Genomic DNA, 54,813 nt, shown 5'->3' with positions numbered 1-54,813 from the left:
CTACACCAATTGCATAAGCTAATTGCACTTCACATTGCTCAGCTAATCCAGCTGCTACAATATTTTTTCCGGTTTGGTCGAGCTTGCCCTGCACGCCGGAGAACAGGTCGGCTGCTCGACCCTCGAGGAGTTGGTCCTGCGAGCCCCGCTGGCACTGTCGGAGTCGACCGGGGTTGCGGTGCGCGTTGTTGTCGACGCCGAGGACGAGACCGGCCGTCGCGGTGTGCGGATCTTCTCTCGGCCCGATGATGACGTCGATACGGTGTCGGCGTTGTCGTGGACGTTGAACGCCGAAGGCGTGCTCGCGTCCGGATTCGACAGCGCGGCTGTCGATCTGGTGCAGTGGCCGCCCGCCGGTGCGGTCGCCGTGGACATCGATGGTGTTTACGATTCCCTTGATGCGCAGGGCTATCACTATGGTCCGGTGTTCCAGGCGCTGCGGTCGGTCTGGCGGGGATCCGACGGTATCTACGCCGAGGTCGAATTGCCTGAGCAGGCCCGAACCGAGGCGGAGCGGTTCGGAGTGCATCCCGCGTTGCTCGACGCCGCCTTGCACGCCCTGCGTTTTGCCGATGACACCTCGGCGGAGGGAACCGGACTGGCGTTGCCGTTCGAGTGGTCCGGTGTCACCGTGCATGCGGCCGGGGCCGACGCGTTGCGCGTTCGGCTCACCCGTATCGGTGAACATACGGTTGGTTTGGATCTGGCGGACATGACGGGTGCTCCGGTAGCGACTGTGCGGCAGCTGGCTTCCCGGCCGATCGATCCCGCGCAGCTCACCACCGGCACACCCATTGCCCGCACCGCTTTGTTCGACATCGGCTGGACACCGATCTCGGTGTCCGAAGCCGACCTCACCGCCCTGTCGTGGGCGGATCTCGGTGACGAGAGCGAGCAGGTTCCGCAGGTGGTGGTGTTGGATTGCCCGGCGGGTAACGATCCCGCTGCTGTTCACGCTGCGACTCATGATGTGCTGCAGGTGCTTCAGTCCTGGATTGCTGATCAGCGGTTCGGTGAGTCGGTGCTGGTGGTCCGAACCAGTGGTGCGGTTTCGGTTGCCGGGGAAGACATTACGAACTTGGCCGGTGCTGCTGTGGGTGGTCTGGTGCGTTCCGCCCAGGCGGAGAGCCCTGGCCGGATCGTGTTGCTCGACACCGATTCCGAAGATGCCGGTGCCGAACTCGGTGGGCTGCTGGGTGGGATTCTGGCTGCGGAGGAACCGCAGGTGGCCGTGCGTGGTGGACAGGTATACGGAGCGCGGCTCGCCCGGGTCGTCTCCGCTGCCGCGACCGCTCCGACGACCGACGCCTTCGATCCGGATGACACTGTTCTGGTCACCGGTGCCAGCGGCTATCTGGGTGGGTTGTTCGCTCGGCACCTGGTGAACGCACGTGGTGTGCGTCGTCTGTTGTTGTTGAGCCGCCGTGGTGAATCTGCTTCTGGTGCTTTGGAGTTGCGGGCGGAGTTGCAGGGTCTTGGTGTCGAGGTCGGGTTCGTGGCTTGTGATGTTGCCGATCGTGGTGCGCTCGCCGAGGTGTTGGCGGGTGTGCCTGCTGGTCATCCACTCACGGGTGTGTTCCATATGGCTGGTGTGCTCGATGATGGTGCCATCGCTTCGTTGACCGTGGATCGGTTGGATGCGGTGTTGCGGCCGAAGGTCGATGCTGCTCTGCATCTGCATGAATTGACTGCGGATCTGCGGTTGAAGGCGTTTGTGCTGTTCAGTTCGGTGGCTGGTGCGTTCGGCAACCCTGGTCAGGGCAACTATGCCGCGGCTAACGCGTGTTTGGATGCTCTGGCGGCACACCGCAGGGCATCCGGGCTCTGCGGTCAGTCGTACGCCTGGGGTTTGTGGAGCGTGGGCGGGGGTATGGCCGCGGAACTCAGCGACCGGGACCGTCACCGCATGTCTCGTTCGGGCATGCTGCCGCTCTCGGAAGAAGAAGGCCTCGCGCTGTTCGATGCCGCGACCGGGATCGACGCGGCGGCCCCTGTGCTTGCTCGTCTGGACCTGGATGCCATGCGCAGCGCTGGATTCACGGCGCCCGCACTGTTTTCCGCGCTGATCCCGCATCGCCGCAAAGCAGCCTCCGGAGCCGCCACTGCGCTTCGCGCTCGTTTGGCGAACACTCCCGAGGGTGAGCGTTTCGGTGTGCTCGTGGAGATCGTGCGTGGTCAGGTCGCGGCGATTCTGGGTCATCAGGACGTCAACGCAATTGCGGCGGACAAGGCCTTCAACGAGCTGGGCTTCGATTCGATCACCGCTATCGAGTTCCGCAATGCCCTCAAAACCGTGACGGGCCTGCACCTCCCCGCGACCCTGGTGTTCGACTATCCGACACCGCAGGCTTTGGCGAAGTATCTTGCCGATGAGTTCGCGGGCACCAGCCGGGATGTCGTGGTCACTGCCAGCAGAGCTCTTGACGACGACCCGATCGTGGTGGTCGGAATGGCCTGCCGTTATCCCGGCGGGGTCACTTCACCTGAGGAGCTCTGGGAACTGGTCCGTAACGGTGGGGATGCGATATCGATGCTCCCGGTCGACCGTGGCTGGGATATCGAGGGCATCTATGATCCGGAATCTGGTCGGGTGGGCAAGTCCTACACCCGGGAAGGTGGGTTCCTGCATACTGCTGCAGATTTCGATGCGGACTTCTTCGGGATCAGCCCGAACGAGGCCACGGGGATGGATCCGCAACAGCGGCAACTCCTGGAAACGACGTGGGAGGCGTTGGAGCGCGCCGGTGTGGATCCGGCGGTATTGCGTGGCAGTTCGACCGGGGTGTTCACCGGTGTGATGTACCACGACTACGCGCAGGGCGCCGGTGGCAACGCGACCGGCAGTTTGGTGTCGGGTCGAATCGCCTACACCCTGGGGCTGGAAGGCCCAGCCGTCTCAGTGGATACGGCCTGTTCATCATCGCTGGTGGCAATGCATTTGGCCGCGCAGTCGCTGCGGTCGGGTGAGTGTGATCTGGCATTGGCCGGTGGTGTGGCAGTGATGGCGACGCCGGAGACGTTTGTGGAGTTCAGCAGGCAGCGGGGTTTGTCGCCGGATGGTCGGTGTAAGTCCTTCGCCGACACGGCCGATGGTGTCGGCTGGGCCGAAGGTGCCGGTGTGTTGGTGTTGGAGCGTTTGTCCGATGCCCGCCGTAATGGTCATCAGGTTTTGGCGGTGATGGCTGGTTCGGCGGTGAATCAGGATGGTGCGTCGAATGGTTTGACCGCGCCGAATGGTCCGTCGCAGCGGCGGGTGATCCGCCAAGCGTTGGCGAACGCGGGGGTGTCCCCGGTCGAGGTGGATGCGGTCGAGGCCCACGGCACGGGTACCACTTTGGGTGATCCGATCGAGGCGCAGGCGTTGTTGGCGACGTATGGGCAGGATCGTGCGGGGGATCGTCCGTTGTGGTTGGGGTCGTTGAAGTCCAATATCGGTCATTCCCAGGCTGCCGCGGGTGTGGGTGGTGTGATCAAGATGGTGATGGCGATGCAGCACGGTGTGTTGCCGCGAACGCTGCATGTGGATCAGCCCTCGACGAAGGTCGATTGGTCCGAGGGGCATGTGCGGTTGTTGACCGAGGAGGTGTCGTGGCCGGTGGTGGATCGGCCGCGTCGTGTCGGTGTGTCCTCGTTCGGTATCAGCGGCACCAACGCCCACGTCATCCTGGAGCAGCCCGCGGCCGTGGAGGCGGTGCCGGTAGTGAAGACCGACCCGGTGGGTGGGGTGCTGCCGTGGCTGGTTTCGGCACGCAGTGCTGCGGCTCTTGCCGGTCAGGCTGCCCGCCTGGCATCTCATGTGGCCGACCACGACCTGGACCCGATCGATGTCGGTTTCTCGCTGGCCAGCACGCGTGCTGTGTTCAACCATCGCGCTGTTGTCCTGGGCGACGATCGCGACGGTCTCCTCGCGGGAGTGCGGGCGCTGGCCGGGGGCGTGCCGGCTCCCGGTGTGGTGACCGGTCGCGTGGTACCGGGTTCGACGGGTGTGGTGTTTTCCGGTCAGGGTGCGCAGTGGGCGGGCATGGCTACTGAGCTGCGCGGTGCGTATCCGGTGTTTGCCGAGTCTTTCGATGCGATCGTGGCTGAACTGGATCCGCTTCTCGGGCAATCGGTTTCGTTGAATGTGGCGTTGGCGTCCGAGGATCTGGTTGATGCGACGGTGTTCGCGCAGGCGGGTTTGTTCGCGTTCGAGGTGGCGTTGTTCCGGTTGCTCGAATCGCGGGGTGTGCGTGCGGATGTGGTGGCGGGTCATTCGATTGGTGAGGTTGCTGCCGCGCATGTGGCTGGTGTGTTGTCGCTGGTGGATGCGTGTGTGTTGGTGGCGGCGCGTGGCCGGTTGATGCAGGCGCTGTCTTCCGGTGGCGCGATGGTCGCTGTCGGTGCTTCGGAAGCCGATGTGCTGCCATTGCTGGGTGGTGAGGTGTCGATCGCGGCGGTCAACGGTCCGTCGTCGGTGGTGCTCTCCGGTGCCGAAGACGCGGTCCTGGCCATTGTCGAGGCGTGCATCGAGCGTGGGTGGCGGACGCATCGGTTGCGGATCTCGCATGCCTCCCATTCGGCGTTGATGGAGCCGATGCTGGCCGAATTCGCCACGGTGCTACAGGGTTTGGCATTCACCCGCCCGAGCATCGCGTTGGTATCCACGGTGACCGGTGCCCGGATCGAGCACGAGATGATCGACCCGTCATATTGGGTCGGGAATATCCGCAAGACAGTGCGATTCGCCGACGCTGTCGCCACGATGGCGGATATGGGTGTGACCCGGTTCGCCGAGGTCGGCCCCGATGCGGTCCTGACCCCGATGATCGCTCAAACTCTCGACACCGCAACCGCAATCGCTCTGGCCAGACGCAACAACGCCGACCCCACGACTTTGCTGACCGGACTCGCCCGGCTATACGTCGCAGGCACGACAGTGGACTGGACGGCGTACCACGCCGGTAGCGGAGCAGTGAAAATAGATCTACCGACATACAGCTTCCAGCGCCGCCGCTTCTGGGTCGCGGGCCAACTGCACACCGGGGAGGCACACGCACTCGGTCTGCGGTCCACCGAACATCCCATGCTGGGCGCGGTGCTGGCGCAGCCGGAGAGCGGGGGTGTCCGATTCACCGGCCGCCTGTCCACGGCCACCCATCCCTGGCTGGCCGATCATGACGTGCTCGGTACCGTGCTGCTGCCCGGCACCGGATTCGTCGAGCTGGCCATCCACGCCGGAGACCAGGTCGACTGTCCGGAACTGGAGGAACTCACGCTGCTGGCGCCACTCGTGCTCCAGGGGCACGGCGGTGCGCAGATCCAGGTGATCGTCGGTGACGGAGATGAGACCGGTCGCCGACGGCTCGACATCTACTCGCGCAAGGATGATGACGATCCGTCGGTCCCGTGGACGCACCATGCGGAAGGCGCTGTGCGCCCGAGCCGCGAGACCGACGAAGCGGAAAGCTGGGCCGACTTCGCGCAGTGGCCACCGGTCGGCGCCACGCAGGTGCTGCTGGCCGGCGCCTACGACGAACTCGCCGACAACGGGTACAACTACGGGCCTGCCTTCCAAGGTCTGGAAGCCCTCTGGCGCCGCGGCGAGGATCTCTTCGCCGAGGTTTCGCTGCCCGAGCAAACCTCTACCCAGGGCTATGGTGTCCATCCCGCATTGCTCGATGCGGCGATGCATGCACTGGCCTTCAGCCATCCGCAGGGCGTGGACGAGGACGCCGAGCGTCCGATCCTCGTACCATTCACCTGGTCTTCGGTGCGTTTGCACAGCGACGGCGCCCGGCGGGTAAGGGTTCGGTTGACCTCTCCGAAGGCGGGGACAGTCACCCTGACCATGGCCGATTCCGTTGGCGCGCCCATGCTTTCGGTACAGTCCCTCGCATTGCGCCCGTTGCCCCTCGAACTGCTCGCGGCCTCATCCCAGTCCGCACATGATGCGCTGTTCGAAGTCACTTGGCGGCCCGGTCCGGAGCTGCGCTCCGTTGCGGGAGTCTCCTGGGCCGAGTGGGGCTCGGCGGAGACGGCCTCGGTCCTCCTTTTCCGGCCCCCGCTCGACGGCGGTGAAGTGCCGGTCCGGCTGCGCTCAGCTGTGCACCGCACGCTCGGCGTCATTCAGGAGTTCTCGAGCGACGAACGCTACGCCGCAAGCACTCTCGCCGTGATCACCGACAGCACGGCCGACCCGGCCGCGGCTGCGGTGTGGGGTCTGGTGCGCGCGGCGCAGGCGGAGAACTCGGGGCGGATCGTGCTCATCGAGGCTCCCGAAGCGATAACGACGGATCACCTGGTAACAGCGGCGCTGACGGGCGAGCCGGAACTGAACGTCCATGCGGATGGGACACGGGTGCCGCGGCTCATCCGCGCCGCCGCACCAGAATCGGAGCGGCCGACACCCTGGGATCCCGAGCGGACTGTGTTGATCACCGGTGGTACCGGCGGAGTCGGTAGCTACCTCGCCAAGCATCTAGTGAGCGAGCATGGCGTACGACACCTGCTGTTGGTCGGCCGACGTGGACCAGCCGCCGCCGCGGATCTCATCGAGGAACTCAACGCTCTCGGCGCCGAGGTGCGCGTAGCCGCCTGCGATGTCGCAGACCGTGCAGCGCTGCGGGACCTGCTTGCCTCGATACCCGCGGAGCATCCGTTGGGTGGGATCGTCCACGCGGCGGGGGTTACCCACAACGCGCTGGTCGACAACTTGACGCCGGAGCAGATCGACTACTGCCTCGGTGCCAAGGCCGACGCCGCCTGGTACCTGCACGAGCTCACCAGTGACGCCGGGCTGTCCGCCTTCGTGATGATCTCCTCGGTGGCAGGCTTGGTACCGCCCCCGGGTCAGGGCGGCTATGCAGCCGCCAACATGTTCCTCGACGGGCTCGCGACCCACCGTCACGCCGAAGGCATGCCGGCCACCTCGCTCGCCTATGGCCTGTGGGAGTCCGAAACCGGACTGACTCAGCGGCTCAGCCAGGCCGATCGGCAGCGTATGCGCCGCAGCGGTGTGCCGCCACTGGCTGCCGCCAAGGCGCTCGAGCTGTTCGACGCGGCATTGTCCACGGACCGTCCGGTACACGTACCGGTCGAGATCGACCTTGCCGCGTTGCGTGCTCTGGACGCGGTGCCCCCGCTGCTCAGCGACTTGGTCAAGCGGACCGGGCGTCGGCAGAGCACCGGAACACAGGATGTGGGGGCGCTTCGCAGACGACTGGCACAACTGTCCGAGTCCGAACAGGAACAGTGGCTCCGGACGCACGTCCTCGAGAACGTGGCGAGACTGCTGGGACATGAGAGCGCTGAGGCACTCGACCCCGAGCGGGACTTCCTCGAATCGGGGTTCGACTCACTGGCCGCCATGGAGTTGCGCACCGCCCTCAGCGCTTCCACCGGCCTGACGCTGCCGACCGCCGCGATCTTCGATCACAAGACGCCGGCGGCACTGGCCCGATACCTGCAGAAGGAGCTCACCGCAGACTCACGAACCGACCATGAACCCGATGGTTCGGACGACTCGTTGTACGGGATGTTCCGTGGCGCGGTAGCGTCCGGCCAGGCCGGCAAGGGCTTCGCTTTGTTGCGGGCGGCGGCGGAGCTGCGCGAGCAGTTCTCCTCGGCCCACGAACTGGACCGAGTGCCGGTGCCCATTCGGCTCGCCGCGGGCTCCACCTTGCCACGCATCATTTGCCTCGCTCCGCCGCTGGCCACCGGCGGCGCACATCAGTACGCCCGGATCGCATCGCATTTGCGAACTGCCCGTGACGTTTTGGCGCTGCCGCCGATCGGTTGTCGGACGGGGGAGCCACTGCCGACGACGCCGACGGCGGCCGCGGAAGCCGTGACGCGCTCCGTCCTCGAGGCGGCGCAGGGAGATCCGTTCGTTCTGGTCGGATACTCCTCCGGCGGATCGTTGGCCTACCTCGTCACCGAGCACCTGGAAGCCGCTGGTGGCCCAGCACCCGACGGCGTGGTCCTGTTGGACACTTACAACGTGCACTACGACGGCGAATGGCTGCTTCGGGCGATGGCTGAACGCATGGTGTCGGCGGAGGCCACATTCGGTCGCTTCGACCAGGCCCGGCTGACCGGCATGGGCCGGTATGTGCAGTTCCTACAGGAGATGGTGCCCGGCTCCGTCGCCACGCCGACGTTGTTCATCCAGTGCGCCCAGAACTTCCTGGGGAGTTCATCGGATCGGGTGAACTGGCAAGCCGAACCGTGGGATTCGACGCATACCGTTGTTTCGGTACCGGCTGATCACTTCACGATCCTGGAGGACGGTTCAGTGGATGTCGCCGAAGCGATCGAGGGCTGGCTCGAGAGCTAGGAACAATGACCGGGTGGGCGCCATGCTCACCCGGTCATTGTGGCCCTAGCCCGACAGCGCTCGAGCGCAATGATCGCGGATCAACTGTCCGATCGGACGGCAATTCGCATCGATGAAGAAGTGGCCGCCCGGAAAGGATTTCGCGAAGAAGCTTCCAGAGGTGTGCGAGCCCCATACCTCGATTTCCGCGAAACTGGCATCGGGGTCACGATCGCCGACAATTGCGACGATGGGGCTGCTGACCATCGCCTCCGGACTGCACTCGTAGGTCTCGATGGCTCGGTAGTCGTTCCGGACGATCGAGAGGATCAGCTCTCGAAATTCGGGATCCTCGAGCAACGCCGATGGGGTACCGCCGAACCGGACCAGTTGCTCAGCGAGTTCTCGATCGCCCAGCAGGTGCACTCGCAGCTCAGGTGGCGCCGCCGAAGGCGCGCGCCGACCGGAGGCGAACAGGACCTTCGGGCTCGCTCCCACCTCGTGCTCGAGCCGTCGGCATGCCTCGAAAGCCACGACAGATCCCATACTGTGCCCGAACAAGGAGAAATCCTGGGCATCCCCGACTGCTGCTACCAGCTCGGGCAGCAGGCCATCGACGAGGTCCGAAATATTCCCGACGAGCGGTTCCCGTCTTCTATCTTGTCGCCCCGGGTATTGGACAGCGAGAACCTCATACTCTGACCCCACGCCTTCGGCCAATCGTCCGAAAGACATGGCGGATCCGCCGGCGTGCGGAAAGCAGACCAGTTTATGAGATCCGTCCCCCGGCGCAGGGGACAGGCGACGTAGCCAGCTATTACCCATAGGGTGGAGAGCCTTTCGTTTACGCGAGCTAGAGGTTCGATGGTGTGTGCTCGAGCCGCACCACCGCACTCCAAGGCCTCGACGAATTTTCGATCGGCTTGCGGGGATCCGGCTGTGGGAAGAGCATGATCGGCTTCATGAACCAGGGCAGCCGGTTGAACCGGTGTGCCGCCGAGACCAGAGGTTCCACGTCGTCGGCCGTCCAGCCGAGGTCGGCGAAGAAGCCGAGCGGATCGACCGGACCGAACTGCCATGGTGCGTTGGCCAGCAGTTCGGTGGTGGCCTTGCCCATTCGCTTCACAACCGCCTGGTTATTGACATCCAGTGCCCACCAAGCGATTTCAGGACGAGCCAGCGCGGCGGCCAAGCCGACGACATCGTCGTCGCTGAGGTAGTAGACCAGACCCTCGGTGAGCACCAGTGCCCGCTGTGCACCCGCGAGGGCCCCGTCCAGGAACTGCTGCCGCGCCTCGGGATCGGCGAGATCCACCGCCGTGCGGGTGAGTGCGCAGCGCGGCGACTCCCCGGCCAGCAGCTTGTTCTTCTCGGCGACCAATTCGGGGAGATCGGCCTCTATCCAAGGGAATTCGGCGGACAGCTCCAGCCGGTAGGGGCGGGTATCCATACCCGCGGCCATATTGACCACCAGATCGCAGCCCTGCGCGACGGTCTTCAGGATCAGGTCGTCGATGAGCTTGGTCCGGGCGACCAGGCTCCAGCCATTGCGCATCAAGCGCGGCGCGCGGGCGGCTATGGCGTGGCCCCGCTCCCCGGCGACCCGGTCGGCGAGGGGATCGTGGAAGAGGGCATCGGGGCGCGCGGATTCGGCGGCCCGGTAGGCGGCCACCCAGCGGGCGGTGTCGGAAACATTGGTAACTAGTTCAGCGGTCTCGGCCACCAGTGCAGTCTTGCACAGCAAAACGAAAAAGATGATTATGAGCCACGCGTATTTCAGAACTCTCGCAACGCCACGTACTGTGTTGTTTTCGCCATTGCACACAGGGGTTTTGATGAACGCACGGTATGCGATCAGGTGGGCAGCCGAGCACGGGGTGCCGCGGCTGGCATTGCGCGCGCAGCGCCGCTTGGGCGATCCGTTCGCCCGGCTGCTCAGTGGCGCGGAAGGCCGCAGCGATCCGTATTCGCTGATCGATCAGCTGCGTGGGACCGGCAGAGTGCATACCGGCCCGGTTGGCTACGCGACCTTCGATTACCAGCTGTGCCGGGCGATCCTGCGCGACAGAAGATTCGGCGCGCGCACTCCTATCGACCCCGCCGTGCCCGGCCCGCTGCGCCGCAATGCCGAGCGAGTCGTGTTGCCGCCCAACCTGACCGAGGCGCCATCGATGTTGATGCTCGACCCACCGGAGCACAGCCGGATGCGCAAGCCGGTCGCCTCCGCGTTCACCCCGCGCGCCGTCGCCCGGTTGGGCGACCAGGTGCGTGCGGTCACCACCGAACTACTCGACGCCATGTCCGCGCGCGGATCGGCCGACCTGATCGGCGATTTCGCCGCGCAGGTCCCCATTGCCATCATCGCCGAGATGCTCGGTTTCCCCGCCGCCGACCGCGAGCTGTTCCTGCGCTGGGGTGACGTGGTCACTCCGCTGCTGGACGTCGGGATCTCCTGGCGGACGCACCGCCGCGCGATAGACGCGACGGCGGCGATGGAGGGTTATCTCGCCGCCCACATCGAGAAATTGCGCCGCGAACCCCGCGAGAACATCTTCAGCGTCCTGGTGTCCTCGGGCGATCTGAGCACCACCGAGCTGATTGCGAACGCGAACCTGCTGATGGCCGCGGGCTTCGAGACCACGGTGAACGTCATCGGCAACGCGATCCCGCTCTTGTTTTCCCACCCCGACCAGCTCGACCTCTTGCGCGCCGAGCCGCAGCGCTGGCCCGGCGCGATCGAGGAGGTGCTGCGGTTCGACCCGCCGGTGCAGATAGCCGCTCGCCGAGTCCTGGAACCGGTGGATCTCGGTGCGAGCGTTCACCTTCAGCCAGGAAAGTCGATCATCGTGTCCCTGGCAGGCGCCAACCGCGATCCCGCGCACTTCCCCGACCCGCATCGATTCGACATCACCCGTACCAACGCCAAGGAGCACCTCTCGTTCGGCTCCGGCATCCACGCCTGCATCGGTGCGAGCCTGGCCAGGCTGGAAGCGGCCCACGCGCTACCCGCCCTGTTCGAACGCTTCCCCGACCTGCGCCTCGATGGCGAACCCAGCCGCCGCGGCCTGTCCACCCTGCACGGTTACCAGCACATGCCTGCCCGACTGGGTCGACCTGCGGGGGCGCGGGCTGTCCCGTCCATGGCATTCGGCGACCGCGTGCCCCGCAGCTGACAGCTGGGACAGGCGCTCGGCCCTTCCAGCGATACCGGGTCTGGACCCATTGTCGGCGGCCGGTGGACATCCGGTGCCGAACCATCGGAATTTCGATGTCTCGAATAGCCGATTCTATTGGTCAACCTTGATCGGGCGGGTCTACCTTCGACCATGTCGCCGCTGCCGAATCGAGCACAGAATGTCAGCTCATCCACTGCGTGGAGGACTCGAACCAGCGCGACGGCAACTCGGAGAGCGAGCCCGCTACCGGGCTCAGAACGACGGAGACAACCCATGTCGAAGATCCTTTTCGTGATGACCGGCGTCGACTACTGGACGCTGGCCGATGGCACCGAGCACCCGACCGGCTTCTGGGCCGAGGAGTTCGTTGTGCCCTTCCAGGCGCTGAAGGCCGCGGGTCACGAGATCGTGGTGGCCACCCCCGGCGGCGTAGTGCCGACGGTGGACAGGGGCAGCCTCGCGCCCGAGGTCAACGGCGGTCAGGAGATCGCCGACCAGCGGGCGGGCGTGCTCGCCACCAGCACCGAGCTGAACAACCCGATCAAACTGGCGGAGGCCGACCTCGCCGACTACGACGCGGTGTTCTACCCCGGTGGCCACGGCCCGATGGAAGATCTCGCCGTCGATGCCACCTCCGGCGAATTGCTCACCGCCACACTGGATTCCGGTAAGCCGCTGGCCGTGGTGTGCCATGCGCCCGCCGCGCTGCTCGCCGCGACCAAGGCCGACGGCGGCAATACCTTCGCCGGTTACGCCCTGACCGGATTCACCAATGTCGAAGAGACCCAGGCGGGTTTCGCCGATAAGGCCGAATGGCTGCTGCAGGACCGGCTGGTCGAGATCGGCGCCGATTTCCGCGAGGCCGATCCGTGGGCGCCGAATGTGGTGGTCGACCGTAACCTGATCACGGGCCAGAATCCGGCGTCCTCGGCCGGTGTCGCCGAAGAACTGCTGAAGAAGCTGTCCTGATCATGGCCGCTGACCGGCTCGCGGAGGTGCTCGACGCGACCTATGCGTGCCTGACGCGCTACGGCGTACGGCGCACCACGGTCGACGACATCGCCGCCAGCATGGGGGTGTCCCGGTCGGCGGTCTATCAATATGTCCGCAGTAAGGACGATGCCGTCCGGCGGCTCGCCGAACGCCTGCACACTCGGGCGCTCACGCGAGCCGAGACCGCCGCCGCCACGGAAAGCCCTGCGGCCCAACGCATTCGCGGGGTACTGGCGGCCAAACTCGAGCTGGTGCTGCAACTGAAGGGCGATTCTCCGCACGGGACCGAACTGCTCGACCACAAGGCACGCCTGTTCGGCGATATCTGCACCGCATTCACCACCGACCTGCGCGGACTGCTGGTCGGACTGTTCACCACGGCGGGCACCGTCGAGCAGGTGTCGCCCGCGGCGGCCGCCGATATCTGTATCGCCATGGTGATCGGTCTGGAATCCGCGCCCCAGGCCCGGCGGCTGTTCGACCCCGCCGTTACCGCGCTGCTCAGCGGGTTGCTCGCGACACCCGGCGTGGCGGGTCAGATATCTATCTCGACGTCGGTGAGCGGGTAGGCGACGCAGGAATGGGTGTAGCCGAACCGGCTGTCGGACAGGCGCAGTCGCGCTTCCTCGGCATTGTGGATCTCGCCCTTGCAGATCCGCACGCGGCACAGGCTGCACTCGCCGGACCGGCAGGCGGCCTCGGGCCGGATGCCCTGATCTTCCAACGCGTCCAGCAGCGGTCGGTTGCGTGGTGTGCGGAACGAGGTGGCGCCCACAGTGACGGTCACTTCTTCGGTCGCATCGAGTCCGGCGGGCCAGTGCGGTTGTGCGGTGGGGTCGGCGGGCGCGCCATTGGCCTCGAAGCGAATCCGGCGGCGGCGCTGTCCCAGCGACGTGAGTTGTTGCAGCGCATAGGGATACAGCGCCTGCGGACCGCATACGTATACCATCCGATCGCGCAGTTCACCGACCAGCGCGGTGATCGTCTCGGCGGTCAGGAATCCGGTCGGTCCGAGCCAGCCGGGATTCGGTTCGGCGATCACGTAATCGACGCGGATATTCGGATGCGCGGCGGCGATCGCGTCGAGTTCGTCGCGGAAGATGATGTCATCGGCCGACCGTGAGCCGTAGACGAGCTGGAAGCTACGGCCCAGCTCATTGTCGACAATATCGCGAATCATGCTCAGCGCCGGGGCGACTCCCGATCCACCAGCCAGGAACACCACGTCATCGCCGTGGAAGAGCGGATTGTGGTGGAAGGTGCCCAGCGGACCGGTGGTGCTGAGGCGGTGTCCGACGTCGACGGTGTCGATGAGTAGATTGCTGATCCGGCCGCCGGGCATCCGGCGCACGGTCAGGTCGTAGTGGTCGAGTCGGGCTGGGCTGGAGGAAATCGCAAACGGCCTGCTGGTGCCGTCGATGAAGACGTTGACGTACTGTCCGGCCAGGAATGGTGGGAGTGCAACCGAATCGGCCGCCGCGATCCGGAAGGTCTTGCTGGTGGCGGTTTCCTCGATCACGTCGGTGACCACCACCTGCAACCGCTTGGGGTGGTATGCATCGACGGTCCGGTGGGTTTCGCCGTGATAGTCGCGGACGTCCGGTGTGCGTGCAGCGATCTCGGCGAGGATTTCGGCGGTGCCGTCGAAGCGGTCGGCGAATGGGTGTGTCACGAAAGATGCTCCCTTCAGGCGGCTTTGGTGCGAAGCAGGCGGCGGGCGACGCGGGCGCCGGCTTCGAGGGTGGGCTGGAAGCCGCCGATGCCAGCCCAGGATCCGGCCAGATGCAGTCCGGGGACGTGAGTCCGGCGCTCGCTGTTGCGGAACAGCCAGCTCTCGGTGGCGTCCTGGTCATAGCCGTAGATGGCGCCGCCTGGGTGGCCGAGGTAGCGCATCATTGTCAAAGGTGTTGCGACATCGACCTCTTCGATGGCGTCGCGGATGCCAGGTGTGATGTGTTCGACCACATCGAGCAGGGTCTCGGCATAGGCGAATTTGGTACTCGCATAGTCCTGCGGCGCGATGTTGTCCCATGCGTCGGCGTACTGCAGGGTCATCAGGCTGATATGGGTCGCGCCGGATGGGGCGAAGCCGATGGGAGCGACGTCGTAGGAGGAGACGCAGACCCCGCGTGCTGGTTCGAGCGAGTGCCAGGAGGCCTGGGTGCGGTCGTCATCGGCGTCGAGATTGATGAAGCTCGTGCTGGCGGTGAAGCCCAATTCCGCTGGGGTGGCGTCCAATCCCATATGCAGTACGAAGCCGGAGACGCCGATGCGGCGGCTGGCGAGATCATTGCGGACGGCCGCGGGCACGATATCGCCGAGCATCGCATAGGTGACCGGCAGCGAAGCATTCGAGACGATATCGGGCGCGGTGACCTCCTGCCCGTCCTCGAGCCGGACGCCGATGGCCCGGCCCGCCTCGGTGAGGATGGCGTCGACGGCGGTATTGAACCGGACCTCACCGCCCGCGCGCAGGAACGAATCCAGAATGGCGGTCGACATGGCCTGGGATCCGCCGCGCACATGCCACGGCTTGAATTCGAAATAGGCGAACAGCGTCAGCGCCAGATCCTGGAAGGGCAGCTTCGACGGCGGCTGGCCGAGGTAGGTCCAATAGATACCGAGCGCGCACTTGAGCGCTTCGTCTTCGAAGTACTCATCGAGCACCTGCCGAAGGGGTCGCAGCCCGTAGGTGAACAGCGTCGGATCGATCTCCTCGGCGGGCATGCCGCGCTTGGCTGCGATCTGCCAGAATGCGACCGCCTTGACCAGATCGAAGAAGGCACGAGCCCGAGATCCATTGCCGGGGAACGCTTCTTCGATCGTGGTGATGGCGCGCTCCCAGTCCGCGGGCAATGTCAGGTCGAGCTGCCCGGGAATCACCGCCCGGTACAGGTCGTGCTCCTGCACGAATTCCAGCTTGTCGGCGATATCGAGCTGCTGGAACAGGCCCTCGCGCAAGGAGACCGGCTGCCCCTCGACACCCACCCCGGACAGCTGGTGCAGTGCGACCTCGAATTCGAAGCGCCCGCGTCGAAACGAAGTACCGCAGCCGCCCGGGATATTGTGGCGCTCCACCAGCAGCGTGCGCGCGCCCGCCCGCTGCAGCGTGGCGGCCGCGGTCAGACCGGCATTGCCCGCGCCGATCACAATGGCGTCGAAATCGCTCATGCGTCTGCGCCTTTCGGCCGCGTGGCGGCGTAGGCTTCGGTTTGGATCTGCTCGAATTGCGCACCCATCGCCTCGGCCAGTGCAGTCGCCGCCGAGAGCGGGCGCACCATCACCATGAAGTCATCGATCTTGCCGTCGGCGTCGAAGTGCAGGAAGTCGCAGCCGGTGAGCTGCTTGCCATTGACCTTCGCCTCGAAGATGAACGCGTGATCGCGCCCGTTCGGGTCGGCGATCTCGCGCACGTAGTGGAAGTCCTCGAATACTCGCAGGACGCCGCGCAGGATCGCGGCGGTGATCGCCTTACCCGGATAGGGCTTGAACGCGACCGGGCTGGTGAATACGACATTGTCGGCCAGCAGCGCCTCGATGGCGGCCGCGTCGCGGGCCTCGACGGCCGTGCGGAAGGGGTGCATCTCTCACCTTCATACTCAATTTGTTGACTATGTGGTTCAAAGACTAGCGAGGACCAGGCGCGGGTGTCCATAGCTGAGTAGACAATATTTTGAATAATCGCCGAGGTGATAACCTGACCCGATGGCATTACGCAATGCGGTGCTGGCCGCGCTCATCGAAGGCGAGGCCTCCGGCTACGACCTGGCCAAGGGCTTCGACGCGTCGGTGGCCAACTTCTGGATGGCCACTCCGCAGCAGCTGTATCGCGAACTCGACCGGATGGCCGAGGAGGGGCTGATCCGAACGCGGGTCGTGCAGCAGGAGCGCAGGCCGAACAAACGATTGCACTCGCTCACCGAGGCGGGGTGGGAAGCCTTGCGTGCTTTCACCGCCGAGCAGCCGAAACCCACGGCGATCCGGGACGAACTGCTGGTCAAGGTGCAGGCGGTGGATGTCGGCGACGCGGCGGCCGTGCGCGCCGCTGTCGCCGAGCGCAAACAGTGGGCCGAGGCGAAATTGGCCCGCTACGAACGACTTCGGACGCGGCTGCTCGACGGCCGCAGCGAACAGGCGTATCTGCTGGAGGCCGAGCACGTCGGCCCGTATCTCACGCTGATGCGCGGTGTGTCCTTCGAACAGGAGAACATCCGCTGGGCGGAACTGGCGCTCGCCGTCATCGACCGCCGCCTGAGCGCGGCGAAGTCCTAGTCCGGCGGACTCGAATCTCGTTGGCGTGCCTGGTGCTCGTGTGCCATCCGGCGCAACATCGTGCTACGAACGCCGTGGTCTGCAGCGCCGGGCGGCTGCGCCGGAGCTGGTGCAGCCCGCCTGAGGCGGGGTGGTCGGTGCTCGAGACGCGATTTTGCCGCCGAACCGGCCGCACTCAGTCGAGGGTGTGTCGGTAATGGTCGCGCCGGGCCTGTTTCGCGGCTCGGCGATCGCATCGCCCTCGCGTGGGTTCGGGTCAGTTGCTGGGACGGGTCGGCAGGCCGTCCATGGGCCGGCCCATACCGGATCCGTTCAGGCCGTTGGTGCTGCCGCCGGGTTCGCCGCCCTGTGGGCCGGGGCCACCGTTCATGCCGTTCGGTGCGCCGGTGGTCGTGCCGACGGCGGTCGCAGTATTGGTGTCGTCGGTCTGGGTGCCCCGAATGGTCACGGTGTCACCGACTTTCACGCTGGTCGCGCCGGTGGTGGTTGCGGTGATGGTGTAGGTCTGGGTGTAGTCGTCGGCGCTCTTGGCGGTGACGGATGTGCTGGAAAGCGCGGTGATGGTGCCGGTTTGGGTCAGTTCGGTGCGATAGCCGCCATTGCCGTCGGAGACGACGACCTGGCCGTGCAGCGGCGGGCCGGTCATGGCACCGCCGGGACCGGCGCCGATCTGGCCGGGCTGGCCGTTCATACTCATCCCCGGTCCGCCGGGGCCGTGGTTGCCGCCGTTGTCACTGGACGACGCCGCATAGATGATGCCGCCGCCCGCCGCGGCGATCACACCGGCGATACCCACGGCGGCCAGGGTCTTTCGGGTCGACCAGCCGGTCGAGGACGGGGGAGTCGGCGCCCCCCGGGTCGGGTCCTGGTCGGGCGGGGGCTGGTGGATGAGGGTGGTCATGCTGGGGTGCTCCTCTGCGGTGACGACCGGTGCGCGCGCCGGTCCGGGTAGTCCTGTTCGGGTCAACCGTCGTCGGCGAAATTAGGTGCGAGCTGTGCGCGAGGTCAGGATCGGCTATGTCCGGTTCGGCGCACAGCAAGTTCACAGCCGGGCCATAGCCGCTGCCGAGCCACCGCCCGGAGTATGAGGCCCATGTCCACGATGACCTCTGGAAACAGCCCGGCCAACCGGACTGCCATGCGGCGCGGCGACGGCACTCCGATCAATGTGCTCGTCGTCGATGACGAACCGGTCCTGGCCGAGATGTTGTCGATGGCGCTGCGGTACGAGGGCTGGGAGGTCGGCACGGCCGGTGATGGGCGCACGGCGGTGACCAGGGCGCGCGAGACCAGGCCGGATGTGGCGGTGCTCGATGTGATGCTGCCCGATATGACCGGACTCGAGGTGCTCGGCAAGCTGCGCGCGCAGGTTCCGCATCTGCCGGTGCTCTTGCTGACCGCGAAGGATTCGGTGGAGGACCGGATCGCGGGGCTCACCGCGGGCGGTGACGATTACGTCACCAAGCCGTTCAGCATCGAAGAGGTGGTGCTGCGGTTGCGGGCGCTGCTGCGCCGCACCGGGGTGGCGAGCGAGGACGGCGGCGCCCAGATCGTGGTCGGTGATCTGGTCCTCGACGAGGACAGCTATGAGGTCACCCGGGCCGGTGCCCCGATTGTGTTGACGGCCACCGAATTCGAACTGCTCCGGTTCTTCATGCGCAACCCGCGGCGGGTGTTGAGCAAGGCGCAGATTCTGGATCGGGTCTGGAGTTACGACTTCGGCGGACGGTCCAATATCGTCGAGCTCTACGTGTCGTACCTGCGCAAGAAGATCGATAGCGGTCGGGCGCCGATGATCCATACCCTGCGCGGAGCCGGATATGTCCTCAAGCCCGCGGGCTGAGGTGCGCCGCCTGCGGTCGCCGCGACGGTGGTCGCTGCGGGCCCGGCTGCTGGTCGGGCAGGCGCTGCTCCTGGTGACCGTGGTGGTCGGCATCGGCGCCGCGACCGAGTTCGCGCTGCAACAGTTCTTGGTGCATCAACTCGATACCCAGCTGATCGATGCGCAGAAGCGCTCACTCGGCGATTCCGGTGGCGGTCCCAGCCTGGGGCCGCCGCCCGGTGAGTCTTCCGGTAACCAGTCCGCACCCCCGCCCCCGCCCCTGCCGCCGCATCCGCAGAGCACCGGACCGGGGCCGGAATTCCTCGACCGGCGCGGCATCCAGCCCGATGCCGTGGGTGCGATCGTCGATCGGGGCACGGTCACCGCCGCGGGCCGGATCGGCAGTGACGGCATACAGGACGCGCTATCGGATGCCGCCCGCCGACAGCTCGCCGCGGTGGCGGCCAACGGCACGGCGACCACCGTCGATATCGACGGTGCGGGCCGCTATCGCGTGATCGCGGACCGGACCTGGCAGGGCACAACGGTGGTCACCGGGCTGCCATTGGCATCCGTGGACGAGACGCTCATACGGGTGTTGTGGGTGCTGGTGATCGTTACCGTGATCGTGCTGGTGTTCGCGGTCACGGTGGGTATCTGGCTGATTCGCCGCGCGCTGGCGCCGCTGGACCGGGTCGCAGCCACCGCCGCGCGCGTGGCCGATCTGCAGTTGGATCGCGGGGAGGTCACCCTGCCGGTTCGGGTGCCACGAGACGATGCCGATCCGCATACCGAGGTGGGGCAGCTCGGCTCGGCTGTCAACCGGATGCTGGATCACATCACCGGCGCGCTCTCGGCCCGACACGCCAGTGAGACCCGGGTCCGGCAATTCCTCGCCGACGCCAGCCATGAACTGCGCACTCCGCTCGCCGCCATTCGCGGCTATGCCGAACTGGCGCAACGCAAACGGGCGGAAGTACCCGGTGAGGTGGCCAATGCAATGGGCCGGGTGGACTCCGCGGCCCGGCGGATGTCGGCGCTGGTCGAGGACATGCTGTTGCTCGCCCGGCTGGATTCCGGCCGCCCGCTCGAACACGAGGCGGTCGATCTGACCCAGCTCACCGTGGACGCGGTGAGCGACGCGCATATCGCCGGACCCGAGCAGCAGTGGGACCTCGACCTGCCCGGCGAACCCGTGGTAATCGTCGGCGACGCCGCCCGATTGCATCAGGTGCTGACCAACCTGCTGGCCAATGCCCGGGTCCATACCGGTCCGGGGACCACGGTCGTCACGGCGCTGGCCTTCGATGGCGACGGCGGTGCGGTGTTGCGGGTCGTCGACGACGGGCCCGGCATTCCAGAAGCGTTGCGGCCGGAGATCTTTCAGCGATTCGCCCGCGGCGATACGTCGCGCTCGCGGCGCGCGGGGAGTTCCGGACTCGGTCTGGCGATCGTGGCCGCGGTGGTGAAGGCACACGGCGGTGCGATCACGGTGGACAGCATGCCGGGCCGCACCGAATTCACCGTGCGGTTGCCGGCGGATCCGGCGGCGATCAGCACCCGACCTCCGATCGATGGGCTCACAGCGAATCCACGGCCGCGGCAGAGCCTGGACCGACATCGCGTCGTCACGCTCGATATGTGACTACGACTTTGCTGGGACCTCCCGATGCCATCGCTGCGGTGCTGCGAAGAATGTCATCCGGCCGCACCCGGCTGTGGCGGCGGCTGTCGCTGTCGATGCTGATCGCGGCATCGCGTGCCGATGCGAGCACCTACACCCGGGTCGCCGCCGCGGTCGGTTCGAATAACGCCGCTGGCGCCGCCGAGATAGCCGCCTGGGTCGAGGCGAATTTCACCGCCCGCCAGATCGACTGCGTCACCGTTTACGACCTGACGGGCAACAGCGCCCAGCCCGCACAGACAGTGCACAGCAATCGCAAAGATCGGACCCACGTCCGCAGATCAGGATCGGAAATATGACTACCGCTACCGAAGCGCCCATATGGCGTGCCGACCGCGCCGAGCCGGATGGCTCGGTACGGCAGCAAACCCGATGGACCCGACTGCTCTTCGGCTCCCGCGACCAGCCCCGCTGGGCCCGTCCCGGCCTGTGGACACTGCTGGCAGTGACCGCCGTCCTCTATCTGTGGGGGCTGAGCCGATCGGGCTGGGCCAATGAGTTCTACGCGGCAGCCGTGCAGGCGGGCACCCAGAACTGGAAGGCGCTGCTCTTCGGTTCGCTCGACGCCGGTAATGCCATCACCGTCGACAAACCGCCGGCCGCGCTGTGGGTCATGGGGTTGTCGGGGCGGTTGCTCGGATTCAGTTCCTTCTCGATGCTGCTGCCGCAGGCGCTGATGGGTGTGGCATCGGTCGGGCTGGTGTACGGTGCGGTCCGGCGCTGGAACGGTCCGGCCGCAGGATTGCTCGCCGGGGCCACACTGGCGCTGACTCCTGTTGCGGCACTGATGTTCCGGTTCAACAATCCGGACGCCTTGCTGGTACTGCTGCTGGTCGCCGCGGCCTATTGCACGGTGCGCGCCACCGAGCGCGGCAGCGGACGATGGCTCGCATTCGCCGGTGTCGCGGTGGGCTTCGGCTTTCTCACCAAAATGATGCAGGCGTTCCTGGTGCTGCCAGCACTCGGCCTGGTGTTCCTCGTCGCCGCGCCGATCACCTGCTGGCGCCGAATCGGCAAGCTGCTCGGCGCTTTCGCGGCCATGGTGATCTCGGGTGGCTGGTTCGTCGCACTGGTCAGCTTGTGGCCGAGTGATTCTCGGCCGTATATCGGTGGATCGACCGACAACAGCCTGCTCGAACTCGCGCTGGGCTACAACGGCCTCGGCCGGGTACTCGGCGGATCCGGCAACGGTGGCGGCCCTGGTGGCGGCCCGGGTGGTGGTGCCAACACCGGTTTCGGTGGCAGCACCGGCATTACGCGGCTGTTCGGGGATTCGATGGGAACCGAGATCTCCTGGCTGCTGCCCGCCGCGCTGATCGGTCTGATCGCGGGCCTGTGGTTCACCCGCCGCACGCCGCGCACCGGGCGAACCCGTGCCGCCCTGCTGCTGTGGGGTGGTTGGCTGCTGGTGACCGGCGTCGTATTCAGCTACATGCAGGGCACGATGCACCCCTACTACACCGTGGCCTTGGCGCCCGCGATCGCCGCACTGGTGGCGGTCTCGGTGACCGAGCTGTGGCGGGGCAGGCGATTCCGGACGGCGCGCATCGCGCTCGGTGTCATACTCGCGACGACCGGCGTCTGGAACTTCATCCTGCTCGACCGCACATCCGACTGGTATCCGGCCTTGCGCTGGATCGTGTTGATCGGATCGATCGTGATCGCCGCGATCGTGATTGTCGGCGCCCACCAACTCGGCAGGTCGACCGCGGTGGTCGCCATTGCCGGTCTGCTGTTCGGACTGGCCGGGACCGCGGCGTACATCATCGACACCGCGGCGACACCGCACAACGGTTCGATCCCGACCTCGGGGCCGAATAGCGGTCGCGGAATGAGTGGCGGACCGGGCGGCCCCATGGGCGGCGGCGATATGGCGCCCGCCGGAGCCGAATCGACCACGGCTGGAACAACTTCCGATGCCGCAACACCAGGACGCAACGATGCCGACGGGTTCCGCCCGGGTGACGGCGGCGGACCTGGCGGCTCGACGGCGAACAACACGGCGCTGCAACAGCTGCTGAAGAACACCGATAATCGTTGGGTCGCGGCAACAGTGGGCGCCCAATCGGCGGGCAGTCTCGAATTGTCCACCGGCACTTCGGTCATGGCCATCGGCGGCTTCACCGGCGGCGACAACTCGCCCACCTTGGCCCAGTTCCAGCAGTACGTCGCCAATGGCGAGATCCACTACTTCATCGCGGGCGGCATGGGCGCTCCGGGCGGCGGCATGGGCCCGGGCGGCGGATCGGGCAGTGCCAGCGAAATCACCGCATGGGTCAAGGCCAACTTCACTGCGATAACCGTCGGCACGACCACGGTCTACGACCTCAGCCTGCCGCTCACGTCCTGAGCATCGGCCGTATTGTACTGCGGCGCAATCGCTTCCGCCGAAATCCTTCTCGGTGATGGGAAATCTTCGGAAGTGGACGTTAGATGAACAATTGGTTTCTCAGAAGTGTTGCCGCGCAACAATAGTTGCGTCATGCTGAGAGCATGGCCACACGGTCGAAGATGCGGCCGAGTCGGCCAAGGTGGGGATCAGAGGATCCATGGGGGTGCTGTCCGCGCCCCGTTCAATTGTTGCGCCGGTTCGGTGCGAGTCCTTGGCGGCGTCGCATCGGGTGGTTTCTGGCAGTCATTTTCGTGCTCTTCGTCTTTCCCGGCGTCGTCGGGGCGGTGGCCAGTGCGCAGTACCAGGCCGCCGCCACCGGCAGCGGTGTTTCCCAAATCGACGGGCTCAGTTGGATGCACATCCGGGACTCGTCCGGGGTGCCGCTGGCCAACTATTCGTTCGCGACCGACCACGGCGGGGTGCTGAACCCAGGCGCGACCATCCTCTGGGCCATCCTCGGCTTCCTATTCATCGGCTACATCGCCATCGTGACGACCGCGATCTGGTTGATCGGGAATGCTTTGAGCTTCCAGTGGCTCAATATGTTCAGCTCGGCGCTGACCGGCGTCGCGGACCGGCTGACCGGTCAGATCGCGACACCCATGATGCTGATCACCGCGGCGACGATCGGTGCGTTCTGCGTCGCCTGGTTCTGGATGCGCGGCTATCACGCCAAGGCGGTGCTGCAGATCGTGACGATGCTCGGGGTGGCGGTCCTGGGCCCGGTGTTCCTGGCCGAACCGCTCGCCGATGTGCTGTCCCCGGACGGATTGCTCACCAAGGGCAGGGATTTGGGCATTTCGGTCGCAGCCGGTTTGAACGGCAATAACAATCCGAATCCGAATCAGCTGGTCACCACCATGCAGCGCGATCTGGCGGACAACTTCGCGCGCCGCCCGGTCCAGGTGTGGAATTTCGGGCACGTGGTCGACGAGCAACCGGCATGCCGCTCGGCGTGGTCCGCGGGGATGGCCGCCGGTGACGACGATCGGGTCCGCAAGGGCATGCAGTCCTGCGGCGACTCCGCCGCCTACGCCAAGGCGCAGAATCCGAGCATGGGTCAGGTCGGCACCGGCCTGATGCTGTTGATCTGCGGTGGCATCCTGCTGGTCTTCGCGGTGGTGCTCGGGATCAGGGTGATCAAGGCCGCCCTGGACACGATCTATCACGGGTTCATGTCGATATTCGGTTTCGCCGCAGGCGGATTCGTATACGGACCGACGCAGACCTTTCTGGTCCGTAATCTCGTCGACAGCATTGTCGGGGCCGCCAAGATGACGGCCTACACCATCTTCCTCGGCGTCTATGTGCTGTTCATGGGCAATCTGTTCGCGCAGGCCAAGGGCGAGACCATGGCGGTGATCGTGATCGCGGGCACCGCGGAATTGGTGGCCGTCTCGCAGCTGAAACGCCTGAGCCGCGGCCTGGATCGGGGCAATGACTGGATCGCCAACCGGTTCGCGCTGGCGATCCAGGGTGGCCGCGCGCCCGGGGGTGGCAGCGGCGGCACGGCTTTGGGGATGGGAACCATGCAGGCCAGGGGCGGTGGGTCAGGGTCAGGACTGATGTCCGGCCTGGCCGCGATCAACACCGCCAACACCTCTCCGGTGGTGGCCTGGTTGGCGATGCGGACGAACCGGCCACTGGATCCCAACGCGCGATTGCGCAAGCAAGCCGAGCTGGTCAATATGCAGATCGCGGCATCGCGTATGACGCTCCACCAGCAGGAGGAACTGCTGGCCGCGCGAAACGTCCTCGACACCAAGGCCGAATCGCGCGCGGCCGATTACGGCGGCATGGGCGACCATGTGGGCCGGGCCCACGCGTGGGATGGTCTCGGCGATATGGATGCAAGTTACCAGGGCAAGATGGGCTCGATGAACCGGCTCGGTGTCGACGCGAGGACGCTCGGCAATATCGCGTCCGTCCACTCGATTCAGAAGGCGACCACGCCGCCGAACCAGTACGAGTACGCGCCGCGGGCGAAGGCGCAAGCCGCCTTGCAGGCGGCGATAAATCGTCCCGGCGCGGCCATCACCCCCGAATTGGCTGGCCACGCGCATGCCGCGACCTACAACTTCCGCAACAACGCCCCAAGGCCCGCGCCGAACGTGCCCGTCGACCCGGTCCTTATCAGGGACGTCAACACGGCCATCGCGCAGGGCCGGTCGCTCGACGAGGCCATCGCTCCGGAGCGTTGGGCAGACGCGGACAAGGCGACGCTGCAACAGATCGGAACGAATCTCGCGACCAACGCCTACGAGGCCGTGAACACATGGGCGTACGACTTGACGGATCAAAATCTCGCCGCCGCCGCGGCCATGTTCGAGCATGCGCACACGTTCGATGGCATCACCGATGGCCTGCTGAATGATCCGTGGGGAGGCCTGCGGATGCGGAACCTGAGCATCCAACCGGATGATCCATTCGCGCAGGCAAGCTGGCGAAGTCTGCAGTAAGCCCGAGGGTTGGAGGCGGTTGATGTGGGGCACTAGAACCTTACGGTCCGTCAGTTATTGTGTGGGCCTATCGTTCGAGTACCCGAATGATCGTGAGGCTCACTGTGCAGGACAGGGCACCTACCACCTTTCAGGAACTACGTGCCCTACTGCAGCAGCGGTTGCCCGAATTAGCCGACGGTCAACAGCGCATAGCCAGGCTGGTTCTGGACGATCCGGAGGGTACCGCCTTCCGGAGTATCGGCCGCAGCGCCGAACTCGCGGGCGTGCATCGCTCCTCGCTGGTGCGGTTCGCGACCATGCTCGGACTACCCGGTTATCCGGCGCTGGTCGAGCTGTGCCGCAGGCAACTGGCCGCGGAGGCGTATCTGGTGCGTAGGCCCGCCGGCGCACCGCCGCCCTCCTCGAACGACGAATTCTTCGATGCGATCACCGAATACGATACGAACAATCTGACCCGCACCTTCGCGCGGATCGATCGCGACGACTGGGACCGGGCGGTCGAAACGCTCGCGACCGCGTCGGCCGTCCACATCATCGGTCTGCGGCGCAGTCTGGCCGTCGCCTATTCGGCCGACCATCTGCTGCGAATGATCCGGCCACGGGTCCGACAGCTGGGGGCCTCGGCTCGCCTGCTGACCGATGAACTGCGCGATATCGAGCCAGGCGATGCGCTCATCGCGGTGTCGATCCGCCGGTACAGCAGCGATACCGTGCGCACGGTCGAGTACGCGCGCCGCCGCGGTGCCACCACGATCGCGCTCACCGACGATCCGTCCTCCCCGCTGGCCCGCATTGCCGATCTGACGTTCTACGTCGAAACCGGCTCGGTCACGGTGCTGCGTTCGCTCACCGCCTTCACCGGACTCGTGCACGCGCTGGTCACCGCCGTCGGGTTGCGCCTGGAATCCGTCGGCGCCGATACCGATATCCTCGACGACCAATTGTTCGAATAGCCTCATGGCCTCGGCGGCGATCGACGATATCGCCGCCGTCACCGTCTCGACCGTCGCCGCAGCTCAGCGCCGAGTTTGCCACTCCGGCTCCCGGGTACCGCTGTGGTATGACGCCCATCCATGACCTCCGGGGGCTGGGTCTACCCGAGTCGATCTCGGTCGCGCTGTTCGATCTCGACGGCGTGCTGACCGACACCGCGGCGGTGCACCGGCGGGCGTGGAAGTTGGTATTCGACGAATTCCTGGCCGGTCGCGGCCATGGCGCGTTTTGGCCGTTCTCCAATGAGGACTATCTGGGCTATGTGGACGGCCGGTCGCGGGCGGACGGTATCCGGGAGTTCCTGAAGTCGCGGGGGATCACCCTGCCCGAAGGCGAGCCCGATGCATTGCCGGGGGAGCCGAGTGTCGCGGGGCTCGGCAATCGAAAGAATCGACTGCTGTTGTCGTTCCTCGAACGTGACGGTGTCCATACCTATCCGGGGTCGGTGAAGTATCTGGCGGCAGTGCGCGCGGCCGGGGTGAAGACGGGTGTGGTGACCGCATCGGCGAATGCCGCCGCGGTGTTGTCGGCCGCGGATCTGGGCCGGTTCATCGATGTCTGTATCGACGGGCTGGAGATCGCGCGCCGCGGATTGCGCGGCACACCCGCGCCGGACGCATTTCTCGCGGCCGCGCAAGCCCTGGACGCGAAGCCGGAACAGGCGGCGGCGTTCGAGGACGGCGTCGCCGGGGTGACGGCTGGTCGAGCCGGTGGTTTCGGATACGTCGTCGGCGTCGATCGAGACCGCGATGCCGCGCATGCCGAGGCATTGCGCCGGTCCGGGGCGGATGTGGTCGTCACCGATCTGGCCGAACTCGGGAAAGTAGCGATGAGTACCGACCGAGCCGAGCCGCAGCTACCCGATGGGCGGGCACCACACCGTAGGTAGCGGTACGAAGGAGCGGGCATGGCGTTCACCGAATCCGAGTACTGGTTGGGCAGACTGGTTTTTCAGCACGGCCTCGCGGTCATCTATCTGATCGCGTTCTCGGCGGCGGCGCGGCAATTTCGAGCGCTCATCGGTGCACGCGGGATGTTGCCGGTGCCGCAGTACCTCCGGCGGGTTTCCTTCCGCCGCGCGCCGAGCATCTTCCAGTTGCACTACTCGGACCGCTACTTCGCCGCCGTCGCCTGGTCCGGCGCGGCGCTGTCCGCCGCGATAGCGGCCGGTGCGCTGCATCTGGTGCCGCTGTGGGGCGCGATGCTGATGTGGGCGATGCTGTGGGTGCTGTATCTATCGATCGTCAATGTCGGACAGGCGTGGTACTCGTTCGGGTGGGAGTCGCTCCTGCTAGAGGCCGGATTCCTGGCTATCTTCCTCGGCAACGATCGGGTGGCGCCGCCGGTGCTGGTGTTGTGGCTGATGCGCTGGCTGCTGTTCCGGGTGGAGTTCGGCGCCGGGTTGATCAAGATGCGCGGGGACTCCTGTTGGCGGGATCTGACCTGCCTGTACTACCACCACGAGACCCAGCCGATGCCCGGTCCGCTGAGCTGGTTCTTCCACCGGCTGCCGAAACCGCTGCATCGGGTGGAGGTGGCGGCCAACCACTTTGCCCAACTGGTCGTGCCGTGGGGGCTCTTCACACCGCAGCCGGTGGCGAGTGTGGCCGCGTCGCTCATTATCGTCACCCAGCTCTGGCTCGTGCTCTCCGGGAACTTCGCCTGGTTGAACTGGGTGACGATCCTATTGGCCACCACCGTGATCGACGGATCCTCGGCCGCCGCGGTATTGCCGGTGCCGGAGCCGCCGTCGTTGGCCGCCGCACCGCCGTGGTTCGCGGGCCTGGTGATCGCGTGCACCGTCGCGGTGGTGATCCTGAGCTACTGGCCGGTGCGCAATCTGATATCCCGGCAGCAGCGAATGAACGCGTCCTTCAACCCATTGCACCTGGTCAATACCTATGGTGCGTTCGGCAGTATCGGCCGGACCCGTGAGGAGGTGGTGTTCGAAGGCACCGATGACGCGGAGATCACCGAGCGAACACACTGGCGGGAGTACGAATTCAAAGGTAAGCCGGGGGATCCGCACCGACTGCCACGGCAATGGGCCCCTTACCATTTGCGGCTGGACTGGTTGATGTGGTTCGCCGCGATCTCCCCGGCCTATGCCCGTGGCTGGCTGCTCGGCTTCGTCGAGCGGCTGCTGCGCAATGATCCGGCGACGCTGCGGCTGCTGCGCCGCTGTCCCTTTCCCGACGCACCACCGACCTATGTGCGGGCGCGAATCTACCTGTACCGCTTCGCGACTCCCGCCGAACTGCGGCACGAGCGAACGTGGTGGCACCGCACGCTGATCGGCGACTACCTGCCCCCGATGACCCTCGCTCAGTAGAAGCTGCGTCCGGCGGGACCGCCGGAAACCGACCAGACCTCGGTGATGACTCCCGCGACGGTGCGCAGAATATCGGTGCCGCTGATGGCAATGGTCGCTCCATCGGGACCGGTCGACTCCGCGCCGTACGGGCGTGCGATGAATCCGGTTCGGGTGTCATCCATTTCGACGACCGGCTCACCCTGGGGTGTGAATCGGATGCCGGGACGCTGCTCGCGAAATTCGGCGACCTGGGTGGCAAGGGCCTGCGGGTCGCGGATGTCGTCGTATGCGCTGCCATTCGGCTGGGCGTAGCGGAGGGTGAATTCGGGGGCCATGATTCGCTGCGCGAGCGTCAGATCGCCGTTCCACATCGCGGTCCACTGGTCGAACAGGGTGATGCCGAAATCGCGCATCGTCACTCCTTAATAGTCTCATTGATACGGTCTCGATGGAACTAACATATAGTCTCAGTGAGACGGTGTCAATGCGATGGAGGAGGCATGCCGGATATCGGGCCGCAGGACCACATCGTGCTGGGGTTGATCGCCAGGCACGGGCCGCTCACGCCATATGAGTTGAAGGCCAGACTCGAAGAGAGCGTCGACTACTTCTGGCCGGTGCCGCATGCACAGCTCTATCGGATTCCGGTGCGTCTGGCCGAGCGCGGTTTGCTCGACGAGGAGGCCGAACAGGGCGGGCGGCGACGCAGACTCTTCCACTTGACCGATAAGGGCCGTGCCGAACTGCGGCGCTGGCTCGCCGACCCGCGGAACCCGCCCGCCGAGACCCGCGATCCGGCACAGCTGAAACTCTTCTTCGCCGATCTCGGCGCACCGGATGATGTGGTCGCATTGGCGAACGGCCAAGCCGCGGAACACCGTCGGCTGCTCGAGCTGTATCGATCACTGCAAGCCGATATCGACCTGGCCGATCAGGTCCGCGCGGTTTCTCGCGCCCGCATCATACGGCTCGGCATCCTGCACGAGCAGGCCTATGTCGAGTTCTGGGAAGACCTCGCCGCCGACCCCGAATACCGGGACCGGCGGCGCGGATAGCACGCTCAGGCGCGGCGGGCGCGCTTGACGAAGTGGACGCTCAGGGCGATCAGCGGGGCGAAGAAGATGATCGACAGGACCGGCGACAGCCAGGCCATGGTGTGGACCGGGAGTTGGTAGGCGAGCAGGATCCGGACGATGGCCTCGGACAGCAGGCCGACGCCCCAGGCCGCGGCCAGGGTGGCGAAGCCGCGGCGCTTGGCCGGATCGGCGCGGTAGGACTCTTCGAATTCGGCGAGCTTGGCCGGTCCAGCGGCCGAGATCGCCTTGCGTGCGGACAGGTAGGTCAGTGGTTTGCCGACCACCGTGCTGATCAGGAAGGCGATGCCGACGATCGCGGTACCCGCGGAATCCTTGACGATCATCATCCGGGGGTCGCCGCTGATCAGCGAGCCCACCAAGCCGAAGACGAAGACGCCGAGCATGATCGCGGCGAAGGGTTCGAGGCGCCGCGACCGGATGGTCTCGATGATCAGGACCGCACCCGAGAACAGGGTTCCGGCGAGCAGTCCGGCGAAGTCGCTGTAACCGAGGCCGGTCAGCAGGAAGTAGGCGCCGATGGGCACCGCGATATCGCGCGCGATCGGGGCGAGTACGCGAATCGGGCTGAAGCGCGTCGCCGGGGTCCGAACCGTATCGGTCGGCTCGGCCGCTGGTGCGGTGGTCGTCATCTCGGGTGCTCCTGGTGAATTCGGCTGTGCACTACGAGAAATAACGCTACGGACCGGCGCGGGGCGGCAGATCTGCCAACCATCACGGGTCGGGCATGACAACTGTCATGCCCCGCGACGACTTCGCCGAGTGCTGTGTGCGACCGGGATTTGGTCTCCCGCACTGACCGCCAGGCGCGCAAACTGACCTTCTGTCCGACAAAGAGTGCCCGGCCGCACCAGTCGGGGCGCGTCCAGTCGTTTCAGGATCCGTCGGTCGGTTCAAAGTGTTCGGTGACAGTGCCGTCCGGGTACTCGGTCACCACACGGCCATCAGGGAAATGTTCGACGACCCGGCCATCGAGGAAGCGAGCGCGATTGCGGACGGCCCGAAAACTCTCGCTATCCATCGTTTCCCTCAGCTTTGCAGTGATCTGGTCGAGATCGATTCCCATGCGTCGCAGCTGTCGTGCGGGCACCGTATCGAGGTCGGCCACGATTGCGAGAAACAAGTGCTCGACGCCCACGTACCCGTCATGCTGCCCAAGGCGTTCGGCGGCCGCGATGATCTGATCGACCTCCGGTGTGCGGGGGATATCGTTCGCCATGAACCCATCTTCCTGCTCAGGAACCCAGCACTTCATACCATTGCCAGTACTCCTGACCCATCTCGGTTATCTGCATGCATTTCCATTTCCGCCAGCCTCGGCCGGTCCAGGTCTTGACGCCAGCTCCCTTGTTGAGCCGGGAACAAGACAGTTTCGGGCTTCCGTCCGGATTCGGCTCTGACTCCGGCCAGTTCGCGGAGTCGCTGCCTTTGCACGCGCTGTTGTCGTTGTCGGGGTCGACGTGCCCGAACAGACACGGCCCGTTGACCGGTGTGGGTGCCGCGTCGGCTGGCGGGGTGATCGCGCTGAACATCGATGCGCTGATCGCGCACGCCGCGAGGGCGGGTCTGATGATCTTCACTAGTTTCTCCATCAGGGATTCCAAGAATCGGCCCGGCCCTCACGCACGACGGTCGGGCTGCTTCTTGCTGTTCAGAGCTGCTACTTGTGACTCGCCGGCAGTTATCGCCCGCACGGCCGAATCACGTCGTCACCTCGGTCTTCGCGCGGGTCCTGATTCCAGTTGTCGTGGTTGTTGCCGTCCGGGCCTGGATCCTCTACTCGTGCCACCATGTTGGGTCACCTCCTTTCCAGCGTCGTTGCTGTGAAGCAGGTCTATGCGCCGTCCACATCGACAAACCGGAACGGGGCGTGCGGCGCGTATGTCGCCTTGGGCGAAATGGTGTTGATCTCGCAGACCCGGACGAGATCAGGCGGCACTGCGCCGCCAAGGTGCTCGAGGTTGGGGGTGATCACCGCGTCGACATCGAGACGCCGGACCACGTTCAGCAACCGACTCAGCGGGTGGTCAGTCTGTGCGCTGAATGCCACGGTCTTGGCGAGGTCGTAGCCGTACCGCTTTGCGAGACTGCGAATCTGGATTTCGTCCCAGGTTTGCGAGATTCCTGATATGTCGGTGCGCAGGTATCCGATCGCGGCTGGCTTCGCCCTCACTGGCTTGCCCCGTTCGTGGTCACGATGGCAGCGCCGTTGCGCGGCAGGAATTCTCGGTATGGCCGTGCGCTGATCAGTGACCGCCCGCGGTCGGTGATCCGCCACCCGATCGGGACTGTGCGGGAGCCATGGGCGAGACCGGAATCGGCGAGCCCTTGCAGCGCTGCACGCGTAGCAGCCTCTGCGTGACCAGCGTGGCAGCACAGTTCGCGCACGGTCAGCGCTTGCGCGGGTTCCAGAATCGCCAGCGCGGCTAACACTCTGGCCTGTGTCTCAGTGAGCGCCATCTCACCCTCCGTCGTCGATGGTGAGGCGGCTCGGGACCAGGAAGACTGGCCTCGAGCGCCCACCTCGGACGTTAGGAGTCTTGGGCGGTCGATTCGTAGCCTGTTGACCGATGTTGGCGAAGTTCGCCCAATGCGCGCTCGATCAGTTGCCGTGCGCGTCTGCCGTAGACGGCCTGGCGGGCATAGTGGTCGAACACCTTCGTGTAAACAGCGACTTCGCTTGGCTGCTCGATGCGGAGGATGGCGGAGTAGGTCTCGATCTCCACCTCGGTGTTATCGGTGATCCAGAACTCGCACACCGGCATGTACTGGCGGACATGAGCGGGCAAGATGCCCAGGCGAACATGTGGGTAGTCCATGATCGTGAGCAGGTGCTGTAGCTGGTTGGCCGCGACCTCGGGTGGGACGACGCCGATCCGAAGGACGTTCTCGCACAGGATCATGTGGAACACCCGAGCCGAACGCAGTAGCGCGCCGCGCTGCATTCGCACTGTGACGGTTTCGGCGACATCGTCGGTGGGATAGCCGGAAACGGCGGCGATGTCGGTCAGGACCGCTGTCGCGTAGTCGGCGGTTTGTGCGGGACCAGGGACGAGAGAGATCGAGAACACGCGATGCCGCTGCGCCTGGCGCTCTTCGTCGAGTACTTGACGCTGATAGCGGGCGGTGCCCGCGCGGTGCAGCCGTCGCAGCTGCACATACATTTTCTCGATTTCGCGCGTGGCGGCGACCAGGTCCGGGAGGAGATCACCGGCGTCGCAGTAGACGCACCACAGTTCGAGATCGCTCACAGTCGGCGTGCGGTGGCCGTTCTCGAACTTCGATATCTTGGTGAAGTGCCACCCGGCGCGAGATGCCAACTCTCGCGCCGAGATTCGCGCATCCAACCTGATCTCCCGAAGCCGGTTGCCGAGGGCTTCGCGCGCCTGCTTGGCACTGCTGCTGGTCACTTCAGGGCGGGACGGTATTCAGTGTGCGGAGTCCCCAACTCCCAGACCGATTCGAATGCTGCGCGGCACCGCGCAACCACGGCCGCATCGTCGGTCTGCTCGTTGCCGAACCATTGGCCGTCACCAGCGAAGTGGTTGAACAGGACCAGACGGTCGTCGAACAGCCAGAAATCGACCGGCGGCAACGACAGGGTGGTGGCGTGGTGGCGGGGGAGCCAACGGACTTGTTCGCCGCCCTCATGGTTTCGGGTGGTGGCCCACTCGTAGTGGATGTAGTCCGACACCGGCTCCGAGACGACCCGTGCGCGGCGCATATCCACACCACGGCAGGTCATTTCGCGGGTCATATCGAGCCATGGGGCCCACCACTCCCGGTCTTGGGCCTCGTTGAGCTGGCCGGACCTCCACGCAGAGATTCGCTCGACTTCATCGGGAACGGCGTACACGTCCCGCAACTCTAGATGCAGCGCGGATGTAGTGCAGGACGCGTACTGCGCCGACCATTGTGCGTCAGTCAGCAACTCCATTCGGCTCCTTCGGCAGAAACGTGACCAGAGACTTCGGAACCCGAACCACAATCTCGCCGTCCGGAACTTCCAACTGTTTCAACAGGTCTGGATCATTGACCGGATAGCCCTGCCAGATGTAGTCGTCATCGAGTTCGTACAACCGCGGTGAACCATTCTTCCCACTGCTACCGCCCAGGAACCGCAACCCCATGTCCCCCAACCCTTCCGATGCTTGTTGTCGAATGTTGACTCGCTGAGTATGCACCGCGACTCCGCTCAATGCTGGGCAATGCGGGATTGTGCTATACCGCCATTGCCGCTCACGGCACCGTCGCGGCGGTCGCGAACATGCGAGAGCCCGATCCGGAAGGGATGGAAAACCGATTCAGCCGGAACCGTCGAGATCCCACACCTGTTGCTCGGTTTCGCGCTCCCAGACACGTTCGTCGGGGCGCCGATGACCGACACCGGCCGCGGCACCTTCACTCTCGAAGGGACGCCGGTCACCGACCGGACATACTCAGGGGACTGGACATCTACGACGACGAAACATGCATCGAGGTTCCGAAGGCAGAAAGGATGTTCTACGGTGCAACTCGTGCAGGATGAGGCGTTCAACCGCCTATTCCACTCCTGCCAGCGGGAGGCGTTTCACCTGGAAGTTCAGGACACCTACGAGACTCCAGAGGAGTTCGAGCCGTTCCGGAAGTTCCTTCAGGACGAACCCGACGACTATGCATGGTTCCGACCGTGGCTCGACCACGTGCGGGACGTGACCAGTCGCGGTGTGGCCGTGAACCGTGCCCGCGTGGTGACCGAACCTCACACCGAGTACACGCGCTTCGCGAAGGCAGTGGCACGGTTCAACGCTGAAGCCGGCGAGGACGTTCGCTACCTGCCGCGGCACTTGATCGACTCGGCCGAGCTGACCGTGGATGACTGGTGGTTGTTCGATGACGCGGTGCTGGCTTACACGCTCTTCGAGCCGTTAGGCCGTTGGGTCGGTGGCGCAGTCACGACCGATCCTCGGCTGGTCGAGTACTGCCGAGCCGTGAAAGAGCGTGTCTGGGCGCTCGCTACCCCTCTCGCGGACTACTCCAACCAGTGAGTGATCCGCTTCACCAACTGCGCGAAGCTCTCGGAGGCCGACTTAGGGAGCTTCGCCTCAACTCGGGGCTCACCGGCACGGAACTCGCCCACCTCGCAGGCTGGCACCAAACCAAGGTGTCAAAGATCGAGTATGGGAAGACCAAACCGACCGATGGCGATATTTCGCACCTGGTGCGCGCCTACAAACTCCGTGCACCAGGTGCGCCCTCGAACGGCGAGCCAAGCCCGGCTGACGCCGACGCTCCTCGGACACTGTGAATGTCAGGGTGACTTCGGTCATCGCACGCGCGAGGCTTGATCATCACCAGAACCGCGACGGCTTCGCTGAGTGTAGTGTGCGACCCGGCTCAGGCGGACCGACGGAACTGCCGGATCGGCCTGCTGGTGAGCATGCGTGCCAGCAATCCGGCGAAACGCAAGTGGCCCAACGCCTCTCGTTTCGTGAATGCGACCGACCACACGGTTTCGGTGCCCGCCGCGGGCAGCGGACGCTGGTCGAATCGATCCGCCAGCCAGTTCATGGTGGCGGGTGCGCCGATGAACAGCAGCGGCATATGCAGGCTCAGGCGGTCGCGCAGGTAGCGCACGTGCGCACCGCGGATCGCATATCGGGCCACGTGCTGGTCTACATCGGCGACGGCGATGAGTTCGTCATTGACACCCTGGATGACGAGCAGCGGCATGGCGGGTGCCTGCACACCGGGCCGGATATCGTCCAGGATCTGCTGCAGGTCGGGTTCGGCGAGTAGTTCGGCGAAGGTGCGGTGGCTGTAGTTGTCGATGTTCTTGCCCATCAACCGGAACAGCAAATGCAGTGTGGTGCGCGATTCGGCATCCGCGAGTATCTCCAGGAATTCGGATTCGAGATGTGTGCGCAGGATGCGATCCAGATCGGTGTAGGCCCGCCGCAGCCCTGCCACGGCCATCGTCGAGAAGGCCGCGAAGAAGGTGCCGTTCAATCGCGCGAAGGCCGAGCCGAGATCGCCGACCGGCGAACCGGCGACCGCACCGACGATATCGAGCTCCGGTGCGTATTCGGCGGCCAACTCCGCGGTCCAGGCGGTGGCGAGTCCGCCGCCCGAATAACCCCACAGCGCAACGGGAGTCGAATCGGTCAAGCCGAGCGGGGCGAAAGTCAGACTCGCCCGGATCGCGTCGAGGGACCGATAGCCGGGTTCGCGCGGCACCCCGAAATGTCCGGCCATCCCGCCGTGGTCCGGAACCGATACCGCCCAGCCCTGAGCCAGTGCGTACGCGATGACCGGCAGTTCGACCTGCGGAATCGAGCCGAGAGCCCGTGCGCCGCGGCGCAGTGCGTAGGAGGGCAGGCACTTGGAACTGACGCCGTCGATGGCGCATTGGAACGAGACCAGCGGCCGCGGCTGATGCGGATCGGCGCCCCACGGCAGCAGGACCGTCGTTGCGGCCGTCTCCGCACCGCCGTGCAGGTTGCTGGTCCGGTAGAGCAGCTGCCAGGCCGAAACCTTTTGTGGCACACGCCCGAACAGTGCCAGTTCGACCCTGCGGGTGCGCAGCACGGTGCCGGGGGCGAAGCGTGCGAATCCGGCGGGCGGGTGATAGAACCGATCCAGCTCCGGCGGCAGTGCCCGCTCCGATGGGAATATTTCGACAAGCGGACGCGCCGGGCCCATCCCGGTGTCGGCAGGCACGGTCATTCCTGTACATCCTTTCGAACGGCACACCGGCACGGTGTTTATTTGAAATGACGCCGGAATCCTGGTTATCAAGGTAGCAACGGCGGTGACGGAAATTAATTGTCCCGAAACACAATTGAGTCGGGTCTTTTTCTCCGGTGGATGGTGTTGACGGTGACCGGCGTCACCAGGTAGCGCGCGGAACGCGCTGGTGAGCACGGTCATTCGAGCCATGTTGTCACTGCACCCGGGAGAGAAGAATCCGCGGAAAGTTTGTGTTCGAAGACAACCGGCCGGTGGTTACGAGATTTATTGGTAAATGGCATTGTTGGGTACCGTGCAAGTCATGCCCGTTGCCCTACCCCCGTTGTCCGGAGACGCACCGATAATCGCCCGACTGGTCCGTCGGTTACCCGAAATCGCCGAACGCATGCTCGCTGCGGGCCTCGGATCGACGCCACCGGCCGCCGATCTGCCGGACGGGCATTTCACCGATGAGGTGCTGCCCGCGATCGCCGGATGCGGCCGCGCCTTCCTGCGCGCGCTGCAGGAGCAACGCACGTTCACCGGGGCCGAGGTGGTCGAGTTCGTCGGCCCGGTGGCCGAGCGGCATGCCGAGGACCGCATCCCGCTCGGACTGCTGATGCATGCGGTGCACGGCTCGGGTCAGGCGATCCTGCAGGAGGCGGCGGCGGTGGCCGCACCCGAGGATATGAACGATCTGATCGCCTTCGGTGGTCGACTGCTCGACCTGCTGCGGGATATCAATGTCGCGGTGGTCGAGGCGTATACCGATGTCGAGCAGTCGATCTATCACGCCGAACGCGAGGCGCGCCGGGCACTGTGTTCGGCCCTGTTGCGCGGCCAGCCCGCCGAGGAACTGGCCGCACGCGCGGATGTCGTTCTCGCGGAACGCTATACGGTGCTCGCCATCCACATCCGCCCGGACGACCATCCGATCGTGGTCGCCGATCTGCTCACCCGCCGCCGCATCCGGGTGCTGCAGCGGGCATTGGACGGGATCGCCGGAACCAAGGCACTGAGCACCTTCGACGGCACGACCGGAATCGCCCTGCTGCCGAGCGGATCCGACTCCGCGGAGTACCAGCGGCTGGCCGCCGACCTCACCGAACAGTTCGGTGTCGATGTGTTCCTCGCCGAACGCCGCGCGGTGGAACGGGATCTGCTTCCGCACGCGGTCCAGGAGGCATCCGATCTGGCCGAACTTGCCCGGCTGCTCAACCGGCCGAGCGGGCTGTACGACCTCGACGATCTGCTGCTCGAGTATCAGCTCACCCGCCCTGGTCCGGCCCGGGATCGCCTGGCCGACCGCATTGCGCCACTGCTATTGCGCCAGCACCTGTTCGAGGCCCTGGATGCGCACCTGCGGCACGGATCCGATCGCAAGGCGGCCGCCGCCGAGGTGCACGTGCACCCCAATACCTTCAGCTACCGGCTCAAGCGCATTGCCGAACTCACCGGCATCGATCCGAGTGAGCCCAATGGCTCCCGGCTGCTCGCCGCGGCGCTCACGGTGCACCGCTTCTATCCGGTGGCCGAGGCGGCGGAGGTCGTCGAGGTGGACTGATTTCACGAATCCTTAATGCGCCCGGTGCGACCGTGGGCGCATGGCGAGCAGTGTCGTGGACGATGAGCGGGCGCTGATCGCGCATGTGCTGCGGCGCACCACCTTCGGGCCGTTTCCCGGACAGACCGAACGGTGGGTCGGCCGAGATATCGGCGCGGTGGTCGAGGCCGTGCTCACCGCACAGCCGATGGCGCCGGGCACGCCGGAGTTGTCCGATGACGACGCGGATGCGGGCAATGGGCCCATCGAGCGCTGGTTGACGGTGCTGGCCGACCCGGCGGCGGGACTGCACGAGAAGCTGGTGTGGTTCTGGCACGGGCATCTGACCACCAGTTACGACAAGGTCGGGCAGTGGCGGTTGCTGTGGCGCCAGCATCTGCTGCTGCGCAGGCATGCCCTCGGCAATTTCCGGACGTTGCTGCACGAGATCACCAGGGATCCGGCCATGCTGGTCTATCTCGACGGCGCTGGCTCGCGCGCGGATGCCCCGAACGAGAACTTCGGGCGCGAGCTGCTGGAGTTGTTCGCGCTGGGGCGCGGCAATTACACCCAGGGCGATGTGCGCGCGGCCGCGATCGCATTGGCGGGCATGGATATCGATGACGACGGGGATGTGGTCATCGATTCCGATGCGGTCAATCATGAGCCGCGAGAGTTGCTCGGCCGGAAGGTATTCGGAGCGCATGATGTGGTCGATGCGGTCTGCGAACAGCCTGCCTGTGCGCCGTTCCTGGTGACCGAGCTGTTCCGGTTCCTGTGCGGCGCGGATCCCGAGCCCGCGACGCTGCATCGACTGGCGGATGTTTTCGTCAACAGCGGCTTGGAGATTCGGCCGCTGGTGACCGAAATCCTCTACAGTTCAGAATTTCTCGACTCGCGCTCGGCTCGACCGCGCTATCCGATCGAATGGGTGACCGCTGCCAGCGCGGTCTTCGGATTCGATGACATCGCCGCGCGCCGGGAGGCGGTCGAGCGGCTCGGCCAGGTGCCGTTCGAACCGCCCAATGTTGCCGGATGGCCCAGCGGTTCGCGATGGTTGTCGCCGAGCCACACCATCGTCCGTGCCGCGCTGGCGATCGAGGCGCCACCGCTGGCGCAGCTGGCCGCTGCCGCCGATCCGGTCACCGCAGCCTTCGAACGCGCGGCCATCTACGACCCGACACCCACCACTCGCGATGCGGTGACGGCCCTGGCCGCCACCCCCGGCCTCGACCCGCGCGCCCGCGCCGCGGCAATTCTGGCCTGCGTCGTCTCGTCACCGGAGTTCACCCTGTCATGATCAGCCTCGACCGCCGCAGGTTTCTGGGTCTCACTGCCGCAGGTACTTTCGCCGCCGTCGGTGGCTACGCGGCATGGCAGCTCGGCACGGAATTCGCACCGGCGCCCACGCCGCTGCGTGCGCCGACGCCGCCGGTGGCCGCCCCACCCGACCAGCGCAGGCTCGTCGTCATCGAAATGGCGGGCGGCAATGACGGGCTGTCGATGGTGGTTCCCTACACCGACGACCGCTACTACGCGCTGCGCCGCAATACCGCCATCGAGGCATCGCGTGTACACCGGATCGACGATCGGCTCGGCCTGCACCCCGAACTCGAACAGGTGGCGCTCGGTGGCGCTGCGGTCCTCGCCGGTGTCGGCACCGCCGCGCCCGATCTCTCGCACTTCGAAATGCTGCAGCGCTGGTGGACCGGGGATCCCGCGGGCACGCTACGGCCGACCACCGGCTTCCTCGGTCGACTCTGCGATGTCGTGGGCGATCCGGCCGCGCCCGCCGTTGGGGTATCGCTCGGCGGCGGGCCCTCGCCCGCGCTGAGCGCCGAACGGTGCACCACGCTGTCGATGGATCCCGATACCGGTGGCGCCTTTCCGATGCCCGACGATCCGGCCCTGGCGGCGGCCTGGCTCGCGGCCCAGCACGCAATGAATCATCCAGATCGGGGTGCTGGCGCATTGCTCTCGACCGCCCGCGACAGCGCGCGCACCGCACTGCGCTTCGGTGATGTCGCGGCCGCACTGCCCGCCGCGGCGGACGGCTACCCGGACAGCCATCTCGGTTGCCAATTGTCCTTGGCGGCAAGAGTTCTCGCCGACGATCAGCACGGCATCCGCATCGTGCACGTACCGATGGCCGACGACTTCGACACCCATACGGACCACCTGACCCGATACGCGAGCATCATGCGGCAATTCGACGCCGCCATCGGCGCCTTCCGCGCCGATTTGGACCGCCGCGGCCTCGCCTCTCGCGTACTCATCGCGACGCTGAGCGAATTCGGCCGTCGCGTTCCCGATAACGACTCCGGCGGCCTCGATCACGGCGCCGCGTCGACCGCACTGCTATTCGGTCCGGTCCGCCCGGGTGGCCATGGCGAGCAGCCGTCACTGCGCACCCTCGATCGTGACGACAACCTGAAGGCCACCGTCGATATGTCCGAGTTCTACGCGACCATTGCCGAGAGCTGGTTCACCGTTCCGGCCGAACTGGTCCTGCCGGGCCGTCCGAAACCCGTCCCCGGCATCATTGTCGACCGGTGATGTGATCGACTGTGTCGGTGCGGTTGCTGGTGGTCGAGGATGACGCGGGGCTGGCCAGGGTGCTGGTGCGTGGCCTGCGCGAGGAGGGCCATGCGGTCGACCACGCCCCGACCCTGGCCGAGGCCGACGATCTGTGCTCCTATAACGACTACGCGCTGGTCGTCCTCGATCTCGGCCTCCCCGACGGTGACGGGCTGAGCCTGTGCCGCCAGCTCAAGGCCGACGGCCGCACCCGGGTACTCGTGCTGACCGCGCGCGGCAGTGCCACCGATCGCGTGACCGGTCTGGATACCGGTGCGGACGACTATGTCACCAAACCCTTCGACTTCGGTGAGCTCGCCGCCCGGGTGCGCGCGGTGCTGCGCAGGCCGGTGACACGGGGCGGTTCGCTACTGCGGGTCGGCGATCTGAAACTGGATATGGCAACCCATCGGGTATGGCGGGCCGAGGTGCTGATTCCATTGACCGCCAAGGAATTCGCGGTAGTGCAGTATCTGATGCAGCAGTCGGGGCAGACGGTCAGCCGTACCGAATTGCTGGAGCAGGTCTGGGATCTGCACTACGAGGGCACCTCGAATGTGGTCGATGTCTACGTCTCGACGCTGCGCCGCAAGCTGGATCTGCCGACCGCGCGGACCCGCCTGGATACCGTGCGCGGTGTCGGCTTCCACCTGTATGCCGAGGAATGACGATGTATCTCAGGCGATTTCGCATCCGGCTCACCCTCGCCACCGCACTATCGGCGCTGTTGCTGGTCGGTGCCGGTGCGGTCTATCTGGCGGCTGTGCTCGCCGACCGCAGCCAGGCCGAGGCGCGGGTGGTCGCCACCGAACAGGTCGCGGATATCGCGGCCCAGCCCGATCCGGCGAAGGCCCCCGACTGGTTGCGCGAGAATGCCTGGGTGGTCGACACGGCAGGTGTGACCGCCCCGCTCGGTGAGGTCTATGTCGGTGCGCCGGTACAGGATCTGGCCGAGCAGGCGCGCGATCCGGACTGGGGCGCCGGTTCGGCATTGCGTGAGGTGTGGAGCGACGATGAGCACTACTTCGCTGCGGCCCGGCTGCGGCCCGACGGCCAAGTGGTGGTGACCGCGACCCCGCTGGACAATACCGACGCCGAAATCGTCAGGCAGCGTTGGTATGTCGCGCTGGTCGCGGTCGGCGTGACCGCCCTGCTGACCGGGCTGACCTGGCTGCTCGCCGGGCGCATGCTGGCACCGGCGGTGCGCGCCCAGCAGTTCCAGCGTGACTTCCTCGCCGATGCCGCCCATGAGCTGCGCACGCCGATCGCGGTCATTCGCGCGACGGCAAGTCAGGCCCTGTCCCGGCCGCGCGAAGCCGAGGAGTACGTGCGCACGCTGACCGAAATCCGCGCGGCCACCGAACGCGCGGGGGAGAGTGTCGTGCAGCTGCTCGACCTCGCCAGACTCGACGCGGGCACGGTCGAACCGGTCCGGATGCCGCTGCGGGTCGACCTGCTCACCGAGGAGATCGTCGCGACTGCCGCGGCCGGCGGTGCCGCGGTCGAGCTGACCAACGCCCGCCCGGCGGTCGTCGACGGCGACGATATTCTGCTGCGCCAGGCCATCGACAATGTCGTGCGCAATGCCATCGCCCGCGCCACCCATGTGCGGGTCGGCGTCGCGACCTATTGCAAGGAGGTCGTGGTGACGGTCACCGATGACGGGCCCGGATTCGATCCCGCCGTATTGCCGCACGTCTTCCGACGCTTCGCGCGTGGCCACGGACAGGGCCACGGACTCGGGCTCGCGCTGGTGCGCTCGATCGTCGCACTGCACGACGGGCGGGCCGAGGCGGTCAACCGGGCCGAGGGCGGCGCGGAGGTCCGGTTGCACCTGCCCCTGAGCGATACCGGCACCGCCTGACCTCTCGCATTCCGATGCCCGATCCGGTGCGGCCGACCAAGGGAACCCGGTGACGCACCAGCGGTATCCGGATCCGCAACACATCCTGGACATCGCCCCGGCGAACGGCCGAACATTCGTGAAATGAACCTGTCGGCGCGGTAAACCGTGAGGTGAGGGAGATACTTGGGCCGGAACTGCCCAGGTGGTCGAGAACACCAGGAGTGCGCCTCATGTCGACGATCAACGGTCTACCCGCCCATGTGCTGCTGGTCCACATCATTGTCGTCTTCGTCCCGCTGACCGCGGTCCTACTGATCATTTCCGCCCTCTGGCCCGCCGCGCGCCGCCGCCTGATCTGGCTGATCACCGCCCTGGCCGCGATCACCGTCGCACTGACCCCCATCACAACCGATGCCGGCGAGTGGCTACAACACAAACTGGGCGGCTCCCCCGCAATCGATAAGCACGCGAACCTCGGCAACACGATGATCTACTTCGCAGTCGGGCTCCTCCTGGTCACGGCCCTACTGATCATCGTCCACCTGCGCGACGAACGCGGAAAACCGGTAGGCCGCACGCTCACCACCCTCGTCGCCGCACTAGCGATCCTCGCAGGCAGTGCAGCCCTGGTACAGACCTACCGAGTCGGCGACTCCGGCGCCCACGCCGTATGGGGCACCCAGTAAAGCCCACCCCGCGAAAATGCGCTGGTGCAGTTCAGCACTCGACATTTACCTGCACCACCGTGACCGCTCTGGGGGGCTCAGCTACGGGTGTTGTTCGGGGGACTGGTCAGGTTGAAGATGCGGGTGGCGTTGTTGGCGAGGAACAGGTCGCTGCATTCGGCGTTCAGGGCGAGGTCGTCGAGGCCTGCCAGTGCTTGTTCGGGCGCGATCATGGGGTAGTTGGTGCCGAAGAGGACCTTGGTGCGGCCGTGGGATTTCATGTAGGACACCAGTTCTGGTGGGTATCTGCGGATCGTGTAGGCGGAGGTGTCTATGTAGACGTTCTCGTATTTTGTTGCTACCGCGATCATTTCGGTGGTCCAGGGGTAGCCGATGTGGCCGCCTACGATGACCAGTTCGGGGAAGTCCAGGGCGACGTCGTCGAGGTAGGGGATGGGGCGGCCGGTTTCGGAGGTGCGTAGCGGGCCGGTGTGGCCGACTTGGGTGCAGAACGGGATGCCGAGTTCTACGCATTCGGCGTAGAGCGGGTAGTAGCGGCGGTCGTTCGGGGGCAGACCCCAGAGCCATGGCACGATGCGCAATGCCTTCATACCCAATTCGGTGACCGCGCGGCGCAGTTCGCGGACCGCGACCATCGGCTTGCGGAGGTCGACCGAGGCTACGCCGACCAGTCTGCCGTTGGATTCGGCGACGAAACCGGCCACCTCGTCATTGGAGATGAGCACGCCCTCGGGGCCATACCAGGCGCTGATCAAGGCGGTGTCGACGCCGCCCGCGTCCATGGCCGCCAGCGTGGTCGAGACCGGCGGCGGCTGGGTCGGGATGGTGTCACCGGTCCAGCGGCGCAGTGAGTCCAGCATTTCGTGCTGTAGCAGCCGCACCGTCGGATGCTGGGCCCAAGCATCGATGATCGCCATCACGCCACTGTATGACTCCTCACAGGACGAAGGGGATCAATGCCTTTCGATCGGCGGGATAGTCGGGGAACTTCTCCCGGTACCACTTGTGCGTGGCGAAGGCTCGGGGGACCAGATTGCCCGCGGTGATCAAGAAGATGACCACACCCGCCAGCGACCAGGTGAGCAGTGCGAATCCGGCCCAGGCGATCAGTTCGGCGAGATAGGCGGGGCTGGTGACGAACCGGAAGCCCGCGCCGTGCGGAATCCGATACTCGGTCGCGCCCGGATTGTTCTTATCGCGCAGATTGCGCACGATCGACTCGGAGCGGACCAGCAGCGCGAAGCCGCCGAGGTAGACGACCAGACCGATCAGGAAGCGCGGATCGGTCAGCCAGTCGGTGTCGTACTGGTGCAGGTAGTCGTGGCTGAAGAGGGCGCCGTTGAGGTAGCCGTGCAGCGCGGTGACGAACATGCCCGCGGCGATCACCGATACATTGAAGCTGCTGCGCTTGCCGGGAACCTGGCGGATGGACAGCGGGAAGAACCAGCCGCGGTTGCCGTAGTGCAGCACCCAGATCGCGGCCAGCACCAGTGCGGTCGGTTCGAACCGGTCCGGGCCGGTCAGATAGAACACCGCGAAGACCACCGTCGCCGGAATCTCCATCAACCACCAGCCGAGCTTCGGGTTGAGGTTGAAGCCGATCTCGGTGGTGCCGAAGCGACCGTAGGGACTCTGCGCGAAAAGGCCGCCGACCAGCACGAATGCGGCGAAGGCGAAGGCGATCGTCAGCACGGTGTCGTAGGCGGTATTGCCGGTGTACCAATCCATAGGAGTCCTTGTCGAGCGGGACGCCGGGCAGTTCTGCCGAACCCGCGGCGCCGAAATTAGAACATGTTCTACCATGTGACGCAGCAACTAGGAGGAACTGTCATGCCGCTGGATTCCACCGCCAAGGACCTGCTCACGGCCGTCCAGGCATCGCCGCGCGCGGTGGCGGCACACGATAAAGCGGCCTGGGTCGGCCTGTTCGCCACCGACGCGACCGTCAACGATCCGGTCGGATCGAGCCCGCATATCGGCCGTGTCGCGATCGAACGGTTCTACGACACCTTCATCGGCCCGAATACCATCGCATTCCAGATCGACCACGACTTCGTCGGCCCGTCGACGGTGGTTCGCGACCTGCTGATCCGCACCACCATGTCGACCGGCGCCGTCGTGGCCGTCCCGATGCATCTGCGCTACGACCTCATCGAGGAAGACGGCGTCTGGAAGATCGTCCGGCTGGCCGCGCACTGGGAATTGGCCGCGATGATCGTGCAGTTGCTGCGCACCGGCCTGCCCGGACTGGGTGCGGCGCTGAAGCTGGGCCCACAGCTGATCGCCAACCAGGGCTTCGGCGGCATGCTCGGCATGATGCGGGCGCTGCGCGGGGTCGGGCGCGCGGGCAAACGCACTGCGGCCGAGGTTTTCGCGGCCGCGGCGGCCACCGATATCGCGCGGGTGCGGCGACTGCTCGGCGACCGTGCCGTCATCGAACTGCCCGCCGGCACCAGGATCTCACTGGAGGAGTTCACCAACCGCACCCGAAATATGCAGTGGGACAAGCTGATCGCCGCCGGTCGAACGGTGAGCACCAGCGTCCGACTCGATTCGGCCAACGGCGTCGCCTTCGTCGAATTCGCCACCGATACCCGGCGCATCACCGCGATCCGCATCTACACCCACTCGAGCTGAGACCGCGTCTTACCTGGCCGCGGGCCTGATGAGCCTGCGCACCTGGCTGATCCGCAAGGGCGCGCAGCTGCTGCGGCCGCTACTGGTCACGACGCTAGGCGGCGACCGATCCCTGGGTAGCTGACTCGGTGGGCAGCGCGGGCGCAATGTCGGGCTGCGTGTTCTCGGACCATCCGGGCGGCCCGAAGATGTAGCCGAGACGGCCCTTCCACGTATTCGCGTGGCGCACATCGCTGATCAGTGCGCCGAGTTCGTGATAGTTGATCTTCAGCGGGTTATCGGTGCCGATGTTCTTGGTGAGGCCGTAACGAATGGGTTCGCTCCGCGCGGCGAAACTGCCGAACATGCGGTCCCAGATAATGAAGACGCCGCCGTAGTTCTTGTCGATATAGGGCTGATTCGAACCGTGGTGGATCCGGTGGTGGGCCGGAGTATTGAACAGGAACTCGATCGGGCGCGGCAGGGTATCGATGCGCTGGGTGTGGATGGGGAACTGATAGAGCAGCCCGATGGCCTGCAGCAGGAAGATCATCCACGGCGGCAGACCGATCAAAGCCGCTGGCACCCAGGCGAATCCGCGCAGAACGGCGGCCACCGGATGCACCCATGGCAGGCGGATGGCGGTGGAGAGATTGAAGTGCTCGCTGGAATGGTGGACGCTGTGCGAGGTCCACAGCAGCCGGACCCGATGGTCGGCGCGATGCGCCCAGTAGTAGCAGAAATCGGTGACGACCAGCCCGAGCACCCACACCCACCAGCTGTGCGGCGAAAGGTGCAGCGGCGTGATCGCGGCGGCCAGCACCACCGCCGAGAACGGAATCAGATACTGCGTCACCGGCTTCAGGAATCGGCCGAGCAGATAGGTGGTGATATTGGCGGCCATATCCCGCCCGGTGTGGCCATTGGCCGGGCGATCCGGATCGCGGCGATAGTCGATCCACTCCACGAACATGAGTACCGCGAACGCGGGTATGGCGTAGATGAATAACTGCCCACTGATCACTATGTCTCCTCCGCTCTCTGCACACCGTCACGCTACGGCCGCTGGCCTGCGCAAACATCGCGCTGACGAGGGACCGGCCGTCCCTCGCGCGGGGGATGCGCCGGACCGCGCATGCGGGCAGAGTCGGTCCCGAGGGGTCGGGTGAATGCTGGGTAGGATCGCCCGCGGACGGCTAGAAACCGGACTGCTGGGATGGTGCGAAGGTGGTGGCGAACTGTTGGATGTGAGCAGGTCGCTGGCGCGCCAGTCGCTCGTGGTCGCGGTGGTGGCCGCGGCCATCGATGCTTCGATGCTGGTGCTCAACGGGATCTTCTCGGTGGCACCGTGGCAGGCGAGTGCCGTGCTGATCGGCATCGTCGCGGCGGATCTCGCGCTGGCCGCGCCGCCGCGCACTGCCGGTGTGGTTGCCATTGTCCAGGTGGCGCTGCGGCTGGCCGAGGCCGTGCTGCTGCACCGGCACGGTTTCGCCGCCCGCTTCGCCGATGTCGGATTTCTGGTGGCCGGATATCGGGCCGGAGCCTGGATGACCGGCCCGAAATCGGTGGCGACCGTCATCACCATGTCTACCGGCTGCGCGGCCGCACATCTGCTGGTCGGCAGCAATACCTCGCACGATTGGCGACTCCTGCTGGCGTCGACGGTGTCGGCCGGGGTGGTGCCGTGGTTGGTCGGGCGGTATACGGCGGCACGCGGTGCGTACATCGCCGATCTCGAGCAGCAGGCCAAACTGCGCGAGCAGGAGCAGCGGACCGCGCTCGCCCGGGCGCTCACCGAGGAACGCGCCGCCATTGCCCGGGATCTGCACGATGTGATCTCCCATCACGTCAGCGCCATCGGCATCCACGCCGGTGCGGCCCGAATCGCCATGGCCGACACCGGCAATGCCGCCGCTACCCGCTCGCTGACCGCGGTGGAATCGAGCAGCCGCGCGGCCATGGTCGACCTGCGCCGCCAACTCGACCTGCTGCACGGGCGCGAGGAGGACGGTCAGCGTCAGCCCGGCCTCGCCGATATCGATGACCTGCTGGAACGGGTGCGCGCCGCCGGTTTGGCCGTCGAATACACCGTGCGCGGTGTCGCGGTCGAGCTGCCGGATTCACTGAACCTCACGCTGTATCGCATCGTGCAGGAGATGCTGACCAACGCCCTGCGTCACGGTGACGGCGCACATGCGGAACTACTCGTCGACTACCAGCCGAACCGAGTGGTGCTGGAGACGGTCAACCCACTCGCCGCGACCGCCGACGTCGATGACGCGACCGCGCACCGCGGCCTCGGCGGAATCCGTCAGCGCGCCGAGTTATTCGGCGGCGAACTGGAATTCGGCCCGGACCAGGCCCAAACCCGGTGGCACATCCGGGTCTGCCTACCGATCGGAGGAGCGTGAACGCACCGGTGCGCGTGCTGATCGCCGACGACCACAGCATGTTCCGCTCCGGACTGCGCGCCGTGGTCGACAGTCAGGCCGATCTCGAATGTATCGCCGAGGTCGGCGACGGCCGCGATGCGATCGCCGAAACCGCCCGGCTGCGACCGGATGTCGCGATTCTGGATGTGCGGATGCCGAAGTTGGACGGGCTCGCGGCCACCGCGGCCATTGTCGCGGCGGGCGGCACCCGCGTCCTGGTGCTCACCACCTACGACAGCGAGGCCAACCTCTATCGCGCACTCCAAGCGGGGGCCAGCGGATTCCTGCTGAAAAGTCTGCCGCCGGAAGAACTGGTGGCTGCCATTCGCATCGCGGCCCGCGGCGACGCCCTGATCGATCCGTCGATGACGCGACGCCTGATATCGCGCTTCGCTGGCACCCTCGCACCGCCGCGCACCCCGCCGGAGGTGGAACAACTCACCGCGCGGGAGCGAGAGGTGTTGCTGCTCTTGGCCGATGCGCGCAGCAATGCCGAGATTGCGGCGGCCCTCGGGGTCGGCGAGGAAACGGTGAAGACGCATGTATCCCGGATACTCGCGAAGCTCGGTGTGCGCGATCGCATTCACGCGGTCGTCTACGCACACCAGCACGGTCTGGTCGCGCCCACGCACGGCCACTAGTGCGATATGTGGCGGGCGACTACCTGATCGGCACCTCCCTCGAGGCCTGCTCCCGCTCTGGCACCAGTGCCGCCGATGACCTACTGGCCCAACTTATGTGACCGTCATTGCACGCTGTTAACTCGGCGGCCGCTGCGCGCGATACACCTCATGAAGCCCCGGGCCATCCCCTTCGGTCCGGGGCTTCGCTTCGCTCTGCGTCCGTATCCATCGCATGGCACGCTGCATGCATGTTGGAATCGCCGAACCGGACCGGGCAGGGCAGAGTCGCGTCGGGCCTGCGCTTTGCGGTCGAACTCATCGCCTGGATCGCGACACCATGGGCGCTGGCCGGGCATTCGGCGTTGCTCGCGGTGCTCTCGGTGGTGGTGCTGATCGGTCTGCCCACGGTGTTCGCCACGCCGGGGGACAAGAAGCAGATTCTGGTCCCGGTGCCGGGGTGGGTCACGATCGCCCTGGTCGTGCTGCAGGTGGTCGCGGCCGTCATGAGCACCTGGGTGCTCTTGCCGACCTGGCTCGCCGTGCTCGTCCAAGTGCTCGCGGTGCTCACGGTGATCGCGGAGTTGCCGCGCTGGCGCTGGCTCTGGCGCGCCGGCGCACGGCCTATCCAGTGACGGTGACGCGGACGAAGTTGTGGTCCGAGAGACCGTCGACGGCGAGTACCGCCGCATCGGCTACGTTGGCGCCTGCGCATCCGGTCGCCAGCGGCCAGTAGGGTGTTCGCCGTCTGGCAGGATTTCTGGTGCAGGACAGCATAAGTCGTCTCCTGCGCGCGTCCCGCCGGGCAACCGGGCGCACTTCAGTCTCTGGCTCGGCCTGCAGGTGCTGCTGTCCATCGGCGCCAGGAACGCGCCGCCGAATACCGCGACCTGATCGCGCGGCGACTTCCGGCTGCGTCGGGTGGTGGCGACGGCCGGGCCGCATTCAATTGTCGAGGCGGTGCCGAAGGTAGGGAAGGACTAGAACTCGCCGGAGGTCGCGGGATCCGGTAGCGCGCCCTCGGCGGTCCGTAGTCGGTCGGTGAGTGCCGTGAGCAGGTCCATGGACTCCGTGGACAGGCCGAGCGCCAGATGTAAGAGGCGGCGTAGTGGACTACTCATGATCTGATTCGCCAGCAGCAGGTCGTGGTCACTTGATCTGGGCAGGTAGTCGAGATTCACGGCGCGGTTCTCACAATCTGTCAATTGTTCCGGATTACCCGTCGCTACAGCGGTTGCTCGCGCTACAGCAGGTACGGCCGTCGGACCCGATGCGCAGGTCATCCGGTACGAACCACCCCGGCATTGTGACGCACATCGCACAGACTCCTTCGCTGTACCGTGGTCGAATGTTTCGCGGTTCGTCCGGACTCGATCATGGACATTAGCGTCTAATATTCGGGCAACCGGAGACCACCCCTCCGATCGACTCCTACCGAAGGGCAGGACAGTGGCGTTCGCCGATTACCAGAACGAGATCTACTTCGCCGCACTCGGCGGGCACGCCCCGGATTTCCCAATGGACTACGCGACGCTCGAGGCGAAGGCCGCCGCCGCGCTGCCCGCATCGCTGCACTCCTATATCGCGGGCGGTGCCGGTGACGAGCTGACCCAGCGGCGCAATGTCGAGGCGTTCGCGGACTGGGGTGTGGTGCCGCGGATGCTCGTCGGCGCGACACAGCGCGACCTGTCGGTCAGCGCGTGGGGGCTCACCTTCCCGAGTCCGATCTTCATGGCCCCGGTCGGGGTGATCGGGTTGGTCGGGGATAAGCACGGTGATATCGCGGTCGCCGAGGCCGCCGCGAAAACCGGTGTGCCCGCGTTCTTCTCGACGCTGATGGAGGATCCGCTGGAGGAGGTCATCGGGCATGCGGGCAGCACGCCGAGCTTCTTCCAGCTGTACACGCCCAAGGACCGCGACCTCGCCGCGAGTCTGGTGAGCCGGGCCGAGCAGGCCGGATATCGCGGCATCACCGTCACCTTGGACACCTGGGTGCCGGGCTGGCGTCCGCGTGATCTGTCCAGCGGCAACTTTCCGCAGCTGCGCGGGCACGTCTTGAAGAACTACACCGCCGATCCGGTCTTCCAGAAGATGGTCGGTTCGAATGATCCACAGTCCATCGTGCTGCACTGGGTTCAGACCTTCGGCAACCCGCTCACCTGGGACGATCTGGTCTGGCTTCGATCACTGACCGAACTGCCGATCATTCTCAAGGGCATCTCCCATCCCGATGACGCGCGCCGGGCGATCGATGCGGGCGTCGACGGCATCTACTGCTCCAATCACGGTGGGCGCCAAGCCAATGGCGGTCTCAGCGCGCTCGCGACACTGCCCGGGGTGGTCGAAGCCTGTAACGATCGGGTACCGGTGCTGTTCGACTCCGGCGTGCGCTCGGGCACCGATGTGATCAAGGCGCTCGGATTGGGTGCGACCATGGTCGGCATCGGCCGTCCGTACGTGTACGGCCTTGCGCTGGGCGGGGTTTCGGGTCTGGTGCATGTGCTCCGGATGCTGCTGGCGGAGGCCGATCTGCTGATGGCGGTCAACGGGTATCCGGATATCGCCGCGGTCCGGGAGAATATTCGGCCGAGCCGCTGAATCACGGCGTCATCAGGCAGACCAGGAAACGGGTCAGTACCTCGGTGATCCCGGCCAGGTCGGTGCGCGGATCTCCGGTAGTCCACTGCTGCACCAGGGCGAGCAGCGCACCGAGATATCCGGTCACGGCGGCATCGAACCCACCGGGCGGTACGAAGTCCGGTCCCAGCGCCCGCCGGATCTGGTCTTCGAAGAGTGCCGTCCACAGCTTGCGCTGCTCGAGCCTGCGCCGCTCGACCCGCTCGCTGACGCCGACGACCTCGATATGTGCGATCCGGGCCCGGCGCGGGTCGCGACCGATCGACTCCGCATAGGCCCGCACCGCCGCCTGGGCCCGGCCGACCGGATCATCCGGTGCGGCCGCGGCCGTCGCGGCGGTGACCGCCTGCCTGGTTTCGACCTGGATCATGTCGTAGACCGCGATCAGCAGATCCTCGCGATTGTCGAAGTGCTCGTAGAACTGGCTGCGCGCCAACCCGGCCGCCCGGCACAGCGCGGTGATCGAACTGCCCTGATATCCGTGCTCGCCGAATACCGCCACTCCGGCGGCCAGGAATTCCGCGCGCCGCTGCGCCCGCCGGTCCGCGACGGGTCGTCCGTCGTACATCCGCGGTGGTGGGCCAGCAGTCACCCGAGGACAATATCGGTCCCGCGCCCGCCGGGGCGCGGCTGCGGTGTGCGGCTCACGACGAGTGCCACTACCGTGGGGCGGCGAATCCGGACCCGATCGCTGGGAGATGAGCGTGCCATTGTCGACGATCGAGACTGCGGCGCTGCCGTCCGCGGTAACCACCGCGCCGCAGCGCCGCACCATCCCCACCCCGGCCTTCCTGGCAATCTCGGTGCTCGGCACGGCAGCCGGTATCTGCTATCTCGTGCAGGTTCTCGATACGCCGCAGGTGATGATGCATCTGATGGACCTCAGCGTCTACCAGATCGCCGGGAACCGAGTGGTCGACGGCGTTTCCGTCTACGACACCCCACTGCTCGGCCACACCCGCGGCGTCTGGGAGTTCGTCTACACACCGTTCGCCGCACTGCTGTTCGTGCCGCTGGTCGATCTGCATGGCGATCTGTACACCTATATCGGCGCATTGGGGAACTTCGCGATGCTGACCGGATCGGTCTGGGCCGCATTGTCGATGCTCGGCTACCGGCGCGACCGGCGGCTGGTGCTGGTGGGTCTGCCGATCACCGGATTGTTGATGTGGTGCGAGCCGGTGCGCGAAACCATGGCCTTCGGGCAGATCAATATCTTCCTGCTGTTGCTGGTGCTCGCGGATATGGCGCTGCCCGATTCGTCGCGTTGGAAAGGCGTGCTGACCGGGATCGCGGCCGGAATCAAACTGACTCCCGCATTCTTCGTGCTCTATCTACTGATCACCCGCAGGTACCGCGCCGCGGTGACCGCGATCGGCGCATGCGTCGCGACTGTTCTCATCGGCCTCGCAGCCATGCCCAAGGATTCGCTGACATTCTGGAGCGGCGCCTTTGCCGATCCCACTCGCGTCGGCGTACCGGAGAACCCGCGCAACGAATCGCTGCGCGGCCTGCTCGCCCGCACCATCGGCGTCGAGGGCACGCACCAATTGCTGTGGCTGGCAGGTGCTTTCGCCATCGCCGCAGGCTGCCTGCTGCTGGCGCGGCGGCTGTCGCTGACCGGCTACGAACTGCCCGCCGTCGTACTGTGCGGACTCACCACCACCGCGGTATCCCCGTACAGCTGGGTACATCACTGGGTCTGGCTCGCACCATTGCTGGTGTACCTGGCCGACCTGGCATTGCGCCGGGGCGGGGTGGCCGCACCGCTCGGATTTCTGGTGGCGCTGGCGGCCGCATCGGGCGGTTTGATCTCGCTCTTCGATCCCACGGTGGTCAGCATCTTCGACTATCCCCCGGGCAGCCACCTCACCGTGTTCTTCCACAACGGCTACATCTGGCTGACACTTGCGCTGTTCGCGGCGGCCGCGGTGAAGTTGCGTCGCTCGGTGGACCAGCCGGTCGAAGATCGCGTCACAACGGTCCGCTGACCCGCCCTGGCGTGCGGTGCCGCACTCCTCGCCGGGTCCGCGGAAACCCGCGCGCGAGCCGAGCTCAGCGCAGCCGGAATGTGCTGGTAGCCATGCAGTCGCTAAGACGCGCGTGGCGACCGCAATCGCACCGTGGTCGCAGATGCGGCTCCTACCGTAGACCCGGACGCAACGGCGTCAATGGGGTCAAAGCGGGCATGTTGGTGATCGGATAGGCGCATAATCCGGACAAGGCTGCTCGGCGATCGGAAGGTGGCGACGGCCGTGACCACAACTCAGTTGGAAGTTGTTCGGCCCTATCCGCGGCGGGTCGGGCCCAAGGGCTCCTATTTCTGGAAAATGATCACGACCACCGATCCGAAGGTGCTCGGGGTCATGTACTTGACCACCGCGATGACCTACTTCTTCATCGGTGGTCTCATCGCGCTGCTGATGCGCGGTGAACTGGCCCGCCCCGGCATGCAGTTCCTCTCGCCCGAGCAGTTCAACCAGCTGTTCACCATGCACGGCACGATCATGCTGCTGTTCTATGCAACGCCGATTCTGTTCGGCTTCGCCAATTGCGTCCTACCGCTGCAGATCGGGGCGCCGGATGTGGCCTTTCCCCGGCTCAACGCGCTCAGCTACTGGCTGTATCTATTCGGCGCGACAATCGCCACGGCGGGCTTCGTCACCCCCGGCGGCGCGGCCGACTTCGGCTGGACCGGCTACGTCCCGCTGAGCAACATCGTGCACGCGCCGGGCGCGGGGGCGGACTTGTGGATCATGGGCCTCGCGGTTTCCGGCGTCGGCACCATCCTCGGCGGCGTCAACATGATTACCACGGTGATCTGCCTGCGGTGTCCGGGCATGACCATGTTCCGGATGCCCATCTTCACCTGGAACATCCTGGTCACCAGCATCCTCATCCTGCTCGCCTTTCCGATTCTGACCGCGGCGCTGATGGCGTTGGCCTTCGATCGGCATCTGGGCGGGCATATCTACGATCCGGGCACCGGCGGAGCCCTGTTGTGGCAGCACCTGTTCTGGTTCTTCGGACACCCCGAGGTGTATATCGTCGCGCTGCCGTTCTTCGGGATCGTCACCGAAATCTTCCCGGTGTTCAGTCGCAAGCCGCTGTTCGGCTACACCACCCTGGTGTACGCGACGCTGTCCATCGGTGCGCTGTCGATGGCGGTGTGGGCGCATCACATGTACGCCACCGGAGCTGTACTGCTGCCGTACTTCTCGTTCATGACCTTCCTGATCGCGGTCCCGACCGGTGTGAAGTTCTTCAACTGGATCGGCACCATGTGGCGCGGGCAGTTGACCTTCGAAACGCCCATGCTGTTCTCGGTCGGCTTCCTGGTGACCTTCCTGTTCGGTGGTCTGTCCGGTGTTGTCCTGGCCAGCCCGCCGCTCGATTTCCATGTCACCGATAGCTATTTCGTGGTCGCGCACTTCCACTATGTGCTCTTCGGCACCATCGTGTTCGCGACATTCGCTGGCATCTATTTCTGGTTCCCCAAGATGACCGGCAGGCTGCTCGATGAACGACTCGGCAAGTGGCACTTCTGGACCACGCTGGTCGGCTTCCACACCACCTTCCTGGTGCAGCACTGGCTGGGTGCGGAGGGTATGCCGCGTCGTTATGCCGACTACCTGCCCAGCGACGGATTCACC

50 protein-coding genes are annotated in these 54,813 nt (G+C 65.9%); 29 read left to right on the top strand and 21 right to left on the bottom strand.

Annotated features, from left to right (window positions below; genetic code table 11):
* The first annotated feature begins 73 nt into the window (after window positions 1-73).
* Window positions 74-8,314: an SDR family NAD(P)-dependent oxidoreductase gene (locus tag ABZW16_RS19885; protein ID WP_354957400.1), complete on the top strand. Its 8,241-nt coding sequence runs from the start codon at window positions 74-76 to the stop codon at window positions 8,312-8,314.
* Between the two features lie 45 nt (window positions 8,315-8,359).
* Here ABZW16_RS19885 and ABZW16_RS19880 read toward each other — a convergent pair whose 3' ends face one another.
* Both ABZW16_RS19880 and ABZW16_RS19875 read right to left on the bottom strand, forming a co-directional pair.
* Window positions 8,360-9,028, bottom strand: coding sequence for an alpha/beta fold hydrolase (locus ABZW16_RS19880; protein ID WP_354957399.1), 669 nt, complete (start codon window positions 9,026-9,028; stop codon window positions 8,360-8,362).
* A gap of 118 nt (window positions 9,029-9,146) precedes the next feature.
* The gene (locus ABZW16_RS19875) at window positions 9,147-10,016 is read right to left on the bottom strand and encodes an SAM-dependent methyltransferase (RefSeq protein WP_354957398.1); all 870 of its coding nucleotides are present in this window, start codon (window positions 10,014-10,016) and stop codon (window positions 9,147-9,149) included.
* Window positions 10,017-10,128: 112 nt separating this feature from the next.
* Here ABZW16_RS19875 and ABZW16_RS19870 point away from each other — a divergent pair, with 112 nt between their 5' ends.
* The 3 genes from ABZW16_RS19870 to ABZW16_RS19860 all read left to right on the top strand — a co-directional run bounded on the left by ABZW16_RS19870 (window position 10,129) and on the right by ABZW16_RS19860 (window position 13,031).
* The gene (locus ABZW16_RS19870; protein ID WP_354957397.1) at window positions 10,129-11,466 is read left to right on the top strand and encodes a cytochrome P450; all 1,338 of its coding nucleotides are present in this window, start codon (window positions 10,129-10,131) and stop codon (window positions 11,464-11,466) included.
* 276 nt (window positions 11,467-11,742) lie between these two features.
* A complete protein-coding gene (locus ABZW16_RS19865; RefSeq protein ID WP_354957396.1) occupies window positions 11,743-12,438 on the top strand; it encodes a type 1 glutamine amidotransferase domain-containing protein in 696 nt (231 codons plus the stop codon).
* Between the two features lie 2 nt (window positions 12,439-12,440).
* A complete protein-coding gene (locus tag ABZW16_RS19860) occupies window positions 12,441-13,031 on the top strand; it encodes a TetR/AcrR family transcriptional regulator (RefSeq protein ID WP_354957395.1) in 591 nt (196 codons plus the stop codon).
* Here ABZW16_RS19860 and ABZW16_RS19855 read toward each other — a convergent pair.
* Genes ABZW16_RS19855 through ABZW16_RS19845 form a run of 3 tightly spaced genes read right to left on the bottom strand, consistent with a single transcriptional unit; the run spans window position 12,998 to window position 16,046 of the window.
* Window positions 12,998-14,134, bottom strand: a complete 1,137-nt coding sequence (locus tag ABZW16_RS19855) for a 2Fe-2S iron-sulfur cluster-binding protein (protein WP_354957394.1) — start codon at window positions 14,132-14,134, stop codon at window positions 12,998-13,000. The two genes, ABZW16_RS19860 and ABZW16_RS19855, sit on opposite strands and share 34 nt — an antisense overlap.
* Before the next feature lie 14 nt (window positions 14,135-14,148).
* A complete protein-coding gene (locus tag ABZW16_RS19850) occupies window positions 14,149-15,633 on the bottom strand; it encodes an NAD(P)/FAD-dependent oxidoreductase (protein ID WP_354957393.1) in 1,485 nt (494 codons plus the stop codon).
* Window positions 15,630-16,046, bottom strand: a complete 417-nt coding sequence (locus ABZW16_RS19845) for a nuclear transport factor 2 family protein (protein ID WP_354957392.1) — start codon at window positions 16,044-16,046, stop codon at window positions 15,630-15,632. Before ABZW16_RS19845 ends, ABZW16_RS19850 begins: the two co-directional genes overlap by 4 nt.
* Before the next feature lie 121 nt (window positions 16,047-16,167).
* On the opposite strand from ABZW16_RS19845, the gene ABZW16_RS19840 reads away from it, so the two are divergent.
* A complete protein-coding gene (locus tag ABZW16_RS19840) occupies window positions 16,168-16,734 on the top strand; it encodes a PadR family transcriptional regulator (protein ID WP_354957391.1) in 567 nt (188 codons plus the stop codon).
* A 256-nt stretch (window positions 16,735-16,990) separates the two neighbouring features.
* Here the strand turns inward: ABZW16_RS19840 and ABZW16_RS19835 are convergent, their stop codons facing one another.
* Window positions 16,991-17,635 (bottom strand): hypothetical protein, encoded by a 645-nt coding sequence (locus tag ABZW16_RS19835; RefSeq protein WP_354957390.1) that lies wholly within the window; start codon window positions 17,633-17,635, stop codon window positions 16,991-16,993.
* 237 nt (window positions 17,636-17,872) lie between these two features.
* On the opposite strand from ABZW16_RS19835, the gene ABZW16_RS19830 reads away from it, so the two are divergent.
* The 8 genes from ABZW16_RS19830 to ABZW16_RS19795 all read left to right on the top strand — a co-directional run bounded on the left by ABZW16_RS19830 (window position 17,873) and on the right by ABZW16_RS19795 (window position 28,419).
* On the top strand, window positions 17,873-18,577 hold the full coding sequence (locus ABZW16_RS19830) for a response regulator transcription factor (protein WP_354957401.1): 705 nt from the start codon (window positions 17,873-17,875) through the stop codon (window positions 18,575-18,577).
* Window positions 18,555-20,201, top strand: coding sequence for a HAMP domain-containing sensor histidine kinase (locus tag ABZW16_RS19825; RefSeq protein ID WP_354957389.1), 1,647 nt, complete (start codon window positions 18,555-18,557; stop codon window positions 20,199-20,201). The genes ABZW16_RS19830 and ABZW16_RS19825 overlap by 23 nt, the downstream gene beginning before the upstream one ends.
* Window positions 20,198-20,539 carry a hypothetical protein gene (locus ABZW16_RS19820; RefSeq protein ID WP_354957388.1) on the top strand — a complete coding sequence of 114 codons (342 nt, stop codon included), beginning with the start codon at window positions 20,198-20,200 and terminating at the stop codon, window positions 20,537-20,539. Before ABZW16_RS19825 ends, ABZW16_RS19820 begins: the two co-directional genes overlap by 4 nt.
* Complete coding sequence (locus ABZW16_RS19815) at window positions 20,536-22,590, top strand: glycosyltransferase family 39 protein (protein ID WP_354957387.1); 2,055 nt, start codon at window positions 20,536-20,538, stop codon at window positions 22,588-22,590. Before ABZW16_RS19820 ends, ABZW16_RS19815 begins: the two co-directional genes overlap by 4 nt.
* Before the next feature lie 293 nt (window positions 22,591-22,883).
* Window positions 22,884-25,091: a hypothetical protein gene (locus ABZW16_RS19810; protein ID WP_354957386.1), complete on the top strand. Its 2,208-nt coding sequence runs from the start codon at window positions 22,884-22,886 to the stop codon at window positions 25,089-25,091.
* Between the two features lie 92 nt (window positions 25,092-25,183).
* Window positions 25,184-26,047, top strand: a complete 864-nt coding sequence (locus ABZW16_RS19805) for a MurR/RpiR family transcriptional regulator (protein WP_354957385.1) — start codon at window positions 25,184-25,186, stop codon at window positions 26,045-26,047.
* A 107-nt stretch (window positions 26,048-26,154) separates the two neighbouring features.
* Window positions 26,155-26,976 (top strand): HAD-IA family hydrolase, encoded by an 822-nt coding sequence (locus ABZW16_RS19800; protein ID WP_354957384.1) that lies wholly within the window; start codon window positions 26,155-26,157, stop codon window positions 26,974-26,976.
* Window positions 26,977-26,994: 18 nt separating this feature from the next.
* Window positions 26,995-28,419: a lipase maturation factor family protein gene (locus ABZW16_RS19795; RefSeq protein ID WP_354957383.1), complete on the top strand. Its 1,425-nt coding sequence runs from the start codon at window positions 26,995-26,997 to the stop codon at window positions 28,417-28,419.
* Here ABZW16_RS19795 and ABZW16_RS19790 read toward each other — a convergent pair.
* Window positions 28,413-28,814 (bottom strand): nuclear transport factor 2 family protein, encoded by a 402-nt coding sequence (locus ABZW16_RS19790; RefSeq protein ID WP_354957382.1) that lies wholly within the window; start codon window positions 28,812-28,814, stop codon window positions 28,413-28,415. The two genes, ABZW16_RS19795 and ABZW16_RS19790, sit on opposite strands and share 7 nt — an antisense overlap.
* Window positions 28,815-28,901: 87 nt before the next feature.
* Between ABZW16_RS19790 and ABZW16_RS19785 the strand changes: the two genes are divergently transcribed.
* Entirely contained in the window at window positions 28,902-29,456 is a 555-nt protein-coding gene (locus ABZW16_RS19785; protein WP_354957381.1) for a PadR family transcriptional regulator, read from the top strand.
* A gap of 5 nt (window positions 29,457-29,461) precedes the next feature.
* Here ABZW16_RS19785 and ABZW16_RS19780 read toward each other — a convergent pair whose 3' ends face one another.
* The 8 genes from ABZW16_RS19780 to ABZW16_RS19745 form a co-directional block, all read right to left on the bottom strand.
* The gene (locus ABZW16_RS19780) at window positions 29,462-30,127 is read right to left on the bottom strand and encodes a VC0807 family protein (protein WP_354957380.1); all 666 of its coding nucleotides are present in this window, start codon (window positions 30,125-30,127) and stop codon (window positions 29,462-29,464) included.
* A gap of 242 nt (window positions 30,128-30,369) precedes the next feature.
* Window positions 30,370-30,714, bottom strand: a complete 345-nt coding sequence (locus ABZW16_RS19775) for a Clp protease N-terminal domain-containing protein (protein ID WP_354957379.1) — start codon at window positions 30,712-30,714, stop codon at window positions 30,370-30,372.
* A 16-nt stretch (window positions 30,715-30,730) separates the two neighbouring features.
* Window positions 30,731-31,075, bottom strand: coding sequence for a hypothetical protein (locus ABZW16_RS19770; RefSeq protein ID WP_354957378.1), 345 nt, complete (start codon window positions 31,073-31,075; stop codon window positions 30,731-30,733).
* A 254-nt stretch (window positions 31,076-31,329) separates the two neighbouring features.
* A complete protein-coding gene (locus ABZW16_RS19765; protein WP_354957377.1) occupies window positions 31,330-31,668 on the bottom strand; it encodes a hypothetical protein in 339 nt (112 codons plus the stop codon).
* Window positions 31,665-31,955 carry a hypothetical protein gene (locus tag ABZW16_RS19760; RefSeq protein WP_354957376.1) on the bottom strand — a complete coding sequence of 97 codons (291 nt, stop codon included), beginning with the start codon at window positions 31,953-31,955 and terminating at the stop codon, window positions 31,665-31,667. The genes ABZW16_RS19765 and ABZW16_RS19760 overlap by 4 nt, the downstream gene beginning before the upstream one ends.
* A gap of 71 nt (window positions 31,956-32,026) precedes the next feature.
* Window positions 32,027-32,905 carry a helix-turn-helix transcriptional regulator gene (locus ABZW16_RS19755; RefSeq protein WP_354957375.1) on the bottom strand — a complete coding sequence of 293 codons (879 nt, stop codon included), beginning with the start codon at window positions 32,903-32,905 and terminating at the stop codon, window positions 32,027-32,029.
* Window positions 32,902-33,432, bottom strand: coding sequence for a DUF6879 family protein (locus ABZW16_RS19750; protein ID WP_354957374.1), 531 nt, complete (start codon window positions 33,430-33,432; stop codon window positions 32,902-32,904). The genes ABZW16_RS19755 and ABZW16_RS19750 overlap by 4 nt, the downstream gene beginning before the upstream one ends.
* Complete coding sequence (locus ABZW16_RS19745) at window positions 33,416-33,679, bottom strand: hypothetical protein (RefSeq protein ID WP_354957373.1); 264 nt, start codon at window positions 33,677-33,679, stop codon at window positions 33,416-33,418. The genes ABZW16_RS19750 and ABZW16_RS19745 overlap by 17 nt, the downstream gene beginning before the upstream one ends.
* A 324-nt stretch (window positions 33,680-34,003) precedes the next feature.
* On the opposite strand from ABZW16_RS19745, the gene ABZW16_RS19740 reads away from it, so the two are divergent.
* Both ABZW16_RS19740 and ABZW16_RS19735 read left to right on the top strand, forming a co-directional pair.
* The gene (locus ABZW16_RS19740; RefSeq protein ID WP_354957372.1) at window positions 34,004-34,522 is read left to right on the top strand and encodes a DUF6879 family protein; all 519 of its coding nucleotides are present in this window, start codon (window positions 34,004-34,006) and stop codon (window positions 34,520-34,522) included.
* Complete coding sequence (locus tag ABZW16_RS19735) at window positions 34,519-34,782, top strand: helix-turn-helix transcriptional regulator (protein ID WP_354957371.1); 264 nt, start codon at window positions 34,519-34,521, stop codon at window positions 34,780-34,782. The genes ABZW16_RS19740 and ABZW16_RS19735 overlap by 4 nt, the downstream gene beginning before the upstream one ends.
* Before the next feature lie 89 nt (window positions 34,783-34,871).
* On the opposite strand, the gene ABZW16_RS19730 is transcribed toward ABZW16_RS19735, so the two are convergent.
* Window positions 34,872-36,200, bottom strand: coding sequence for a lipase family protein (locus tag ABZW16_RS19730; RefSeq protein ID WP_354957370.1), 1,329 nt, complete (start codon window positions 36,198-36,200; stop codon window positions 34,872-34,874).
* Between the two features lie 325 nt (window positions 36,201-36,525).
* On the opposite strand from ABZW16_RS19730, the gene ABZW16_RS19725 reads away from it, so the two are divergent.
* From ABZW16_RS19725 to ABZW16_RS19700, 6 genes are all read left to right on the top strand, one after another.
* Window positions 36,526-37,767, top strand: a complete 1,242-nt coding sequence (locus ABZW16_RS19725) for a helix-turn-helix domain-containing protein (protein WP_354957369.1) — start codon at window positions 36,526-36,528, stop codon at window positions 37,765-37,767.
* Window positions 37,768-37,807: 40 nt separating this feature from the next.
* On the top strand, window positions 37,808-39,046 hold the full coding sequence (locus ABZW16_RS19720; RefSeq protein ID WP_354957368.1) for a DUF1800 family protein: 1,239 nt from the start codon (window positions 37,808-37,810) through the stop codon (window positions 39,044-39,046).
* Window positions 39,043-40,302 (top strand): DUF1501 domain-containing protein, encoded by a 1,260-nt coding sequence (locus tag ABZW16_RS19715; protein WP_354957367.1) that lies wholly within the window; start codon window positions 39,043-39,045, stop codon window positions 40,300-40,302. Before ABZW16_RS19720 ends, ABZW16_RS19715 begins: the two co-directional genes overlap by 4 nt.
* Before the next feature lie 11 nt (window positions 40,303-40,313).
* A complete protein-coding gene (locus ABZW16_RS19710; RefSeq protein ID WP_354957366.1) occupies window positions 40,314-40,991 on the top strand; it encodes a response regulator transcription factor in 678 nt (225 codons plus the stop codon).
* A gap of 2 nt (window positions 40,992-40,993) precedes the next feature.
* Entirely contained in the window at window positions 40,994-42,187 is a 1,194-nt protein-coding gene (locus ABZW16_RS19705; protein ID WP_354957365.1) for a HAMP domain-containing sensor histidine kinase, read from the top strand.
* A gap of 212 nt (window positions 42,188-42,399) precedes the next feature.
* The gene (locus ABZW16_RS19700; protein WP_354957364.1) at window positions 42,400-42,855 is read left to right on the top strand and encodes a DUF2231 domain-containing protein; all 456 of its coding nucleotides are present in this window, start codon (window positions 42,400-42,402) and stop codon (window positions 42,853-42,855) included.
* A gap of 77 nt (window positions 42,856-42,932) precedes the next feature.
* Here the strand turns inward: ABZW16_RS19700 and ABZW16_RS19695 are convergent, their stop codons facing one another.
* Together ABZW16_RS19695 and ABZW16_RS19690 are read right to left on the bottom strand one after the other, a co-directional pair.
* Window positions 42,933-43,772 carry an amidohydrolase family protein gene (locus tag ABZW16_RS19695; protein WP_354957363.1) on the bottom strand — a complete coding sequence of 280 codons (840 nt, stop codon included), beginning with the start codon at window positions 43,770-43,772 and terminating at the stop codon, window positions 42,933-42,935.
* A gap of 19 nt (window positions 43,773-43,791) precedes the next feature.
* Window positions 43,792-44,583: a 3-oxo-5-alpha-steroid 4-dehydrogenase gene (locus ABZW16_RS19690; protein ID WP_354957362.1), complete on the bottom strand. Its 792-nt coding sequence runs from the start codon at window positions 44,581-44,583 to the stop codon at window positions 43,792-43,794.
* A 102-nt stretch (window positions 44,584-44,685) separates the two neighbouring features.
* Here ABZW16_RS19690 and ABZW16_RS19685 point away from each other — a divergent pair, with 102 nt between their 5' ends.
* The gene (locus tag ABZW16_RS19685; RefSeq protein WP_354957361.1) at window positions 44,686-45,492 is read left to right on the top strand and encodes a nuclear transport factor 2 family protein; all 807 of its coding nucleotides are present in this window, start codon (window positions 44,686-44,688) and stop codon (window positions 45,490-45,492) included.
* A 94-nt stretch (window positions 45,493-45,586) separates the two neighbouring features.
* On the opposite strand, the gene ABZW16_RS19680 is transcribed toward ABZW16_RS19685, so the two are convergent.
* On the bottom strand, window positions 45,587-46,495 hold the full coding sequence (locus ABZW16_RS19680; RefSeq protein ID WP_354957360.1) for a sterol desaturase family protein: 909 nt from the start codon (window positions 46,493-46,495) through the stop codon (window positions 45,587-45,589).
* A gap of 145 nt (window positions 46,496-46,640) precedes the next feature.
* On the opposite strand from ABZW16_RS19680, the gene ABZW16_RS19675 reads away from it, so the two are divergent.
* From ABZW16_RS19675 to ABZW16_RS19665, 3 genes are all read left to right on the top strand, one after another.
* Window positions 46,641-47,882, top strand: coding sequence for a histidine kinase (locus ABZW16_RS19675; RefSeq protein ID WP_354957359.1), 1,242 nt, complete (start codon window positions 46,641-46,643; stop codon window positions 47,880-47,882).
* Window positions 47,879-48,544, top strand: coding sequence for a response regulator transcription factor (locus ABZW16_RS19670; RefSeq protein ID WP_354957358.1), 666 nt, complete (start codon window positions 47,879-47,881; stop codon window positions 48,542-48,544). Before ABZW16_RS19675 ends, ABZW16_RS19670 begins: the two co-directional genes overlap by 4 nt.
* Before the next feature lie 230 nt (window positions 48,545-48,774).
* The gene (locus tag ABZW16_RS19665) at window positions 48,775-49,158 is read left to right on the top strand and encodes a hypothetical protein (protein WP_354957357.1); all 384 of its coding nucleotides are present in this window, start codon (window positions 48,775-48,777) and stop codon (window positions 49,156-49,158) included.
* Between the two features lie 345 nt (window positions 49,159-49,503).
* On the opposite strand, the gene ABZW16_RS19660 is transcribed toward ABZW16_RS19665, so the two are convergent.
* Window positions 49,504-49,704, bottom strand: coding sequence for a hypothetical protein (locus ABZW16_RS19660; protein ID WP_354957356.1), 201 nt, complete (start codon window positions 49,702-49,704; stop codon window positions 49,504-49,506).
* A 268-nt stretch (window positions 49,705-49,972) separates the two neighbouring features.
* Between ABZW16_RS19660 and ABZW16_RS19655 the strand changes: the two genes are divergently transcribed.
* On the top strand, window positions 49,973-51,121 hold the full coding sequence (locus ABZW16_RS19655) for an alpha-hydroxy-acid oxidizing protein (RefSeq protein WP_354957355.1): 1,149 nt from the start codon (window positions 49,973-49,975) through the stop codon (window positions 51,119-51,121).
* Between the two features lies 1 nt (window position 51,122).
* Here ABZW16_RS19655 and ABZW16_RS19650 read toward each other — a convergent pair whose 3' ends face one another.
* Window positions 51,123-51,752 (bottom strand): TetR/AcrR family transcriptional regulator, encoded by a 630-nt coding sequence (locus ABZW16_RS19650; RefSeq protein ID WP_354957354.1) that lies wholly within the window; start codon window positions 51,750-51,752, stop codon window positions 51,123-51,125.
* A 112-nt stretch (window positions 51,753-51,864) separates the two neighbouring features.
* Between ABZW16_RS19650 and ABZW16_RS19645 the strand changes: the two genes are divergently transcribed.
* Together ABZW16_RS19645 and ABZW16_RS19640 are read left to right on the top strand one after the other, a co-directional pair.
* Complete coding sequence (locus ABZW16_RS19645; RefSeq protein WP_354957353.1) at window positions 51,865-53,151, top strand: glycosyltransferase 87 family protein; 1,287 nt, start codon at window positions 51,865-51,867, stop codon at window positions 53,149-53,151.
* Between the two features lie 264 nt (window positions 53,152-53,415).
* Window positions 53,416-54,813, top strand: a 1,398-nt coding sequence (locus ABZW16_RS19640; protein WP_354957352.1) for a cbb3-type cytochrome c oxidase subunit I, incomplete at its 3' end; no start/stop codon positions are given.

The organism is Nocardia sp. NPDC004604, from assembly GCF_040609795.1.
GTDB lineage: Bacteria > Actinomycetota > Actinomycetes > Mycobacteriales > Mycobacteriaceae > Nocardia.
This window is presented reverse-complemented; position numbering and strand designations above follow the sequence as displayed.

Bases quoted from the DNA above. Each gene is read 5' to 3' on its own strand.
- ABZW16_RS19860 (WP_354957395.1), top strand. From the start codon at position 12,441: ATGGCCGCTGACCGGCTCGCGGAGGTGCTCGACGCGACCTATGCGTGC.
- ABZW16_RS19815 (WP_354957387.1), top strand. From the start codon at position 20,536: ATGACTACCGCTACCGAAGCGCCCATATGGCGTGCCGACCGCGCCGAG.
- ABZW16_RS19840 (WP_354957391.1), top strand. From the start codon at position 16,168: ATGGCATTACGCAATGCGGTGCTGGCCGCGCTCATCGAAGGCGAGGCC.
- ABZW16_RS19835 (WP_354957390.1), bottom strand. From the start codon at position 17,635: ATGACCACCCTCATCCACCAGCCCCCGCCCGACCAGGACCCGACCCGG.
- ABZW16_RS19725 (WP_354957369.1), top strand. From the start codon at position 36,526: ATGCCCGTTGCCCTACCCCCGTTGTCCGGAGACGCACCGATAATCGCC.
- ABZW16_RS19705 (WP_354957365.1), top strand. From the start codon at position 40,994: ATGTATCTCAGGCGATTTCGCATCCGGCTCACCCTCGCCACCGCACTA.
- ABZW16_RS19715 (WP_354957367.1), top strand. From the start codon at position 39,043: ATGATCAGCCTCGACCGCCGCAGGTTTCTGGGTCTCACTGCCGCAGGT.
- ABZW16_RS19720 (WP_354957368.1), top strand. From the start codon at position 37,808: ATGGCGAGCAGTGTCGTGGACGATGAGCGGGCGCTGATCGCGCATGTG.
- ABZW16_RS19780 (WP_354957380.1), bottom strand. From the start codon at position 30,127: ATGACGACCACCGCACCAGCGGCCGAGCCGACCGATACGGTTCGGACC.
- ABZW16_RS19865 (WP_354957396.1), top strand. From the start codon at position 11,743: ATGTCGAAGATCCTTTTCGTGATGACCGGCGTCGACTACTGGACGCTG.
- ABZW16_RS19870 (WP_354957397.1), top strand. From the start codon at position 10,129: ATGAACGCACGGTATGCGATCAGGTGGGCAGCCGAGCACGGGGTGCCG.
- ABZW16_RS19695 (WP_354957363.1), bottom strand. From the start codon at position 43,772: ATGGCGATCATCGATGCTTGGGCCCAGCATCCGACGGTGCGGCTGCTA.
- ABZW16_RS19750 (WP_354957374.1), bottom strand. From the start codon at position 33,432: ATGGAGTTGCTGACTGACGCACAATGGTCGGCGCAGTACGCGTCCTGC.
- ABZW16_RS19775 (WP_354957379.1), bottom strand. From the start codon at position 30,714: ATGGCGAACGATATCCCCCGCACACCGGAGGTCGATCAGATCATCGCG.
- ABZW16_RS19685 (WP_354957361.1), top strand. From the start codon at position 44,686: ATGCCGCTGGATTCCACCGCCAAGGACCTGCTCACGGCCGTCCAGGCA.
- ABZW16_RS19675 (WP_354957359.1), top strand. From the start codon at position 46,641: ATGCTGGGTAGGATCGCCCGCGGACGGCTAGAAACCGGACTGCTGGGA.
- ABZW16_RS19730 (WP_354957370.1), bottom strand. From the start codon at position 36,200: ATGACCGTGCCTGCCGACACCGGGATGGGCCCGGCGCGTCCGCTTGTC.
- ABZW16_RS19800 (WP_354957384.1), top strand. From the start codon at position 26,155: ATGACGCCCATCCATGACCTCCGGGGGCTGGGTCTACCCGAGTCGATC.
- ABZW16_RS19825 (WP_354957389.1), top strand. From the start codon at position 18,555: ATGTCCTCAAGCCCGCGGGCTGAGGTGCGCCGCCTGCGGTCGCCGCGA.
- ABZW16_RS19795 (WP_354957383.1), top strand. From the start codon at position 26,995: ATGGCGTTCACCGAATCCGAGTACTGGTTGGGCAGACTGGTTTTTCAG.
- ABZW16_RS19760 (WP_354957376.1), bottom strand. From the start codon at position 31,955: ATGGCGCTCACTGAGACACAGGCCAGAGTGTTAGCCGCGCTGGCGATT.
- ABZW16_RS19700 (WP_354957364.1), top strand. From the start codon at position 42,400: ATGTCGACGATCAACGGTCTACCCGCCCATGTGCTGCTGGTCCACATC.
- ABZW16_RS19785 (WP_354957381.1), top strand. From the start codon at position 28,902: ATGCCGGATATCGGGCCGCAGGACCACATCGTGCTGGGGTTGATCGCC.
- ABZW16_RS19690 (WP_354957362.1), bottom strand. From the start codon at position 44,583: ATGGATTGGTACACCGGCAATACCGCCTACGACACCGTGCTGACGATC.
- ABZW16_RS19850 (WP_354957393.1), bottom strand. From the start codon at position 15,633: ATGAGCGATTTCGACGCCATTGTGATCGGCGCGGGCAATGCCGGTCTG.
- ABZW16_RS19845 (WP_354957392.1), bottom strand. From the start codon at position 16,046: ATGCACCCCTTCCGCACGGCCGTCGAGGCCCGCGACGCGGCCGCCATC.
- ABZW16_RS19830 (WP_354957401.1), top strand. From the start codon at position 17,873: ATGCGGCGCGGCGACGGCACTCCGATCAATGTGCTCGTCGTCGATGAC.
- ABZW16_RS19790 (WP_354957382.1), bottom strand. From the start codon at position 28,814: ATGCGCGATTTCGGCATCACCCTGTTCGACCAGTGGACCGCGATGTGG.
- ABZW16_RS19880 (WP_354957399.1), bottom strand. From the start codon at position 9,028: ATGTCTTTCGGACGATTGGCCGAAGGCGTGGGGTCAGAGTATGAGGTT.
- ABZW16_RS19665 (WP_354957357.1), top strand. From the start codon at position 48,775: ATGTTGGAATCGCCGAACCGGACCGGGCAGGGCAGAGTCGCGTCGGGC.